The sequence below is a fragment of the Streptomyces sp. NPDC048483 genome, assembly GCF_040651455.1.
Lineage (GTDB): Bacteria > Actinomycetota > Actinomycetes > Streptomycetales > Streptomycetaceae > Streptomyces.
Genome location: NZ_JBEZJZ010000004.1, coordinates 1 through 56,402, shown reverse-complemented (window position 1 = coordinate 56,402; position 56,402 = coordinate 1). Strand labels below are relative to the sequence as shown.

The following is a 56,402-nucleotide window of genomic DNA, read 5'->3' as shown; positions in this document are numbered from 1 at the left end:
GCGCCGACCAGGTCCTCGACATGGCAGAACTGCCAGGCGGGGCGGGATCCGGCCACGACCAGGAGGCGGGGCGACTCGAAATAGCGGGTCAGGGCGGTGTCGGTGCCGCCCACCAGGACGGCGGGGCGCACGACGGTGACGTTCAGGCCAGGGTGTGCGCGGGGCGCGCGGTGGGCGAGGTGCTCGATCTCCAGGAGGTCGCCGACGCCGGTGGCGTCCGCGGTGGCCCGCAGCTCGGCGTCCTCGGCCAACGGAACATCGTTGTCGGGCAGCGCGCCGTAGACCATGGCCGAGGTGCACAGCACCACCCGGTGGACGCCGGCCGCCGCGGCGGCGGTCAGGACGGTCTGGGTGCCGCGCACGTTGTAGGCGGTGCGGGCGGCGGCGTCGGTCTCCAGGTCGAGATCGAGCGCCAGGTGGACGACGACGTCGGCGCCGCGCAGTTTGTCGGCGATGGCCGGGTCCCGTACGTCCAGGACGTGCCAGTGGGCCTCGGCGACGTCGCCGCGCCGCTCGTCGATGGCCACGACCTGCTTGATCTCGTCGGATGCCACCAGGGCACGGGTGAGCAGCGCGCCGACCCCGGAGGCGGCTCCGGTGACGGCCACGACGGGCCGGCGCAGCGGCCGGTCCACGGCGCCGCCTGCGCCGTTGCCTGCCGGCTCGGGCTTGGCCGCAGCGTTTCGCGCTGCGCGAACGGTCGGATCTGGGGAACTCACCGGGCGTCTCCAGCGGTTGAATTCAGTACGCACGCGAGATGACGCGTACGTACCAGGTGCCGTCCATCCTGCCGCAGGCACCGCCCCGGCGAAGCACCGAGCCCCGAAGCGGGCGGGGTGTCTACGCTGGAGGTGATGTCGGGCAGCCGCCGTCGGCCCCTGCCGATGGCCCTACGAGCCGAGGAAACCCGTGAGTGACACCCCATTTGGATTCGGCCTTCCGCCGGAGGAGCCGGAGGACGGCGACAACGGCAAGAAGAAGGGCGGCCAGGGAGGTAGCCAGGGCCCCGCGGACCCCTTCGGGTTCGGTGGCGGGAGCGGTGGCGCGGACAATCCGTTCGCGGCGCTCTTCGGCGGCATGAGCGGCCCCGGCGGCGAGATGAACCCTGGCGACCTGGGCGCCGCCTTCCAGAAGCTCGGCCAGATGCTCTCGTACGAGGGTGGCCCGGTGAACTGGGAGATGGCCAAGGACATCGCGCGGCAGACCGTCGCGCAGGGCGCCGAGGACGGCAGCAAGGACGCGAGCCTGTCGCCGGGCGAGCGCAGCGCCGTCGAGGAGGCCGTACGGCTGGCGGACCTGTGGCTGGACGGTGTGACGTCGCTGCCGTCGGGTTCCGGTTCGGTGGTGGCCTGGAGCCGCGCCGAGTGGGTCGAGGAGACCCTCCCGGTGTGGCAGGACCTGGTGAACCCGCTCGCCGAGCGCGTCGGGTCGGCGATGGGCGATGTGCTGCCCGGGGAGATGCAGGCCATGGCGGGCCCGCTGCTCGGGATGATGCGCTCCATGGGCGGCGCGATGTTCGGCACCCAGATCGGCCAGGCGCTGGGCGTGCTGGCCAGTGAGGTCGTCGGGTCGACGGACATCGGGCTGCCGCTGGGCCCGGCCGGCAAGGCCGCGCTGCTGCCCGGGAACATCGCCTCGTTCGGCGCGGGCCTGGGTGTGCCCGAGGAGGAGGTGCGGCTGTATCTGGCCCTGCGGGAGGCCGCCCACCAGCGGCTCTTCGCGCATGTGCCGTGGCTGCGCTCGCATCTGTTCGGTGCCGTCGAGGGCTACGCGCGCGGCATCAAGGTCGATACGACCAAGCTGGAGGACGTGGTCGGCCAGATCGACCCGCAGCATCCCGAGGAGCTGCAGAATGCCCTGCAGCAGGGCATGTTCCAGCCCGAGGACACCCCGGAGCAGAAGGCCGCGCTGGCCCGTCTGGAGACCGCGCTGGCGCTCGTCGAGGGCTGGGTGGACGCGGTGGTGCACGCCGCCGCCAAGCCGCATCTGCCGTCGTCGGACAAGCTCCGTGAGACGCTGCGGCGGCGCCGGGCGAGCGGTGGCCCGGCCGAGCAGACGTTCTCCACGCTGATCGGTCTCCAGCTGCGTCCGCGGCGGCTGCGGGACGCCTCCCGGCTGTGGGCCTCCCTGACGGACGCCCGGGGGCTGGAGGGCCGCGACGGCCTGTGGGCGCACCCGGACATGCTGCCGACGGCGGCCGACCTGGACGATCCGGACGGCTTCGTGCATCACGAGCACCCGGACTTCTCCGAGCTCGACAAGATGCTGGGCGAGGCCGCGAGCGGCGGCAGGCCCGACCTGTCCAAGCCCGCCGGGGGCAGCGGGCCCGCCGAGGGCACCAGGGACGCCGATGACCAGGGATCCGGCGGCCAGGCCTCCGACGACGGCAAGGACGGCAAGGACAGCAAGGGGGACGGCGACAAGTGAGTCTGCGCGAGGACGCGGCGCGGGTGCTCAAGGAGTGGCCCGCGCCGTCGGCCGAACAGGAGCAGCTGCGGCTGGCCTATCTCGACCATGTCGCCGCCCACCAGGACGGCCTGTGGAAGCCCTGCAAGGACGGGCACATCACCGCGAGCGCGCTGGTGATCGACCCGCAGGGCGGCCGGGTGCTGCTCACGCTGCACCGCAAGCTGGGGATGTGGCTCCAGATGGGCGGCCACTGCGAGCCGGAGGACGCCTCGCTGGCGGACGCGGCGCTGCGCGAGGCGCGCGAGGAGTCCGGGATCGCGAGCGGGCTGGCGCTGCTGCCCGGCGGACCGGTGCGGCTGGACCGCCATCACACGCCCTGCGCCTGGCATCTGGACGTCCAGTACGCCGCGCTGGCCCCCGAGGGCGCCGAGGCGGCGATCAGCGACGAGTCGCTGGACCTGCGGTGGTTCCCGTACGACGAGGTGGCATCCGTCGCCGATGCGTCGGTGGTGCACCTGGTGGAGCGCACCCGCGCGCTTCTCTGAACAGACGTGTCCGGCGCCCGTCCCCCAGGGGGCGGGCGCCGGATCCGTGCGCGCGGTGCGTCAGTTGGTGAAGATGTTGCCCTGGTTGGCGCCATGGGCGCCGTGCTGGCCCATGCCGAACTGGGCGGCCATCCCGGACCCGATCACGGCGTTCTGCGGCGGCAGCAGCTCGCTGGGCTGCACCAGCGCATAGCCCTGTCCGAGGAAGCTGAGCTCCCAGCCCTCGCCGGTGTTGCCGCGCCGCCGCCACACCCCGGAGGAGTGCGTCTGCGCCTGCATCTGCACCCGCAGCGACTTGGACCAGGCGACCACCGCATCCGCGTCGGCGTTGACGTACTTCTCGGGCGTGACCTGCAGCATCAGCGGCTGGCCGGAGGTCATCAGCACGACCTTGCCCTGCCCGGAGATGTTGAGCTGGTACTTGCCGGTGCCGGAGATGCCGAACTGGCTGTCGACGGAGACGGCCTCCCAGTGGAGGGTGGAATCCAGCGCCAGGACATAGCTGCTGTCGATGGTCAGCCCCTGGTGGTCGACGTCGACCACATGGATGTACTGGGCGAGGTTGGCCAGGTAGACGGTGCCCTGCCCGGAGACCCGCATCAGGTCGAGGGCCTCACCGGTCATGGCGCGGGCCCGGTGCTGGCCCTCCGTCTGGTAGTTGCCCTCGAATTCGAGCAGTCCCTGATAGGCGACCATCGATCCCTTACGGGCGAGGAGGTCCTCGTGGCCCTGGAGGGCGACCCGCAGCAGCTGTTCGTTCTGCAGGGCGTAGCGGTCCTGGGTCTGCGTCTCGGTGAAGGCGAAAAGCGGACTCTGCATGACGTGTTCGGTCCTCCCCCTCAGCCCCGGGCCCGGAGCCGGTCGGTGCTGTCCTCGCTGGGCTGGACGACGACGAACCCCTGGCCGGAGAAGCCGAGCTGGTACGCCTCGCCGCTGCCGCGTCCGATCATCGAGGACGCCTTGAAGCTGCGCTTGCCCTTCATCTTCAGGTTGGTGGACCAGGCCACGAGGGCGTCGGGGTCCACATAGGTCTCGTCCTCGCCGCGGCCGCAGTCGACGACGATGGGCGTGCCCCGGGAGGTCAGGGCGACCCACCCGGTGCCGGCGATCCCGACGTTGAAGAGCCCCTGGCCTGCGAACTTCGCCATCCCCTTGACGCGCTGCACGCCCCACTGGAGGTGTGCGTCGAAGGCCAGGATGTTGGTGCCGTTGACGGAGAGCGCATCGTCGTTGAGGTTGATGCAGACCACATCGGCGCCGTAGTCGGCGAGGAAGAGCAGGCCGTCGCCGGAGCACTTCATCAGCGGGGCGCCCTCACCGGTGAGCCACTGGGAGGCCATCTGGCGCACGGCGGGCGGGTTGGGCTCGTACTGGACGAAGCCTTCGTAGGCGACCATCGAGCCGGTGCGCGCGAAGACGTCCTGGCCGCTCTGCATGGCGATCTTCACCATGGCGTTGCCGTGGTTCTCCATACGGGCGGCGGGCGGGGTCGGGGCATAGCCCGACATCTGCTGCTGAGTCATGATTACGGGCTCCCTCAGACCTCGTAGGGCTGGACGACGATGAAGTTGCCGGGCGCGCCGCGGAACTGGAGGTTCACGGTCTCGCCGGAGTGTCCCGGATAGGCGTGCCGGCGCACACTCACCTGGCTGGAGATGATCACCTGGGCGGCGGCGGACCAGGCCACGATGGCGTTGGCGTCGGCGAAGGTGGTCGGGGTGACCGGCAGCACGACGGGCGTGCCCTGGGTCTTGACGACGATGGTGCCGGTCCCCTGGAACTGCATGGTGAACAGGGCGCCACCGGGGATGCCGTGGCCCTCGATCCGGCGGACCTCGTGCTGCAGCGACTCGTCGAAGGCGAGCACGCTCTCGGCGGAGACGCAGATGGCGTCGCCCTGCAGCTCGATGGGGTGGACATGGGCGCTGTTCTCCGCGAAGAACACCTGACCCTGGCCGGAGCAGCGCATCAGCTCCATCTCCTGGCCGGTGGCGTTGCCGGTCAGCCGGCCGCGGAAGCCGGCGCCCTTGTAGCCGAAGTCGACCTTGCCCTGGTAGAGCACCATGCTGCCCTGCTTGGCGAGCACCGGCTGGCCGTCGACGCCGAGGTCGACGCGGATCAGCTTGGCGTTCTGCGGGGTCCAGCGCTGCCCGTTGGGGGCTTCCCTGAACTTGTCCAGGACGACACCGAGGCCGGGGCCGCCCTGAGGGGCCGCCGGGGCCTGGCCCGGATACGGGGTGCCGGGGGGCTGCTGGCCGTACGGGGCGGGCTGGCCGGGGAACTGGCCGGGCGCGGGCTGGCCGTACGGGTCCTGACCGGGCACGGGCTGGCCGGGCGCCGGCTGGCCGTACGGCGCCTGCGGGGCCTGGCCGGGGTAGCCGCCGGGTGCGGGCTGGCCGTAGGGGGCCGGCTGCTGCTGTCCGGGCGGGCCGGGCACGCCGGGCGGCGCCACCGGGCCGGCGGGCGGTGCCATGGGCGCGGCGATGGTCGGCGCGTTGTGCACCTGCGGGGCGGCCGGCTGCTGCGGCTGCTGCGGGGCGGCCGGGGGCGCGCCCTGGGGCGGGCCGAAGTCCGGCGCGGGCTGCTGCGGCGGTACGGGCGCGGCGGGCGCTCCGAAGGACGGCGCGGGGGCGCCGCCTCCCGGCGGCGCGAAACCGGGCGCCCCCTGGGCAGCGGCGGGCGGCGCGGGCGCCGCTTCGGCCTCCTCGGCCACCTCGCCGCCGAAGTTCTTCAGCAGCGCCTCCAGGCCGCCGTCGAACCCCTGGCCGACCGCGGCGAACCGCCAGACGTCCTTGAGGTAGAAGTCGCCGAGCATGACGGCGCGTTCGGTGCTGAACTCGCTGCCGTTGAAGGAGTAGCGGGCGACCTCCTCGCCGCCGGCCACGATCCGGAGGTAGCCGGGGCCTATCTGGGAGACCTGGCCGGCTCCGTCGAGCGCCGCGCTGAAGGAGAGCTTCTGGATGTGCGGCGGGATCTTGTCCAGCGTCACCCGGAAGGACTCGGCGTCGCCGGCCTGCGCGCCGAGCAGCTGGATCGACTCCTCGGGCGACTTGGGCTGGTTGAAGAAGATGAAGTACCGGTCGTCGGACAGCCGCTCCTGGGCGTCCAGACCGAAGCAGCTGATGTCGAAGCTCAGGCCGGGACCGGCTATCTGCACGCCGATGTACAGATCCGTTCCCGACGTGAGATCACTGACCTTGGCCTTGTGGCCGCGCTGGAATTCCCTGGCCATACGTTACGACCGTCCCCCGCTCCCGCTGTGAGTTCGTCACGCGCCAGGCTAACCGCTGCCGCTGACAACGGGCGATGCCGGGGCACCACTGAAGTCGGGCCGCACAGGGGTCATTCACTGCGCGCAGCGGGCAAATGCGGCAACCTGTCGGCCGCGACGACCCCTTCGAGGTAGCCGCGGGCCCGTTCCGTACGCGGATAGGACTCCAACAGACTCCAGAACTGCGGACCGTGGCCGGGGACGAGGAGATGGGCGAGCTCGTGCAGCAGCACGTAGTCGATGACGTACTCCGGCATGCCCTGCAGACGGTGCGAGAGACGGATGCTGCCCTCCGCCGGGGTGCACGAGCCCCAGCGGGTGTTCTGGTTGGTCACCCAGCGCACCGTCGCGGGACGGGCCCGGCCCTCCAGGAACTGCCCGGACAGCCGCTCGGCCCGCTCGGCGAGCTCGCCGTCGCCCAGCATCCGCTTGCTCTCCTGGGCGGCGAGCTTGTCCAGCATGACGGTGACCCAGCGCTGCTCCTCGGCCTCGGACATACGGGCCGGAATCAGCACAATCGTCCGGTCGCCCTCGCGGTATGCGGAGACCGTTCTGCGCCGCCGTGAACTGCGGCGCACCTCGACCGCGCTCGTCCCCGATCCGCGGACCCTGGGGCTCGGGGCAGCCCCGCGCGAGGTGTCTGCGGCGCGGCGCAGGGGGGTCTCTCCGGAGCCGCGTGAGGAAGGGTCGGCGGGCACGCGCCCGACGTTACCCGCTGACGCCGGGCGAAGTCCCGCCCCGCGGACGGTTCGCCACCGAAACACTCCATGACGTGCACCGCTTGTATGACTAATACCCACGGCCTGTGGACAACTTTGCACGCCGGTTCCGGATCCGTCGCATGCTGGGGGCCGGACGACGAAGGACGGGGGCGGCTCTCATGCATCCGATGCTCAAGCCCGCGCTGCGGCGCGGCTGGCCGAACAGGGAAACGGTGCGCTTCGGGGTGGCGCCGGCCCATGCGAAGGTGGTGGCCCCGGTCGACACCGCGACCGGCAGCTTCCTCGCCATGATCGACGGCACCCGCACCCTGCAGCAACTGGTCACGGCGGCCGGATCGCTGGACCTCACGCCCGCACATGCGCGGGGTGTGGTGGCACGCCTCGGCGCGGCCGGACTGCTGGAGGCCCCGGCCGCGGGCGGCCCGGCGGCCGACGCCGTACGGGCGGACGGTCCGGCGTTCGAGCGGCTGCGGCCGGATGTGGCGTCGCTGTCGGTACGACATCCGGAGGCCGCGGGCGCCCTGGGCCGGATGGGAGCACGCCGGGCGGTCCGGGTACGGGTGCGCGGGACGGGACGGGTGGGGGCCGCGGTCGCGGCGCTGCTCTCGGCCTCGGGAATCGGCCGCGTGGACGTCCTGGACGGCGGCAACGTCGCACCGGGGGACGTCACACCGGGCGGGCTGCCGGCCGAGCGGATCGGCGAGCGGCGCGATGCCGTCGCGCGGCAGCTGGTCCGGCAGTCCTCGCCCTGGAGCAGCACTCCACGGCCGCGGGTCCCGGTCAGCGATTCCGGTGAGCCGGGCCTGTCCCTCGTGGTGCTCACCCCGCGCGACGGCCTCGCCGCCTACGCCCCCGACCCCGTCCTGTCCGAGCCGCTGGTCACGGCCGGCATCCCGCACCTTTACGCCGGGGTGATCGAGGGCACGGGTGTGGTGGGCCCGCTGGTGCTGCCGGGCGGTTCGGCGTGCGCCCGCTGCGACGAGTTGCGGCGTACGGAGGCGGAGCCGGCCTGGCCGCTGCTGCTCGCGCAGTGGCGGTCGGGACGCACGTCCTGCGCCGTACCGGCCTGCGACGCCGCGCTGGCGACGGCGGTGGCCGGGCTCGCCACCGTACAGGCGCTGACGTTCCTCGACGGTGAGCTCCCGCCGTGCACCGGTGCGCGGATGGAGCTTCCGCTGCCGTGTGCGAGCGTGCGCACGGTAGGAATCGCACCGCATCCGGAGTGCGGCTGCGGTGCCGCCGTGTCACGAGTTGCGGCAGGCGCCTCGGATACTCGAACACGAGACGCCACAATGACGGAGTAACCCCGGTTGGGGGACAGTGTGAGTTGGAGGGGCGCATGTCTGATCTTCCCCGCAAGGCGGTCACCCGCACCGCCAAGCTGGCCGCGCTGCCACTGGGGTTCGCCGGCCGTGCCACCTGGGGCCTGGGCAAGCGGATAGGGGGCAGATCCGCCGAGATCGTCGGCCGCGAGCTCCAACAGCGCACCGCCGAGCAGCTCTTCAAGGTGCTCGGGGAGCTGAAGGGCGGCGCGATGAAGTTCGGGCAGGCGCTCTCGGTCTTCGAATCGGCGCTGCCCGAGGAGATCGCCGGGCCCTACCGTGCCGCGCTGACGAGGCTTCAGGAGGCGGCACCGCCGATGCCGACCAGCACGGTGCACTCCGTACTGGCGGAGCGGCTCGGTGACGACTGGCGCGAGCTGTTCGAGGAGTTCGAGGACAAACCGGCGGCCGCCGCGTCCATCGGACAGGTGCACCGGGCGGTGTGGCACGACGGCCGCGAGGTGGCCGTCAAGGTGCAGTACCCGGGGGCGGGCAAGGCGCTGCTGTCGGACCTCGGGCAGCTGAGCCGGTTCGCGCGGCTGCTGGGGCCGCTGATCCCGGGCATGGACATCAAGCCGCTGATCACCGAGCTGCGCGACCGGGTCTCGGAGGAGCTGGACTACGCCCTGGAGGCCGAGGCCCAGCGGGCGCATGCCGAGGAGTTCGCCGACGACCCCGATGTCGTCGTACCCGCCGTCGTCCACCAGAGCGACCAGGTGCTGGTGACGGAGTGGATGGACGGCGTCCCGCTGTCCGAGGTGATCCGTGACGGCACCGAGGAGCAGCGGGACCGGGCCGGACAGCTCCTGGCCCGCTTCCTCTTCTCCGGGCCCGCCCGCACCGGCCTGCTGCACGCCGACCCGCATCCGGGCAACTTCCGGCTGCTGCCCGGGGACGGCCCAAAGAGCCCGGACGGCCCCGCCGGGCAGTGGCGGCTGGGGGTACTGGACTTCGGCACCGTGGACCGGCTGCCCGAGGGCCTGCCGCCGACCATCGGCACCTCGCTTCGGATGACACTGGACGGCGCGGCGGACGCGGTCTATGGGCTGCTGCGCGACGAGGGCTTCGTCAAGGAGACCATCGAGCTGGATCCGGATGCGGTGCTGGACTATCTCCTGCCCATCATCGAGCCGGCGCTGGCCGAGGAGTTCACCTTCACCCGCGACTGGATGCGCCGGCAGGCGACCCGGATCGGCGATCCCCGCTCCCCCGCACACCAGTTGGGCAAGCGGCTCAATCTGCCGCCCTCGTATCTGCTGATCCACCGTGTGACCTTGAGCACGATCGGGGTGCTGTGCCAGCTGGGGGCGACGGTACGGCTGCGGGACGAGCTGGAGGCGTGGCTGCCCGGGTTCGTACCGGAGGAGGACACGACGGCGGAGGAGGCGGACCTCGCCCGGGAGATCGACGCGGAGATCGACGCCGAGCTGGAGGAGGAGGCCGTCGAGGAGAGCCCGGCCTGAGCGCGCCGCCCGGCGGGCCGGGCGGCGCCCGCCCTCACCACCAGCTGGAGTCCAGGCGGCCCTCGATGGCCCGGATGTTCTCCCGCGCGCAGGCCTCGCAGAAGTAACGGCGCTCGCCGTTCTCGACGGAGCAGGTCCACGTCGGCGGCGTGCCCTCGGCGACCGCACCACAGCCGGCACACACGGTGTGGTCGCCGGTCAACTCCGCCTGTTCATGCGTCTTCTGTTCCACCATCCGAAGATATCCCCGTCAACGGCATCACCCCGGAGACAACGCCGCAACGCCACACGGGGCCCGCCCTGTCGGACGGACCCCGTGTGGCGGATGCAGACCCCCGTTACTGCATCACGGCCATGGCCAGCGCGCGGCGGGCACGCAGCGACGCGCGCTCGGCACGCCGCTGCATACGGCGCGCGGCGACGAGCCGATGCGCCCTGCGTTCGGATTCGGCCTCCCGCAGGCGTTCATGCATATGTGCACGCGCCAGGGCTTCTGGGATGAGTTGCATGGCGAGGTTCCTGTTCTGACGCGACTCGATCGCGTCGGCGTTCACGGGGACGGGTGTGTCGGTGAGGGTGGAGTTCATCGTGGGGTCCTGCTTCTTGGGATCCCGGGTGCCGGGACGGTCGATCGTTCCTGTGCCGGTGAGGTTCATGCCGAGACCGGGTTCTTGCGCGGACGGCCACGCGGACGCTTCCGGGGCACGACGACGCCCTGCACGAAGAGCTCGCCGCCCCAGACGCCCCACGGCTCGCGGCGGTCCTTGGCGCCGGCGAGGCAGGCCTCACGGACGGGACAGGTCTGACACAGCGTCTTGGCGTACTCGACGTCGGCCGGGGACTCGGCGAAGAAGACCTCGGGGTCGTAGGTGCGGCACGGGACGGCAGCGCCGAGGCGGTCGATCTCGTCGTCGAGCTCGGTGAGGGGCAGCAAGGAGTTCTCCTGGGGGTCGGGCGGAGGGATCAGGTCGGTGGCAACGGACGGGGTGTGCGTCTGCAGTTGCACGGTGTGTGTTCCTCGTCTGTGTCAGCCCGGCTGGTGGCGGGCGTTTGGGGCAAACAAAAGGGCCGCGGATCCCGGTGTGGGTTCCGCGGCCCTGGAAGGTGCCGACCTGATCTGCCGATCAGGCTGGATCTCTCCAGGGTTCGTGGCCGCGGTAGGCCCACATTTCATGCTGCGTCTGGTACTGCTTCCGGGATCCGGCACCATTGGCCGCCTCGAAGGCAAAGGCATTCGCCTGTGCCGCCGCTGCTGCTACCGCAGGTGCCTCGGTCGGTCGCGCGGTGCGCTCACTGGGCGTCAGCACAGCGAGGGACTCGGGGCGCGCGGCCTCGGCAGCGGACAGGCGGCCGAAGCCGGACAGACCGGTGCCCAGGAGCGAGGAGCCGAGGGTGCAGGTGGCGACGACCGAGAGATCGGTCATTTTGTTGGTCTCGATAATGCTGATCACTGGGCTCGCCTCCTCTCGGCGTCTCGGTGGACCGGGAATCCCGTTCCAGGCTTGTTCAAGTACAGCACGGATCCCTCGGATCTCGGAAGATTCCGTTGTCTCCGTTGCTTGTGAAGGCTATGGGGCTGCGCTCCACACACGCAAACTATTTTTCCGACGAGTTTTCCGCGGCGCCTTCGGATGCCTCCTCCGGCACGTCCACGAGTTCCTCGCCGGCGCAGAGTGCCAGCACATCTGCCCCGTAGCGGTCCAGCTTTCGCCGTCCCACCCCTGAGATGCCCGCAAGCTCCGGTTCGGTTCCCGGAACCGCCTCGGCAATTGCCATCAATGTCTTGTCGGTGAAGACGCAGTACGCCGGCTGCCGCGTCCGGGCGGCCTGTTCGGCGCGCCAGTCCCGCAGCCGCTCGTAGAGCCCCTCGTCGATCTCCGACGGGCAGTCCTCACAGCGCATCAGCTTCATCTCGCCCGCGTCCGTCAGGGTCTTGTTGCAGACCCGGCAGCGGGCCGGACGGCGGTCCCGGCGCCTGCTCGCCCCCGTCGAGGCCGCGCCGCCGCGCTCCACGCCGCCCGTGGCCGCTCCGGCAGTACGGCGCCCGGCCGCCGCCCCCGAACCGGGCCGCAGGCCGCTGAGGAACCGGCTGGCGCGCCGCGACGCGCGGCCGCCGGGCGAGCGCGCCAGCGACCACGACAGCCCCAGATGCAGCCGGGCGCGGGTCACCCCGACATACAGGAGCCGGCGCTCTTCCTCTATCTGCTCATCGGTCCTGGCGTAGGTGATCGGCATCATGCCTTCGGTCAGGCCCACCAGGAAGACGGCGTCCCACTCAAGGCCCTTGGCGGCGTGGAGCGACGCGAGCGTCACGCCCTCGACCGTCGGGGCGTGCTGGGCATTGGCCCGCTCGTCCAGCTCGGCAACGAGGTCGGCGAGGGTGGCGTCGGGGCGGGCCCTGGCGAAGTCCTCGGCGAGCCGCACCAGCGCCGCCAGGGATTCCCAGCGGTCGCGCACCGCCCCGGACCCGGCCGGCGGCTCGCTCGTCCAGCCCATGTCGCTGAGCACCGCCCGCACCTCGGACGGCAGGCCGACCGCGTCGTCGAGCAGCGCGTCGTTACCGCCGAAGCGCGCGGCTCCGCGCAGCTTGACCCCGGCCTCGCGTACCTCGGGCCGCTCGAAGAACCGCTCGGCCCCGCGCAGCTGGTAGGGCACACCGGCGTCGGCCAGCGCCTGTTCGTAGACCTCGGACTGGGCGTTGATGCGGAAGAGCACGGCGATCTCACCGGCGGAGACGCCGGAGGCGATGAGGTCGCGGATCCGCCGGGCGGTGCCCTCCGCCTCGGCCGGCTCGTCCGCGTACTCCACATACGCGGGCTCCGGCCCGGCCGCGCGCTGCGAGACCAGCTCCAGCCGGTGCTCGGCGGCACGGCCCCTGGCCTGGGTGAGCAGCCCGTTGGCGAGGTGCACGACCTGCGGGGTGGAGCGGTAGTCGCGCACCAGCTTGACGACGGTGGCGTTCGGGTGGCGGGTACGGAAGTTGAGGAGGTGGTCCGGGGTGGCGCCGGTGAAGCTGTAGATCGTCTGGCTGGCGTCGCCGACCACGCACAGGCTGTCGCGGTCCCCCAGCCACAGCTCCAGCAGCCGCTGCTGGAGCGGGCTGACGTCCTGGTACTCGTCGACGACGAAGTGCTGATACTGCGTGCGGACCTGCTCGGCGATGTCCTGCCGGTCCTGCAGGACACCGACCGTGAGCAGCAGCACATCCTCGAAGTCGATGGTGCCCCGGTCGCGCTTGAGCTGCTCGTAGGTGCCGTAGATCTGCCCGATCTCGGCCGGGTCGCGCGGGGCCTCCCGGCCGGCCTTGGCGACCGCGGCCGGATAGTCGGCGGGCACGGTCTGGGTGACCTTGGACCATTCGATCTCGCCCGTGACATCCCGCAGCTCATTGCGGTCGAGCCGGATACGGCACCGCGCGGCGGCCTCGGCGACGAGCTGGACCTTGCGCTCCAGCAGCCGCGGGACCTCCCCGCCGACGGCCTTCGGCCAGAAGAACTGCAGCTGTCGCAGGGCCGCGGAGTGGAACGTCCTGGCCTGGACTCCCCCTGCCCCGAGCTGCCGCAGCCGACCCCGCATCTCGCCGGCCGCGCGCGCGGTGAACGTGACGGCAAGCACACTGGCCGGCTGCAGGATCCCGGCCCGCACGCCGTACGCGATCCGGTGCGTGATCGCCCGGGTCTTCCCCGTCCCGGCCCCGGCCAGCACACACACCGGACCGTGCAGGGCCGTCGCGACCTCGCGCTGCTCGGGGTCGAGCCCGTCGAGCACCGCATCGGCCGACTCGGGGACCCGCGGGAAGAGAGTGGAGTGGGTTGCTGCTGTCACCCCGCCATGCTGCCAGGTCCGTGGAGCCCTCCGGGAAAGCTGTCCACAGCCGCCGGATTCCGGTCGTACCGCCCCCGCCCGCTGGGGACGAGCGACGCTCCGCGGTCGGGCGGCCCTGATGTGCCGTGTCCCCGCGGCCGGGGCCGGACGGTGGCCGGGGGCGGGTGAGCGGGACGGCCCCCGGACCCCTCGGGAATGGTCCGGCGCCCCTGTGCGTTCCTGTCCTAGTCGTCCCGGCGCACAAGGTGCCGGGCGGCCGGTAACACCGGACCTACGTGAAGGAGCGCGGGGCGCATGGCGGGCACTGTGACGATGTACAGCACCACCTGGTGCGGCTACTGCCGACGGCTGAAGGGGCAGATGGACCGCGAGCAGATCGCGTACACCGAGATCAACATTGAGCAGGACCCGGAGTCGGCGGCGTTCGTGGAGAAGGCGAACGGCGGTAACCAGACCGTACCGACCGTGCTCTTCCCGGACGGGTCGACGCTGACGAATCCGTCCCTGGCGCAGGTCAAGCAGAAGATCGGGGTGTGAGACACCTCACGCGGCCGTGGGCCGGGCCGTTCGCGGGCCCGGCCTGCGGCGCCGTGAGGGTCAGGGCCTGGGGAGCGGCTTGCCGTACCAGAGCTCGATGAGGCGGGCGGCGATGGAGATGCCGTAGGGCGGCAGGACCTCGCCGGATTCGAAGGCGGCGCGCAGGTCCTCGCGGGAGAACCAGCGGGCCTCCTCGATCTCTTCGCCGTCGACCTGGATCTCGGCGGACGTGGCGCGGGCCATGAAGCCGAGCATCAGGCTGGAGGGGAAGGGCCAGGGCTGGCTGGCCACGTACTCCACCTCGCCGACGACGACGCCGGCCTCCTCGAAGACCTCGCGGGCGACGGACTGCTCGATGGACTCGCCGGGCTCGACGAAGCCGGCGAGGGTGGAGAAGCGGCCTTCGGGCCAGTGGACCTGGCGGCCGAGGAGGGCGCGGTCCTCCTCGTCGGTGACCAGCATGATCACGGCCGGGTCGGTGCGCGGGTAGTGCTCGGCGCCGCAGGCCGGGCAGCGGCGGATGTGGCCGGCGGCCGCGATGACGGTGCGTTCGCCGCAGCGGGAGCAGAAGCGGTGCAGGCGCTGCCAGTTCTCGAGGGCGACGGCGTGGACGAGGAGTCCGGCGTCCCGGGGGGAGAGGAGCAGTCCCGCTTCGCGCAGCCCGGCCGGGCGCGCGGACTGGTCCATGCGGCCGGGGAGGGCGTCCTTCTGGAGGGCGAAGTAGCTGACGCCCTCTTCGTCGGTACCCAGGTAGTAGCGGTGGGACTCGGTCAGCGGCGCCTCGAAGGACGGCGTCGTGATCAGTTCGGTGCGGCCGTCGGGGGTGTCATCGATCAGTGCCTGGCCGCCGGACACCACGAAGACGCGCGTCGTCGGATGGCTCCAGGCCGCCGCGAGCCATGCCTCGTCGAGACGGTGATGGGCGGAGCGGTCGATCCCGCTCGGTGCGCTGAAAGTGATCGGCCGGTCGGCGCTGTGGTGGTTGGTCCAGGTGGTCACTGCTGTTTCCAACTCCCCCTGTGGCGTGGGTGTGTGCTGCGTACGGGCGCGGGGCGGGACGGCGGACGGGCGGGACGGGAGCGGACGGACGGGAGTGCGGTCAGGCCGTGCCCCGGCGGGGCCGCCAGTTCTCCGCCAGGTCCTCCCAGAGGTGGGCGGCGGTCTCGACGCCCTTCATCAGCAGGTCCAGCTCGACCTTCTCGTTCGGTGCGTGCCAGCCGTCGGAGGGGACGGAGATGCCGAGGAAGAGGACGGGGACGCCGAGGATGTCCTGGAGGTCGGCGGCGGGGCCCGAGCCGCCTTCCCGGGTGAAGAGGATCTTTTGGCCGAAGGCCCGTCCCATGGCGCGGACGACGGACTGCAGCGCGGGGTGGTCGAGCGGGGTCAGGCAGGGGCGGGTGGCGCCCCAGAAGGTGATCTCGTGGCGGATGCCGGCCGGGAGGCTCGCTGCGACCCAGTCGCGGACGGACCGCTGCACGGCGTCGGCGTCCTGGCCCGCAACGAGCCGGAAGGAGAGCTTCAGCTGGGCGGCGGCCGGGACGATGGTCTTGCCGCCGGGGCCCTGATAGCCGCCGGCGATGCCGTTGACCTCGGCGGTGGGGCGGGCCCAGATGCGCTCCAGGGTCGTGTTGCCGGTCTCACCGAGGGCGGCGTGGGAGTGCGCGGTGCGCAGCCACCGGTCCTCGTCGAAGGGCAGCTCGGCGAAGAGTGCGCGTTCGCGGTCGGTGAGCTCGATCACGCCGTCGTAGAAGCCGGGGACGGCGACGCGGCGGTCGTCGTCATGAAGGGCGGCGGCCAGCCGGGCGGCCTCGGTGGCGGGGTTGGGCACCGCACCGCCGAAGGAGCCGGAGTGGATGTCCTGGTCGGGGCCGTACAGGTCGATCTGGCAGTCCGTCAGGCCGCGCATGCCGGTGCAGACGGTGGGGGTGTCCGCGGCCCACATACCGGTGTCGGAGACGATCACGGCGTCGCAGGCGAGGCGGTCGGCGTGCCGGGCGACCAGCGCCGGGAAGTGCGGGGAGCCGGACTCCTCCTCGCCCTCGATGAGGAGCTTGAGGTTGACGGCGGGGGCGGTGCGCCCGGTGGCGGCGAGGTGCGCGCGGACGCCCAGGGTGTGGAAGAACACCTGGCCCTTGTCGTCGGCGGCGCCGCGGGCATAGAGCCTGCCGTCCACGGTCTGCGGCTCGAAGGGGTCGGTGTGCCAGCCGTCCTCGCGGGCGGCGGGCTGGACGTCGTGGTGTCCGTAGACGAGCACCGTCGGCGCGGCCGGGTCGCCGGAGGGCCACTCGGCGTAGACCGCGGGCAGGCCGTCGGTCTCCCATATCTCGGCGGTCGGGAAGCCGGTGCCGGTGAGCTTCGCGGCGAGCCATTCGGCGCTGCGGCGCACCTCGCCGGCGCGCTCCGGGTCGGCCGAGACGGAGGGGATGCGCAGCCACTCGGCGAGGTCGTCGAGGAACGTGACGCGGTGGTCGGCGATGTACGCGCGGACGGCACTGTCCGGGGTGGTGCTCATATGGCCGAGCCTATCGGCCTTGCGGGGGCGGGCGGTCGGCGGTCTCACCGAGCAGGATGCGCTCGAGTCCGGCCCGGCCGGGCAGCTTCCGGGGCCGGACGACCTCGCCGGTGCGGACGTAGACGAAGGCGGCGCCCACGGCGGAGGGCCGCAGGCCGTGGCGCTCGGCCCAGGCGAGGCGGTAGATGGCCAGCTGGAGGGGGTCGGCGCCCGGGGTGCGCTGCGGGCCGCGGCCACGGGGCTGGGCGCGGGTGGTCTTCCAGTCGACGATCTCGAAGCGGTCCTTGCCGCCCGCGCCGGGTTCCTTGTAGACGGCGTCGATCCGGCCGCGGATCACGCGTCCGGCGAGGGTCAGCTGGAAGGGGGCCTCGACGCGGTACGGGGTGCGGTGGGCGTAGGGAGTGCGGACGAAGGCTTCCTTGAGGGCCTCCAGCTCGCGTTCGTCGGCGATCTCCGCGTCGTCCGGTCCGTCGCCGGGGAGTTCGTCGGGGCCGAGCAGGGGCAGCGTCAGCTCCTCGAAGCGGGACTCGACCCAGGCGTGGAAGCGGGTGCCGCGGCGGGCGCCGGGCAGCGGCGGGCGCGGCATGGGGCGGGCGAGCTCGCGGGCGAAGCCGTCCGGGTCGGCGGCGAGGTGGAGCAGCTGGGTGGCGCTGAGGGAGGGCGGGAGCGGAACGTCGCGGACCGTCGCCCGGGAGCGGCGCAGCTCGTCGGCGAGGGCGTCGAGGTCGCGGTCCCAGGACCCTGCGGTGCGGCGTTCCTCGGGGAGGAGGGCGCGGGAGTCCTCGGTGCCGGGGTCGGGCGGCGGGGCGGAGCGCTGGGCGATGATGCGGCGGGCGGGGGCTTCGGGGGCGTCGTCGAAGGGGTCGGGTTCATCGCTTTCGTACGGGTCGGCGTAGGCGTCGTCGTACGGATCGGGGTACTCGGCGTCGTCCGGCCCGGCGTACGGGTCGCCGTGCGGGGCTTCGTACGGACCGTCGTACGGCTCCCTGGCCGCCTCGTCCTGCGGGGGCGTCGGCCACTCCGGGGCGTCGGCGAAGAGCGACTCGGAGGGGGGAGCGGGGGCGGGGGCCGGGACCGGGACCGGGGGCTTCCCCAGGCGCGCCAGGTGCCCCCGGACCGTGGCGGCCGCGGCCCGGCGCCGGGCGGTGGCGACGGGGTCCAGGGGCAGCGGCCAGGCCCGCTCGGCGGCGGCCTCGGTGAGGGCGGGGTTCTCGGCGTCCTTCTCCGGGGCGTCGGCCCAGGCCTCGATCTCGCCGTGGCCGGCCTCGCAGTGCTCGCGGAGCGCGGTGAGGAAGGCGGACGGGCCACGGGGGCGTTTCTGGCTCGGGCCCCACCAGTGGCCGGAGCCGAGGAGGAGCGAGCGGGGGCGGGTGAAGGTGACGTAGCCCAGGCGGAGTTCCTCGGTCTCCTGGTGGTCCTTCATCGCCTCCTTGAAGGTTTTCAGGCCGCGGGCGGCCCATTCGCCGACGTCGGGGAGGGTGGCGGCGTCGCCGCGCAGGGCGTGCGGCAGGACCTTGGGCTGGGTGGTCCAGGACTCGCGGGCCTGTTCGCTGGGGAACTGCTTGGCGACCAGGCCGGGGACGGCGACGACGTCCCACTCCAGGCCCTTGGACTTGTGGGCGGTGAGCACCTTGACGGTGTTGTCGCCGCCGGGGAGCGAGCTGTCCAGGCCCTTTTCGTGCTGGACGGCGGTGCGCAGGAAGCCGAGGAAGGCGAGCAGGGTGGCCTCGCCGTCGAGGGCGGCGCCGCCCTGTTTGGCGGCGAAGCCGGCCGCGATGTCCAGGAAGGTGCCGAGGGTTTCGCGGCGGCGGGCGGCGAGGGCGTGGGGGGAGGCGGAGAGTTCGACCTCCAGGCCGGTGGTGGTCAGCACCCGGTGGAGTACGTCCATGAGCGGGTCGCTCAGGCAGCGGCGCAGGTCGCGGAGCTCGGTGGCGAGGCGGGCGAAGCGGATCCGGGCATCGGTGGAGAAGGGCAGGCCGTCGTCGGGGCCGTCGGCCTCCAGGAAGGTGTCGAGGGCGTCGGCGAGGGAGACGGTCTCGGCCGGGTCGGTGCCCTCGACGGCTTCGGCGAGCCGCTGTGCGGGGTCGTCGGAGGGGCCGCCGTGGTGGACGAGGGTGCGGGCGCGGCGGCCCAGGAGGGCGAGGTCGCGGGGGCCGATGCGCCAGCGGGGGCCGATCAGGAGGCGGACCAGGGAGGCGTTGGCGGTGGGGTCCTGGAGGACCTCGCAGACGGCGACGAGGTCGGCGATCTCGGGCAGGTGGAGGAGCCCGGAGAGGCCGACGACCTCGACGGGGATGTCGCGGGCGACCAGTTCGCCCTGGATGCGGGCGAAGTCGCCCGCGGTGCGGCACAGGACGGCGATCTCGCCGGGCCGGGTGCCCGTACGGACGAGGTGAGCGAGGGAGTCGGCGAGCCAGGCGAGCTCTTCGGCGTGGGTGGGCAGCAGGGCGCAGCGGACCGTGCCGTCGCGTTCGGCGCCGGGGGCGGGGCGCAGCGCCTCGACGCCTTCGTGCATCCGGCGCAGGGGTGCGGCGAGGCCGTTGGCGAGGTGGAGGAGGCGGCCGCCGCTGCGGCGGTTCTCGCTGAGGGCGTAGCGGCGGGCGGGGGTGCCGTCCCGGAAGGGGAAGTGGGCGGGGAAGTCGTCGAGGTTGGCGACGGAGGCGCCGCGCCAGCCGTAGATGGCCTGGCAGGGGTCACCGACGGCGGTGACGGCGTGCCCGGTGGCGCTCCCGCCTTCCGCGCCGAACAGGCCGGAGAGCAGGAGCCGTTGGGCGACGGAGGTGTCCTGGTACTCGTCCAGGAGGACGACGCGGAACTCCTCGCGCAGGGCCTGGCCGACTTCGGGGCGGGTGGTGGCGAGGGTGGCGGACAGGGCGATCTGGTCGCCGAAGTCGAGGAGGTCGCGGCGGCGTTTCTCGTCGCGGTAGGCGCCGACGAGGGCGAGGAGCTCATGGCGGGCGCGGGCGGTTTCGGGGACCTTGCGCAGGTCGGCGTTGGTGAGCGGGACGGCGTCCAGGGTGGCGAGCAGGTCACTGTCGTAGGTGTGCAGGCGGGCGGGGTCCACCAGGTGTTCGGCGAGTTCGCCGTCGAGGGCGAGGAGGTCCTCCACCAGGGCGGGCAGCGATTTGGTGAGCGCCGGGTAGGGGCCGGGGGCGGTGCGCAGGACGCGGGCGGCGAGCTGGAAGCGGGTGGCGTCGGCGAGGAGGCGGGCGCTGGGCTCGAGGCCGATGCGCAGGCCGTGGTCCTTCAGGAGCCGGCCGGCGAAGGCGTGGTAGGTGGAGATGCGGGGCTCGCCGGCGGGCTCGTCGGCGCCGCCGGGGAGGGCTTCGGGGTCGGTGACGCCGGCCGCGAGCAGGGCGGCCCGTACGCGTTCGGCGAGCTCGCCGGCGGCCTTGTTGGTGAAGGTCAGCCCGAGGACCTGGTCGGGGGCGACCTGGCCGGTGCCCACCAGCCACACCACCCGCGCGGCCATCACCGTCGTCTTGCCGGATCCGGCTCCGGCCACGATGACCTGCGGGGCGGGCGGGGCGGTGATGCACGCCGTCTGCTCCGGTGTGAACGGGATGCCGAGGAGCTCCTTGAGCTGCTCGGGGTCGGTGATGCGGGCTGACACATCGCACACCGTAACCGGCACCACTGACAATCGCGGCGGGCCGGGCCATCCGCCCAGGTCAGGGCCCCGGCCCGGCCGGCCGGGCCGCGTACGGGCCCGGCCGCTCACTCCACGATGTGGCGCCCCTCCGGCTGGGAGCTGCACGAGGCGCGGAAGGCGCAGTGCGTGCAGTGGGTTCCGGTGGTGGGCGTGAAGCGCTCCTCCAGGACGCGGCCCGCGGCGGTGGCGAGCAGCTCGCCGACCCATTCGCCCTCGGGCGGCGGCTGCGCCTGTACGGCGGGCAGCGCGTCGCCGCCCTCCTTCTGCGGCGCGCCGAGGCGCAGGTGGACCAGTTCCGCGCCGCCGGGGCCGGGGCTGTGCCCGTCGAAGGCGTCGTCGACGGCGCCCTCGCGCACGGCGAGCTGGTAGACGGCGAGCTGGGGGTGGCGGGCGACCTCGGGGCCGGTGGGCTTCTGTTTGCCGGTCTTGAAGTCGACGACGTAGGCGCGGCCCTGGGCGTCCCGTTCGACGCGGTCCATGCTGCCGCGGATGCGGACCTCGTACGCCCCGGCCGCGAGGGTGACGTCGAAGCCGTGCTCGCTGGCGACGGCGTGGCGGCCGTGGGTTTCGCGTGCCGTGACGTGCCAGCGCAGGAAGCGTTCGAGGGCGGCGCGGGCGGTGTCCTTCTCCTGGCGGGACTTCCAGGGGGCGTCGAAGGCGAGGGCGTCCCAGACGGAGTCCAGGCGCTCCATCAGGACGTTCAGATCGGCGGGGCTGCGGCCGGAGGCGACCTCGTCGGCGAGGACGTGGACGACGTTTCCGAAGCCCTGGGCGGCGGTGGCGGGCTTGTCCGCCTTGACCTCGCGGCCCAGGAACCACTGGAGGGAGCAGGTGTTGGCGAGCTGGTCCAGGGCGCTGCCGGAGAGGACGACGGGCCGGTCGCGGTCGCGCAGCGGGACGCCGCTGTGGGTCGGGTCGGCCAGGCCCCACCAGGTGTCCGGATGGGCGGCGGGCACCAGGGGGTGGCCGTCGTCGTCGGTCAGGGCGGCGAGCCGGGCGAGGCGCTGGGCGGCGGCGTCGCGCAGCGCCTCGGTGGCGGCCGGGTCGACGGTGGTGGCGCGCAGTTCGGCGACCAGGGCGGCGACGGAGAGGGGGCGGCGGGGGCGGCCGGTGACGTCCTGGGGGGTGACGCCGAGCTCGGTCAGGAACCGGGAGGGCTGGTCGCCGTCGTCGGCGGCGGCCTTGACGGCGGTGACCACCAGGCGTTCACGGGCACGGGTCGCGGCCACGTAGAACAGCCGGCGCTCCTCGGCGAGCAGCGCGCCCGGCGTGAGGGGTTCGGCCAGGCCGTCCCGGCCGATACGGTCCGCCTCCAGGAGGGAGCCGCGGCGGCGCAGGTCGGGCCAGAGGCCCTCCTGGACCCCGGCGACGACCACGAGGCGCCATTCCAGGCCCTTGGCGCGGTGGGCGGTCATCAGGCGCACGGCATCGGGGCGCACCGTGCGGCGGGTGAGGGTGTCGGCGGCGATGTCCTGGGCGTCCAGCTCCTCCAGGAAGTTCAGGGCGCCGCGGCCGCCGGTGCGTTCCTCGGCGCGGGCCGCGGTCTCGAAGAGGGCGACCACGGCGTCCAGGTCACGGTCGGCGTTGCGGCCGGCCGTGCCGCCGCGCCGGGCGGCGCGCTCCAGGCGGCCCGGCCAGGGGGTGCCGTCCCACAGTTCCCACAGGGCCTCTTCGGCGGTGCCGCCGCCCGCGAGGAGTTCGCGGGCCTTGCGCAGCAGCAGGCCGAGCCGCTGGGCGCCGCGGGCGTACGCCGGATCGTGGGCCACCAGGCGCTGCGGTTCGGCGAGCGCGCGGGCGATCAGCTCGTCGGAGGGCGGGGGCAGCGCCGTGCCCGCGGCCCGTTCCTCCTCGCGCAGCGCGCGGCCCAGGCGGCGCAGGTCGGCGGAGTCCATGCCGCCCAGGGGGGAGGTCAGCAGGTCGAGGGCGGTCTCGGTGTCGAGGGAGGCGGCCGGGTCCGCGTCCAGGACGGCGCGCGCCGCCACCCGCAGCGCCGTCAGGAGGGGAGCGACGGCCGGTTCGTGGCGCAGCGGGAGGTCGTCGCCGTCGATGTCGAGGGGCACCCCGGCAGAGGTGAGCGCACGGCGTACGACGGGGATCGAGCGCCCTCCGGCGCGCACCAGCACCGCCATCTCGCGCCACGGCACACCGTCCTCCAGATGGGCGCGCCGCAGGATGTCGGCGATGTTCTCCAGCTCGGTGCCCGGCGTCGGGTAGGTGTACGCCTCGACGCGGCCGCCCTCCCATGCGGCGGCCAGCTCGCGGTGGGCCCGTACCTTCTGGGCCGGAAGGCGGGTGAGCGGCATCCGGTGGGTGAGCAGCCGGGTGGCCGCCAGCAGCGCGGCCCCCGAGCGCCTGGAGGTGCGCAGGACCTCCACCGGGGCGGGGGTGCCGTCGGCGCGCCGGAAGGTCTCGGGGAAATCGAGGATGCCGTTCACGTCGGCGCCGCGGAAGGCGTAGATCGACTGGTCGGGGTCGCCGAAGGCGAGGAGCGTACGGCCCGGGGTGCCCGGTGTGCCGGGAGCGCCCTGGTGGCCGGCCAGGGCGCTCAGCAGCCGTACCTGGGCGACGTCGGTGTCCTGGTACTCGTCGACGTAGACCGCGTCATAGGCGGCCGCCAGCTGCGCCGCGACGCGGGGGTCCTGGGCGAGCAGTACGGCGCGGTGCAGGAGTTCGGCGTAGTCCAGCACGCCCTGGGCGTCCAGGACGTCGAGATATTCGGCCAGGAAGGCCGCGGCGGCGCTCCAGTCGGGGCGGCCGGTGCGCCGGGCGAAGGCGCCGAGGGAGTCCGGGCCCAGGCCCAGTTCGCGGCTGCGGGCGAGCACCGCGCGGACCTCGTCGGCGAAGCCGCGGGTGGTCAGGCAGGCCCGCAGCTCGTCGGGCCAGCTCACCTGGGCGCGGCCGTCGTCGGCCAGCTGGGCCTGGCCTTCGAGGAGCTCGCGGACGACGAGGTCCTGTTCGGGGCCGGAGAGCAGGCGCAGCGGGTCGGCGAAGAGATCGGCGTCCTGGTGGGCGCGGACCAGGGCGTAGGAGAAGGAGTGGAACGTGGTGGCCCGGGGCGCCTGGCCGGCGCCGACCCGGGCGGCGAGCCGGTCGCGGAGTTCCACGGCGGCCTTGCGGCTGAAGGTCAGGACGAGGATCCGCTCGGGGTCGGCGCCGTCGCGCACCCGGCGGGCCACCGACTCCACCAGCGTCGTGGTCTTCCCGGTGCCGGGCCCGGCGAGCACCAGGAGGGGCCCGTGGCGGTGGTCAACCACGACGCGCTGTGCTGCGTCCAAGGCAGGGGGCTCCACCGCCGCCGGCGGCGTACGCACCAGCCGGTACGCGCCGGGGGCATCCCGCCGCGCCGCCCGGTGCGGCGGCGTCGACGGGACGGCCGAGATGGAGGAACTCACGTGGATCGCCGGTCCTGATGGGGTTGCTGATCAAGGTGTGGTGGGTGAGGGCAGTGCCGGACGACGCTACGCCAAGCCGCTCACGAGCCGTCCCAGCGGGCCCGCCGCATGTCCAGTCGCGGTATATGGCCCTCGGCGGAACGGGAGGCCTCCCGCAGCGGTGTGCCCTCGTCCCGGTAGTGCGCCAACGCGCGCAGTTCATGGCCGGGCAGCAGGACCCCGTCCGAGCGCACCACCCGCCACCAGGGCACCGCTCCGCCGTAGAGAGCCATGACACGGCCCACCTGCCTGGGCCCGCCCTCCCGTCGCCCGCCACCGCCCTTCGCCGGAAGCCCTTCGGGCCGCCCCTCTTCTCGCAACCACTCCGCCACATCCCCGTACGTCATCACCCGCCCCGCAGGGATCAGCTCGGCGACGGCGAGCACCCGCTCGGCGTACTCGGGAAGATCGCCGGGTTCGGGCAGCTCACCGGCGTCCGGACCGTCCTGCTCGCGCGCCCCCGAATCTCCACTCCCACTCATTCGGTCCATCCTGCCGCACGGCACCGACAATGGGATCGGACACACGGTCCGGGACTCCCGTGGAGGTCCGCCGACAAGGTGCCGCCGAGGTGGAGCGGTGGAGATCGTTCCGTTTTCCGCGCCCCCGAAATGCACCCTGATGCCCCCCACCACTGGTCGGTCGTGCCACCATCTTCCGGACGGTGACTGGTGATACGAGATCAAGAAGAGACGGCCGAGCAGCAGGGTGCAGCGCCTCCACGGGAGGCGGGCGCCCCTGACGCGCTGGCCGCCGGCGCCCCCAAGCCGACGGAAAAGGCGAGCACGATCAAGAAGGCCCAACCACCCGAGGCGTCCGAGAGGCCGAAAGAGCCCGCGGACCCCGAGCCACGCGCGCGGCAGCAGGAGGAGCCGCACCCCGGCGACAAGGAGCGCAAGGACGAGAAGAAGCCGGCCGCCGGCGCGCCCCGTACGGGGTCGCACCGCGCCGACCTGAACGCCGACGAGCACGGCGAGTTCCACGTCGACCGGGTCTCCGGTGACGAGCCGCTGCTGCCCGCCCGGGTGCACCGCCCCTCCGACCTGCTGCGGCTGCTGCTCGGCATCGTCGGGATCGCGCTGGTCCTCGGTCTCGCCACCTTCGCGCACGGCACCACCCAGGGCCTGAAGAACGACATCGGCAAGGGCTTCGGGGCGGCGCCCGAGCTGCTGATCAACCTGGCCGGGCTGACGTCCAGCGTCGCGGTGCTGATCGTCCCGGTCGCGTTCGCCGTCGAGCGGCTGATCAAGCGGGACGGGCTGCGGATCGCGGACGGCGTGCTCGCCGCCGTACTGGCGCACGGCGTGTCGCTGGCCACCGACCTGTGGGTGGCCGAGGCGGCCCCGCCGTCCATCCGGGCGGCACTCACCCAGCCGCTGGAGAACGGTTCCCTCTCGGCGCCGGTGCACAGCTATCTGGCGCCCGTGATCGCCTATATGACGGCGGTGGGCATGGCCCGGCGGCCGCGCTGGCGGGTCGCGATGTGGGGCGTGGTGCTGCTGGACGTCGTCGCGGTGCTGGTCGGGCGGTACTCCACGCCGTTCGCGATCGCCACGACCCTGCTGATCGGCTGGACCGTCGCCTACGGCACGCTCTACGCCGTCGGCTCCCCCAATGTCCGCCCCACCGGCCAGAACCTCCTCGCGGGGCTGCGCCGGGTCGGTTTCCACCCGGTCAGCGCCATGCGCGCGGAGGACGCCGTCAGCCCGGAGCAGAACGAGCACGCGGACCGCGGCCGCCGCTACCTCGTCACCCTGGAGGACGGCCCGCCCATCGACGTCACCGTCGTGGACCGCGAGCAGCAGGCGCAGGGCTTCTTCTACCGGGTCTGGCGGCGGCTGTCGCTGCGCGGCATCAACCAGCGCCGCAGCCTCCAGTCGCTGCGTCAGGCCCTCGAGCAGGAGGCGCTGCTGGCGTACGCGGCGATCGCGGCCGGCGCCAACGCCCCCAAGCTGATCGCCACCTCCGAGCTCGGCCCGGACGCGGTGATGCTGGTCTACGAGCACATCGGCGGCCGCACCTTCGACTCGCTGGCCGACGAGGAGATCACCGACGCGCTGATGCACAGCGCCTGGCGGCAGGTCGAGGCGCTCCAGTCGCGGCGGATCGCGCACCGGCGGCTGGTGGGCAATGCCCTTCTGGTGGATCGTTCCGGCAATATCGTTCTGACCGAGCTGCGCGGCGGTGAGATCGCGGCCGGGGACCTCGTCCTGCGGATGGACATCGCCCAGCTGCTGGCCACCTGCGGGCTGCGCGTCGGCGCCGAGCGGGCCGTCGCCGCGGCCGTCGAGGTGCTGGGCCCGGACGCCGTCGCCGACAGCCTGCCGCTGCTCCAGCCGATCGCGCTCAGCCGGACCACCCGCGCCACCCTGCGCCAGCTTGCCCGTGAGCGCTCCAAGCGCGAGCGCGAGGCCGTACTGGCCGCCTCGCAGGAGGCCAAGGAGGCGCGCGAGGCGCGTGAGGCGGAGGGCCCCAGGGACCGCAAGATGCTGCGGGCCGAGCGGAACGCCGCGAAGAACGCCGAGAAGCGCGCCCTGGAGGAGGTGTCGGAGGAGGCCCGCGAGGAGGACCTGCTGGCCCAGATCCGCCGCCAGGTGCTGCTGATCCGCCCGACAGCAGTGATCGAACCGGCGAAGCTGGAACGGCTGAGCCCACGCATCCTGATCAGCTGGATCGCCGGGGCGTTCGCGGTGTATCTGCTGCTGTCGCAGCTGGCCAACTTCAACCTCGGCGACGTGGTCAGCAGGGCCCAGTGGGTGTGGGTCCTGGTGGCGATGTTCTTCTCGGCGCTGACGTACCCCGCGGCGGCGATGAGCCTGCTGGGCTTCGTCACCGAGAAGGTGCCGTTCGGCAAGACGGTCATCGCGCAGATCGCGGGCAACTTCGTGAAGCTGGTGGCGCCCGCGGCGATCGGCGGGGTGGCACTCAACACCCGCTTCCTGCAGCGCGCCGGGGTCCGGCCCGGCCTGGCGGTGGCCAGCGTCGGCGCATCGCAGCTGTTCGGGCTGGGCAGCCACATCACGCTGCTGCTGGCCTTCGGCTATCTGACCGGCACCGAGCACGCGCCGCAGATCTCGCCGTCCCGTACGGTCATCGCCGGGCTGCTGACGGTGGCCGTACTGGTCCTGGTGGTGACCGCCGTCCCGGCGCTGCGCAAGTTCGTCTCGACGCGGCTGCGGTCGCTGTTCGCCGGGGTGGTCCCGCGGATGCTGGACATCCTCCAGCGGCCGGGGAAGCTGATCACCGGTATCGGCGGGATGCTGCTGCTGACGGCGGCGAATGTGATGTGCCTGGACGCCTCGATCCGGGCGTTCGGCGGCGGCGACAGGATCAGTTACGCGGGCATCGCGGTTGCCTTCCTCGCCGGCAACGCGCTGGGCTCTGCCGCTCCGACGCCGGGCGGTCTGGGTGCCGTCGAGGGTGCGCTGTTCACCGCGCTGACGTTCTCGGGGCTGGCCGCCGCCACGGCCTTCCCCGCCGTCCTGCTGTTCCGCCTGATGACCTTCTGGCTCCCGGTGCTGCCGGGCTGGGTGGCCTTCACGCGTCTGAGCCGCAGGGGCGAGATCTGAGCGCACCTGCGGCAGCACACGTCTGCTCTGCCTCACCCTTGCCGCGATATGCGGGTCTCCCCCGCTTCCCGGCAAGGGGAAACAGGACATTTATCGCCACCCGCAACACTTCCGCACACCTACCGTGACAACGCCCCCAAAGCGCAGGGGCCACCGCCCGCCAGGACGGCGGGCGGTGGCCCCTCGTTGTTGCGTGTGGCGGGGTGCGCCCGCCTCTCTCGACAGCGCCGGGCGTCGGTGAACCGGCGCGCCGCCCGTCAGTAGACCGGCTTCTCCGGCTCGACGGTGTTGACCCAGCCGATGACACCGCCGCCGACGTGGACGGCGTCGGCGAAGCCCGCGGACTTCAGGACGGCCAGCACCTCGGCCGAGCGGACGCCCGTCTTGCAGTGCAGGACGATCTTCTTGTCCTGGGGGAGGTCCTGGAGGGCGGTGCCCATCAGGAACTCGTTCTTCGGGATCAGCCGGGCGCCGGGGATGGAGACGATCTCGTACTCGTTCGGCTCGCGGACGTCGATGATGTCGATCTTCTCGTCGGCGTCGATCCACTCCTTGAGCTGCTTGGGAGTGATCGTCGAGCCGGCCGCCGCCTCCTGGGCCTCCTCGGAGACGACGCCGCAGAAGGCCTCGTAGTCGATGAGCTCGGTGACGGTGGGGTTCTCACCGCAGACCGCGCAGTCGGGGTCCTTGCGGACCTTGACCTGGCGGTAGGTCATCTCCAGCGCGTCGTAGATCATCAGCCGGCCGACCAGCGGGTCACCGATGCCGGCGAGCAGCTTGATGGCCTCGTTGACCTGGATGGAGCCGATGGAGGCGCACAGCACACCCAGGACACCGCCCTCGGCGCAGGAGGGGACCATGCCGGGCGGCGGGGGCTCCGGGTACAGGCAGCGGTAGCAGGGGCCGTGCTCGCTCCAGAACACCGAGGCCTGGCCGTCGAAGCGGTAGATCGAACCCCAGACGTACGGCTTGTTCAGCAGCACACAGGCGTCGTTGACCAGGTAGCGGGTGGCGAAGTTGTCCGTGCCGTCGACGATCAGGTCGTACTCGGCGAAGAGCTCCAGGACGTTCGTGGAGTCCAGGCGCTCCTCGTGCAGGTTGACCGTGACATACGGGTTGATGCCCAGCACCGTGTCCTTGGCGGACGCGGCCTTGGAGCGGCCGATGTCCGCCTGGCTGTGGATGATCTGGCGCTGCAGGTTCGACTCGTCGACCTCGTCGAACTCCACGATGCCGAGGGTGCCGACGCCGGCCGCGGCGAGGTACATCAGCGCGGGCGATCCCAGGCCGCCGGCGCCGACAGCCAGCACCTTGGCGTTCTTCAGCCGCTTCTGCCCGTCCATCCCGACATCGGGGATGATCAGGTGGCGGGAGTACCTGCGGACCTCGTCTACGGTCAGCTCGGATGCGGGCTCGACCAGGGGTGGCAGCGACACAGAGACCTCATCAAAGGGGTTGGTCGGTATTTCGGTACGGGGACCGTCCCCGCCGATGCGGGGAGCATCTCTCGTAACACTGCCACGCCCTTCTTCATTCCGAGACACCCGTTCCGATGTGCGAGACGACTTCGTCCCAGTAACCGGGCAGCGACTCCCAGGCATCGCCGACGGCACCCGCCGCCCCCGCGCCCCGGCGGTCGGTGAAGTACACCGTGCCCGCTCCCTGCCAGCGGGCGATGCGCAGCGCCTCCTCCAGATGCATACGGGGCACGCCGTGGACGAGGTGGCAGAACCGCTCCGGAGGGTAGTCGGCGGTCCACTCGGCGACCTGGGACCAGCGGTAGTCGGCCCAGGAGCCGGCGAAGGTGACGAGCTGGTCGGCGGACTCGGCGTAGCCGGGGCTGGGGTGGGAACCGTGGCCGAAGACCAGGTAGGTGTCCTCGCGCAGGGTCCGCAGACAGGTGGCGATCCGCCGGGTCTCGGGCAGCAGTGCCCGGTCCGTGGGGCAGCGGTCCAGCCAGAAGCCGTCGACGCGGTACCACTCCAGGAAGCGGTGCGCGTCGGAGATCAGCTCGCCGAAGGGGCGGGCGCCGCATCCCGTGTCCAGGTGGCCGAGCACCCGGACGCCGGTCTCCCTCAGGCGGGCGACGGCGGGCATGCAGTGCGGGTCGGGGCGGGCGCCGGGCCCGTTGGACACGTCGAGCACCGCCCAGTGGACCGGCGCGACGCCCCTGGACCCGGCGCCCCGCGAGCAGCGCAGCAGCTCGGCCCATTCGGTGGGGGCGAGCAGCGGGTGGGCGAAGCCGGGGACGCCGAGGCCGAGGGGGGCGGCCCCGGTGGGGGCGCGGGTGAGGTCCGTGGGCGTGGTCAGATACGACATGCGGCCTCCATCCAGATGTCGGCGAGGGACTCCTCCAGGACGATCCGGGGGCGCCAGCCGAGCCGGTCGCGGGCGGTGCGGACGTCGGCCTGCTGCCAGGTGCCGCAGCCGTCCGGGTACGGGTAGGTGGCGGGACGGTCCACCGGGTGGTCGGGGCCGGGGCCCGGACCGGGGATCACCAGCCGGGCGGGCGGCGCGTCGAGTTCGTGCAGCGCGCCGCCGAAGCCGGCGACCCTGGCCAGTACCGAGGCGGCCTCGCGCAGCCGTACGGCGCGGCCGGTGCCGATGTTGACGACGCCCTGCGCGGCGGAGAGCGACGCGGCGTGCACGGCCCGTGCGACGTCCCGGACGTCGACGAAGTCCCGCTGGACGCCGAGCCCGCCGAGCTTGAGCTCGCTGTCGCCGGACTGCATGGCCCGGCGCATCGCCTCGGCGAGCCGGCCGAGCGGGGAGCCCGCGGGGGTGCCGGGGCCGACCGGCGAGAAGATCCGCAGCACGACGGCGTCGAGACCGGAGCCCAGCACCAGCTCGGTGGCGGCGAGCTTGCTCACGCCGTAGGGGCCTCCGGGGCGCGGCACGGCGTCCTCGGCGGTGGAGGAGCCGGGCTGGGAGGGCCCGTACTCGGAGGCGCAGCCGAGCTGGACGAGGCGGGCGCCGCAGCCGCTGCGCCGCAGCGATTCGCAGATGGTGGCGACCGCGACGGTGTTGTGCCGGGTCAGCTCGCGGGCGCCGCCGCGGGTGGCGCCCGCGCAGTTGACGACGACGCCGGGGTGGACGGCGTCGAAAAAGCGGGTGAGCGCGCCGGGGCTGCCGGTGGCGAGGTCGAAGCGGACGTCGGCGTCGTCGCCCCGCCCCAGGGCGGTGAGCTGGACGGCGGGGTCGGCGAGCAGGCGGTCGGCGACATAGCGGCCGAGGTAGCCGTTGGCGCCGATGAGCAGCACCCTCATCGTGCAACCCCCCGGTGCCCGTGGTGTGTGGTCGGGTGGACGTTCATGGTCGTGCTCCTAAGGCGGTTCGGGGAAGTGAGTCGGCTTCGGCCGCGGGGGTGGCGTCCGTCCCGGGGGCGGGGGCCACGTGGGGGGTGGGGTCCGCGGCGAAGCGGCCGGAGCGGCCGTTTCGGGGTGCCGCTCCGGTCGTGCGTGGTGCGAGGGGGCTGCGGGGTGCGGTGAGGAATGCCGCCGGGCGGAGCCTGTTGCCGGGGCACGGCGGCCAGGGCCGAGGGCGGCGGCCGCGCAGGCGCGGGCGGGCGGCTATCCGGAGGGTCACGGCCGGTCCGCCTCCGCCGGTACGGAGGGCGAGTGCGCCCAGGCGCCGGTCAGCGCGCGCAGGCCGTACACCAGGAGGCCGAGGGCGGCGGCCGCGCAGGCGAGGGCCGGGACGGCGGCGGGGCCCGCGACGCGGATCAGCGCCGCCACCGGGGCGCCGGCCGGCGTCAGGCCGGGGAGCCGGGCGATGAGCACCAGGGCGGGGGCGAGCGCCTCGAGGGCGGCGGCCGAGGCGAGGCCCGCCGCCGCGGCCCCGGGGAAACCGTGGACGGCGAGCAGCCGGGCGAGGAAGAGCAGCATTCCCAGGGCGGCGGCCGCGGTCAGGTCCATGGCGCCGGCACCGCCGAGGACGGCGGCCGTGCCGGTCAGCAGCGCCACCAGGGCGACGAGGAAGAGCGCGGTGGCGGCGAGCAGCAACGGCCGGATCCGGGTGGCGAGTTCGGCCAGCCGGCAGCTGGCGGCCAGGCCGCGCCGTCCGCGGACCGCGAACCAGCGGGCGCACCAGGCGGCGGGGGCGACGGCGCAGGCCAGCGCCACGGCGGTCGCGACGACGGCCTGCGGGCGGAGCGGCAGGTCGGGCCCGCCGCTCAGCAGCTCGGCGAGCAGCCAGTCGCCGTGGACCGCATAGCCGACGGTCCAGCAGACCCACAGGCTCCAGGGGCCGGCACCGCGCGCCCGCAACGGCCCGGTCCGTACGGCCAGCCGCAGGGCGAGGGCGACCAGGACGACACCCGCGACGGCAACTGCCGGGCGCACCAACGGAGTTGACGGCTCCACGGCGGCGAGGGCAGCGACCGCCGCCGCGCACACCGCGCCGGGCAGCAGTTGGAGCGCCCCGCGCACGCCCCGCGCACGCGATACGGGCTCGGGCCCGGCCGGACCGCCGCCGTCCGCCTCGGCGCGCGGCACCCGGGCGTAGAGCTCCTCGGCCAGCGAGAAGACGTCCCGGTGGCGGAAGCGGGCGGCGGTGCGGTCGGTGACGCCGTACGCCTCCAGGCCGGCGGCGATGTCCAGCGGGTCGACGGCGTGTGCGCACAGTTCCCGGTGGCGGTGCATCAGGGCCCGTACGGGGTCGGCGGGGCCCCGGCGCACGGGGCGCGCGACGGCTTCCTTGCGGGTGGGCGCGGTCATGATCCCTCTCCTCTCCCTGCGGACGGGGCGGGGACCGCGCCGGCCGGCACACCGGCGCCGTCCCGCCCCTCCCCCGCCGCCCAGCTGGGCGTGTGGCCCAGGGGAGCCGCGGCCCAGCGGCCCGGCACATGGGACTCGGCGGGGCTGTCGAACGGCCGCGGCACACCGTGCGCGTATGCCGCGCCGGTGGCGGCCGGGCGGACCGGGGCGTGCGAGATGAGCTCCAGGTAGATGCCACGAAATGCCGCGATGTTCTGCTCCACGGTGAACAGTTCGAGGGCCCGGGCACGGGCCGCGGCGCCCAGCCGGGCCCGGCGGCCGGGGTCGCCGAGCAGCGCGCGGCAGGCCTCGGCGAGGGCGTGCGGGTTGCGCGGCGGGACCACCAGGCCGGTGCCGCCGATCACTTCGCAGACGGCGCCGGCGTCGGTGGAGACGGTGGCGCGGCCGCAGAACATCGCCTCCACCAGGGAGCGCGGGAACCCCTCGACGACGCTGGAGAGCACCAGCACCGCGCCGCCGGCGTAGGCGTCCTCCAGGGTGGGCACCTCGGGGCCGCCGATCTCCTCGAAGGTGACCGGACTCTCGCCGACGGTGCGGTCGTCGGCGGCCTCGTCGGGGAAGAGCTGGGCGGCCAGCGCCCGGCAGTGGGCGCGGTAGCCGGGGGCCTGGGGGTCGCGGCCGGTGCCGCCGATGATGCGCAGGGTGGCCTCCGGCTCGGCCCTGCGGATCTCGGCGAAGGCGTGCAGCAGGCCGATGATGTCCTTGGCGGGTTCGATGGCGCCGACCCACACCAGGGTCTTGGAGTCGTCGTCGGCGGCGTCCTCGACCGCGGTGAAGCGGCCTGCGCCCATGCCGGGATAGACCGTGCGCAGCCGTGCGGGGTCCGCGCCGCAGCGCTGCTGCCAGCGCCGGGCGTGGGTGTTGCCAGGGGTGATCAGCGCGGCCTGGGCGTAGGTTTCGGCGGCGAGCGCCCCCTGGAAGGCGGCGAGCAGGGCGCGCACCGGCGCGGTCAGCGGTGCCGCGGCGCGCGCGAGGTAGTGCTCGCGCAGCCGTACGCCGTACTCGGTGACCAGGAGCGGGGTACCGAAGAAGCGTTTGGCCAGCAGTCCCGGGAGGGCGGCCACGCCGCCGGAGGTGGCGTGGCAGAGGTCGGCACCGCCGAGGCCCGAGGGGTCGACGCCGTACCACTCCAGCGACAGCGGGCGCAGCGCGCGTTCGAGCTGTCCGGTGACGGCGAGCAGGTCCCTTACCTGGGCACCGTGGGCGGCGGGCAGGGCGCGGTGGCCCCGGCAGACGGCCTCCAGGATGCGTACGGCGTCCTCGGAGCGGAGCAGCGCGGGCAGGCCGCCGTGGGTATGGGCGAGATCGGCGAGCCCATAGAGACCGGCGGCGAAACGGTCCGCCTTGTCGATCATGGGACGGCCGGAACCGTCCGGACCGGTCCGGACGTCCGCGGCGGGCGCCGTGACGAAGGCCGCCGCGAGGTCGGCGAAGTGCTCGGCGAAGCGCCGGCGTTCGCGGCGTCCGGCGCGGCCCCGGCGCTCCTCGGCGGACAGGCGGTGCACGTCGGGGCAGGCGCCCCACAGCGGCGCGGTGCGCACCTGCCGTACGTGCGCGGGCAGTTCGGCCGGGGCGGCGGCCTGGCGGGCGTCGGTGCTCAGGGCGTAGACCGTGAATTCATGGCCGGTGAGCCCGCGCACGAGCCGGTCGCACCACGCGTGCGACTCACCGGTCGCATACGGATAGCCACCCTCGGTGAGCAATGCGATGCGCACGAGTGCACCCCCGCCCTCTCTGTCGGCGTCCCTGGCGCGACGGCGTGGCCGTCACCTGCAGGAAGAAGCTATGCAGAGGCGCCGGTGGCGCGATGGACGGTTGTCCATCGCACCACTGGAAGGGGTGAACGCGCGTAACTTTCCCCCCCTAGGGGCGTTTCGACGCGCTATGTGAGGGCTGTGCCACCGCCCGCGGCACCCGCCGATCTGCGGCGACCCGCGGATCGAGGACCGGGACGGCCGTCGGCAGCCCCTTGGTGCAGGGGTGTTCGGGGCGGTCGTACACGGAGTCGACCGGCCCCCCTCCTCGCGGGCGGGCGCCCACGCCGTCCGCGTCCGGCGCCGCCCGGACTCGCGCCGCGGCCCGGCGGCTTCGACGTGTCTCGCGATAAGAGACGGCCGTCTCACATCCGATGGGCGCGCCGCGCCGCGGTCACCCCGCGGGCTCACCGCCCGGACGGATACGGCCAGGAGTTGGGCCGGCAGGTCGCACCGTCCGTCGTCAGGAACTTCGTCTGCTGCATCATCACCGGGGCCGGTGCGCCCTGCTTGCTGCACACCTCGTGGTTGTGCCCGAGCCGGTGGCCGACCTCGTGATTGATGAGCATCTGGCGGTAGGCCAGCATCTTGTCGGGGCCATAGGTCTTGGCGCCCTGCGCCCACCGGTACGCGTTGATCATGACGCGGTCGGTCGCCGCCGAGTCGCAGGAGACATTCTCCTCGGAGGTGTCCAGCCCGGACTTGGCGCACCAGGCCGCGGTCGTCCCGGGACTGGCCAGCGTGATCACGAAGTCGGCGGGGCCGGACGCCACCCGCTGGAAGGTCCGCTGCCCGCCGTGCGCCCAGCTGCGGTCGTCGTTGAGGGTCTTGTGCACCGCCTCGGCGAAGAGGTCGCCGTCCAGCGGCAGCCCCTCCTCGATGTCGACGCGGTAGCGCCGCACCTTGCCGTGCCCCGGCGCCTTGGCGTCCCCGCCGACCGGCCTGAACTTCCCGCCGGCCGTCAGCTTTGCGTCGAGCGGGAAGACCTGCGCCATCTGCGCCTCGTACGAGGCGGGCTTGGCGTCGTGGGTGGGCCGGGTGTGCGACCGGGAGGCCTCGCCGTCGACGTCGTCCGTATGGTCCGCACCGCTGCGGGTGCCCGGCGCCTCGCCGTCCTTGTGCTGGTCGGCGACCTGACCCGCGATGACCACGGCGAGCACCGTCGTCACCGCCGCGGCGGCCGCGCCGGTGAACGTACGGCCCTTGGTGCCCTTACGGCCGCCGTCCTCCGCGTCCTCCGCCTCGGGGTCCGGCGGATCGTCGGGCCCGGCGCCTTCCGCGCCGAGTGCAGCCTGCCGGTCCAGCTCGTCGATCTCGTCGCGGTCGAAGACCACCGACCGCCCGGTGAAGCGGCCGCCGGGCGGCAGCCCGTCCGCCATACCGCCCTGTTCGGGCGCACCGGCGCGGAAGACGTCATCGTCCTCGAAGGCCTCCACATACTCGGACCGCGGACCCGGCACACCGGCCGGCCCGCCGACGATCCCCTGGACCGCCCCCGCGCCCGGCACACCGGGCGGGCCCGCCGGGGCGAATCCCGTCGCTCCGGCCGCGCCGCCGGCGCCGTACCGCGGCCCGCCGCCCGGCGCCTCGGCCGCACGCGGGCGGGGAATCCTCGGCCCGCGCGGCGGGGGCGCCGTGGGGAATGCACCCCAGCCGCCGCCGGGCTCGCGCTGCTGGGGGTGGCCGCCGCGTACCTCGGTGGCCGGATCGCCGGTGGGCGCCTGCCGCCGGCGGCGTCCCGGGCCCGGCGAGGGAACCCGGCCGCCCGGCGAAGGCGGCGGACCGGCCGTCCCCGGATCATCACCTGCGGTCTCCGGCCGGCCTTGGCGGCTATGGCGTCCCACGGGGCGTCTCAGCTCCTGCCCGCATCAGCGGTCACATCGGTCACGTGTTGCCCCCCGGACACAGCATCTTCATGCAGCACGGCGTGTGTGTCGAGCAGTTCGCGGACGGCCCGCGCCACCGCCTCGGGGTATTCCATCATCGCCACATGCCCCGCCTCCGGCAGCGTCAGCAGCCGCGAACCGCGGAACGCCGCGGCCGCCCGCCGCGCCATCCGGTAGGAGACCAGGCGGTCGCGCCCACCGTAGACGAGAAGCGTGGGCGCGAGTACCCGCTCGGCCTGACGCCACAAACTGTGCTGCCCGCCGAGCGTGTACGCGTTCACCAGCCCGCGCGCCGAACGCTCCATCACCTCCCAGAAATAGGGGAGTTGGAGCCGCCGCGCATATTCCTCGACGGCGGAGCCGAGGCCTTCGGGGGTGACCCGCGCGGGGTCGCCGTAGCACAGGGCCAGCACCTCGCGGGTGCGGCGCTCGGGCGTCCAGTCCCGGGTCAGCCGGCTGAAGAGCCCGGTCACGCCGGGGACCGCGAGCAGCGCCGTCGGGACCGCCGTCAGCTGCGGCCGCAGCTCGGGCAGCGCCGGCGAGATCAGGGTGAGGGTGCGTACGAGGTCCGGGCGCAGCGCCGCCACCCGGGTCGAGGCGGCGCCGCCCATGGAGTTGCCGATGAGGTGGACGGGGCCGCGCCCGGCGGCGTCCAGATGGCGGATGACCGCGCGGGCCTGCGCGGAGACCGAGTAGTTGCCGTCCCCCGGGGGCGGTGACTGGCCGAAGCCGGGCAGATCGAGCGCCTCGCCGTCGACCCGGTCGGCGAGCAGCGGCATCAGGGCCGACCAGTTCCGCGAGGAGCCGCCGAGGCCGTGGACACAGAGCGCGGGCTCGCGCCCCGGTGCCTCGCCGCCGGCGGGCGTCCGGACGCTCAGCGTCAGGCCCGGCAGGGTCACGGAGCGCACCGTCTCCGCCGCGCCCGCCCGGGACCCGGGGCCGGCCGGGGGTACCGGGAGCGCGGCGGTACGGGTGTCCGGCGAGTCGGTCGAAGACATGCAGTCGATGTTACGAGACGATCACGCCCCCGATTATGTGTTCGCCGTCACACACCGCATCGCGCTGTTGCTGCCGCTCTCCTAGGCTCGTATCAAGGGCAGCCGCCCCGGCCCCTGCGTGAGAAAGGGAGCCATGATGCCCGCCGACCCGACCGAACCGGACACGTTTGAGGACGAGAACGACATGACGGAGATCGACGTGGAGGCACCGCAGCACGACGCCGCCGAGCAACACGCCGAGGTCTCACCACACCACGACGACCCGCTGACCGGCGTCGACCCCGGCTCCGCCAACGAGGCCGATGTCGCCGAGCAGGCCCGCGTGGTGGAAATCAACGAAGACGAATACCGATGACCTGGTCTGTTATGTCGGCTTCGGCCGGCGGTCCGGGGCAGAAAATCTCCCCTGGGACCCCGCACAGCCGCGTTACCCAAAAGTACGATGGCGGGCGCGGTGCACCGTCTTGTGTCTGCCGCGTACGGAACAACTTCTGGGAGGCAGCGTGAGCGCCATCGAGCAGACCGAGGCGGCTCGACCGAGGGGCACACGCCTGCCACGACGGGCCCGGCGCAACCAGCTCCTGGGCGCCGCCCAGGAAGTGTTCGTCGCACAGGGCTACCACGCGGCCGCGATGGACGACATCGCCGAGCGGGCGGGCGTCAGCAAGCCGGTGCTCTACCAGCACTTCCCGGGCAAGCTGGACCTGTATCTCGCGCTGCTGGACCAGCACTGCGAGGCGCTGCTGCACTCGGTGCGTACGGCGCTGGCGTCGACGACCGACAACAAGCAGCGGGTGGCGGCCACGATGGACGCCTACTTCGCCTATGTCGAGGACCCGGGCGGCGCCTTCCGGCTGGTCTTCGAGTCGGACCTGACCAACGAGCCCGCCGTCCGCGAGCGGGTGGACAAGGTGTCGCTGGAGTGCGCCGAGGCGATAAGCGCGGTCATCGCGGAGGACACCGGTCTGGCACGCAACGAAGCGATGCTGCTGGCGGTCGGTCTGGGCGGGGTTTCCCAGGTGGTGGCGCGCTACTGGCTCTCCTCGGAGAGCACGGTGCCGCGCGAGACCGCGGTGCAGCTGCTGACCTCGCTCGCCTGGAAGGGCATCGCCGGCTTCCCGCTGCACGGCTCCGAGACGCACTGACGGCCCGCGCCGACGACCCGCACGGGCGTGTCGCAGGGACGTCCCGCGCCGATGATGTTCGCTGCGGGCGTGTTCCACGGCGTCCTGTCCGTCCCCGCGCCGGGCTAATGTGGCTGCGTACGGCGCGGGAGCCGCGTCGCCCAACTGACCGTCGGAGGGACATAAGCCGTGGAGGTCAAGATCGGCGTGCAGCACGCGCCCCGCGAGATCGTTCTGGAGAGCGGGCAGTCTGCCGAAGAGGTCGAGAGCGCGGTGGCCGAAGCGCTGAGCGGCAAGTCGCAGCTGCTGAGCCTGGTGGACGACCACGGTCGCAAGGTACTGGTCCCTTCGGACCGGCTGGCCTACGTGGAGATCGGCGAGCCGACCGCCCGCAAGGTCGGTTTCGGCGCGCTCTGAGCGGTGGGGCGTCGCACACGGCGCCCGCAGACGGTGAGGGCGGCGCCCGGAGATCTTCTTCTCCGGGCGCCGCCCTTCGCCGTTTTCCGCCCTCCGCCCGCATGGCGCACGGGAGGGTTGCCCGGCATGCCCCCTGGGTACGACCGGTAACAACCGACTTGTTCGTCCGGTTTGTTCGTCCGGTCGGCCTTGTCACGCTTGTCACCGGGAGGGAACGGCATGATCTGGGAAGCGCTCGGCGCCGTCTTCGTCGGACTCGTCATCGCCCTGGCCGCCACGCACTGGCTGGCCGACCGGTTCCCCTCGCGCACCCTGACACTGGCCACCGGCCCGGTCGCCGCGCTGTTCGGCGCGCTGCTGACCCGCTCCATCCTGGGCCCCGGCCATCCGGTCCAGGTGATGGTGGCCGCGCTGGCCATGGGCGTCGCCCTGCTCTCGCTGCTGGTCCGCACGCCGCACCGCCGGGTACACCGGCCGGCCGCGCCTCTCAAGGGGCACCGCACGGCCTGACGGTCCGCCGCACGATCCGGTGATCCCCCACAGAGCGGAAACGACCAGGGACCGGCGCCCGGAAGGGCCGCCGGTCCCTTGCTTGTCCGGGGGCGCGTTACGCCGCGAGCCCCAGCGCCGCCATCCGCTTGGTGTGCGCCTCGGTGATGCGCGAGAACATCCGGCCGACCTCGGCCAGGTCGAAGCCGTCGGCCACGCCGCCGACCAGCATCGTCGAGAGCGCATCGCGCTCCGCGACCACCCGCTGGGCCTGCGAGAGGGCCTCGCCCATCAGCCGCCGCGCCCACAGCGCCAGACGCCCGCCGACCCGCGGCTCGGCCTCGATCGCCGCCCGGACCTTCTCCACGGCGAACGAGGCATGCCCGGTGTCGTCCAGTACGGCCAGTACGAGATCGCGGGTGTCGGAATCCAGGCGGGCCGCGACCTCGCGGTAGAAGTCACTGGCGATCGAGTCGCCGACATACGCCTTGACCAGGCCCTCCAGCCAGTCCGACGGCGCGGTCTGGCGGTGGAACTCGTCCAGCGCAGCGGCGAACGGCTCCATCGCCTCGTTCGGCTCCGCCTCGATCTGCGCGAGCCGCTCCCGCAGCCGCTCGAAATGGTGGAATTCGGCCGAGGCCATTTTGGCCAGTTCGGCCTTGTCGTCCATCGTCGGGGCGAGCTTGGCGTCCTCGGCCAGGCGCTCGAAGGCGGACAGCTCGCCGTATGCGAGCGCGCCGAGCAGATCGATCACGGCGGCCCGGTAGTGCGGGTCGGCGGATGCCTGCGCCCAGTCCTGGGCGGCGATCCCGGTGAGTGCTTGCGCGTCGGCGGTGTCAGGCGTCTCCATGACCGGCACAATAGCCCGCCCGGCGCCCCTGGGAAGGCCCTGGTCAGCCACCGCGTCCCGGCCGGTGTGAACCGGCCGCCGGACCCGTGCGCCAGGGGTACGCCGGGGCGTGACCTATTTCTCACTCATACAAGCCTTCGGATGCAGAGCAGTATCCGGGGTAGAGTGATAAAGGACCTGCCGAGGAGTCGGTGGGTTCTTCCACGAAAGCGGATGCCCGGTCGGTGGCCCGATCGGCTCCAACCGACCGCCCCTCCCTCGCAGCGCGTACGCCAAGTACGCACAGCCGGGGGCACCCGCTCGCGGCAGGAGTGCCTGAGCGTTGGCAGTGGTCCCGCGCCATCCGGCTCTCTCAGGTCGGCCCCCGTACGAACAGGTACGACGGCACGGTACGACCCCCTTCGCCGCCTCATGCCGCGTCTCACAGAAGAGGCAAGATTCTGTCTACGTTCCGAGAGCTCGGGATTTTCCCCGAGACCGCCGAGGCCCTTGAAGCCGTCGGCATCATTTCCCCCTTTCCCATCCAGGAGCTGACGCTCCCCGTCGCCCTCTCCGGCAGCGACGTCATCGGCCAGGCCAAGACCGGCACCGGCAAGACCCTGGGCTTCGGCCTGCCGCTCCTGGAGCGCGTCACGGTCCCCCTCGACGTCGAGGTGGGCCGCGCCAACCCCGAGCAGCTCACCGAGGCGCCGCAGGCCCTGGTCGTCGTCCCCACCCGCGAGCTGTGCCAGCAGGTCACCAACGACCTGCTCACGGCCGGCAAGGTCCGTAACGTCCGGGTGCTGGCGATCTACGGCGGCCGCGCGTACGAGCCGCAGGTCGAGGCGCTGAAGAAGGGCGTCGACGTCGTCGTCGGCACCCCCGGCCGCCTCCTCGACCTCGCGGGCCAGAAGAAGCTCAACCTCTCCCAGGTCAAGAGCCTGGTGCTGGACGAGGCCGACGAGATGCTCGACCTGGGCTTCCTGCCCGACGTCGAGAAGATCATCCAGCTGCTGCCGGCCAAGCGCCAGACGATGCTGTTCTCCGCGACCATGCCCGGCCAGGTCATCTCGCTGGCCCGCCGCTACATGTCGCAGCCCACGCACATCCGCGCCACCGCGCCGGACGACGAGGGCCAGACCGTCGCCAACACCACCCAGCACATCTTCCGCGCGCACTCCATGGACAAGCCGGAGATGGTCTCGCGCATCCTGCAGGCCGAGGGCCGCGGCCTGGCGATGGTGTTCTGCCGTACGAAGCGGACCGCCGCCGACATCGCCGACCAGCTCGCCCGCCGGGGCTTCGCCTCCGGCGCGGTGCACGGCGACCTCGGCCAGGGCGCCCGCGAGCAGGCGCTGCGCGCCTTCCGTAACGGCAAGGTCGATGTCCTGGTCTGCACCGACGTCGCCGCCCGCGGTATCGACGTCGAGGGTGTGACGCATGTCATCAATTACCAGTCCCCCGAGGACGAGAAGACCTACCTGCACCGCATCGGCCGCACCGGCCGAGCGGGCGCCAAGGGCACCGCGGTCACCCTCGTCGACTGGGACGACATCCCGCGCTGGAAGCTGATCAACAAGGCGCTGGACCTGTCGTTCGACGAGCCGGAGGAGACCTACTCCACCTCGCCGCACCTGTACGAGCAGCTCAACATCCCCGAGGGCACCAAGGGCGTCCTCCCGCGTGCCGAGCGCACCCGGGCCGGGCTGGCCGCCGAAGAGGTCGAGGACCTCGGCGAGACCGGCGGCCGCGGACGGGGCCGTAAGCCGGCGCCGGCCGCCGAGGAGGAGCGGCCCCAGCGGACGCGTACCCCGCGCCAGCGCCGCCGGACGCGGGGCGGGACGTCGGTCGAGGCCGCCGCCGGTGCCGAGGCGACGGCCGCAGGCTCCCTGGACGCCGCCGAGGGTGCCGCCGAGCCGCGGCAGCCGCGGCGCCGCCGCCGTACCCGTGGCGCGGCCGCCTCGGCCCCGGCCGCTTCGGTGAGCACGGAGGCCGTCGCGGAGGCAGCGGTGGCATCGCCGGTCGCCGAGGCTCCGGCCGAGGCGCCCGCCAAGCCGCGCCGCCGCACCCGGAGCGCGGCGAAGGCAGCGGTCGAGGCTCCCGCCGAGGCCGTGGTGGAGGCTCCCGCCGAGGCCGCGGTGGACGCGGCCGAGGCTGCGCCCGCCAAGCCGAAGCGGACCCGTAAGACGGCCGCCGCCAAGGCCGCCGAAGCCGCCGTGGACACCGTCGCGGACGCGCCCGCCAAGCCGAAGCGCACCCGCAAGGCCGCCACCGCCAAGCCCGCCGCCGAGGCGACCGAGGCCGCGGCGGAGGCCAAGCCGGTCCGCCGCCGTACCCGCGCCAAGGCCGCCTCCGCCGGGGCGGCCGAGGCCACCCCGGAGAGCTGACCTTCGGCACACCGACGGCCCGGCCCCCGCACCGCGCGGGAGCCGGGCCGTCGGCGCTTCACCGGGCCGGGCCGTCCGTTAGCCTCGCGCCATGAGCACGCCACCCACCCTCAAGCTCCCCCCGTGCGCCCGCGCCCACCGGCTCGAGACCGACCGGGGCGCCTTCGCCGTGCACGACGCCCGGCCCGACGGCGCCCCCCTCGCCACCGCCCTCCTGGTACCGGGGTTCACCGGGAGCAAGGAGGACTTCATCGGCCTGCTCGAGCCGCTGGCCGCGGACGGGTTCCGGGTGATCGCGGTGGACGGCCGGGGACAGTACGAGTCCCCCGGCCCGCGCGAGGAATCGGCGTACGCACAGCGCGAGTTGGCCCTCGACGTCCTCGCCCAGGCACAGGCCCTCGGCGGCCCCGTCCATCTGCTGGGCCACTCCCTGGGCGGCCTGATCAGCCGGGCGGCCGTACTCCTCGACCCGGCCCCGTTCCGCTCGCTCACCGTCCTCAGCTCGGGCCCGGCCGCGATCGCCGAGGCGCAGCAGGTGCGGGTACGGATGCTGATCGAGGCGCTCGGCACGCTGGACATGGAGGCGGTCTGGCTGGCGATGCGCGAACTGGACCCGGTCGAGGCGGCGGACGCGGCGACGCCGCCGGAGATCGGCGCATTCCTGCACCGGCGCTGGCTGAACACCGTCCCCGAGCAACTGGCGGTGACCGGCCGTCAGATGCTGGCGGAGCCCGACCGGGTGGCGGAGCTGGCGGCCGTGGCACTCCCCAAGCATGTGATCTCCGGTGCCGTCGACTACGCCTGGCCGGTGCCCCTGATGGACACGATGGCCGAACGGCTGACCGCCCGGCGGACCGTCATCGACGGCGCCGAACACTCCCCCAACGCCGAGGCGCCGGCCGCCACGGCGGCGGCACTGGGGGGCTTCTGGTCCACCCTCTGAGGGGGGTAGCCCACGTTGCCGGCTGTCCATGGGGGAGCAACGGCGGCAAACCCCTACGGCGGGACAGCCAAAAACGTGGGGCTCAGGCAAAGCGCAGCGAACGGGCCCTAGTACTGCCCCTGCACGTGATCCCAGAACCCGTCCCGCAGGACGCGCCGCAAATCGGCGTGGCCGCGCAGCGAGTGCCGCAGCAGTGCCTCGGCGGTGGTCAGCAGCTCCTGGTCGACGGAGCCGGGCAGATACGGGTGGCCGGGCAGCAGCGTCGCCACCCAGTCGCGGCCACGCTCCGCCAGCCACTGGGCGGCTATTCGCGCCCCCACGAAGCGGACCTCGTCGCGGGCGGGCGGCAGCCCTTCGCCCGGCGTCGGCTCGGCGCACTCCACGCCCGCCCGCCGGGTCACATACGGCTTGCAGAAGTCCAGGTCGAAGGTGCGCTGGCTGTCGACCTCCCACAGCAGCGGCTCGGCCTGGTTGCGGCCCCCGGCGGCCTCGATGCCCCACAGGTGCACCCGCGCGCCGTACCCCTGCGCCGCTTCCACGGCCGAGACCAGGTCCTCGTCGCCGCCGATCAGCACCGCATCGCTGATCGCGCGGTGCCGGGCCAGCGACTCCAGGTCGCTGCGGATGAGGGAGTCGACGCCCTTCTGCTGGTTGTTCGCATTGAGATTGCCGAGCCGGACCTTGACGTCCGGCAGCTCGGCGATCCGCTGCTGTTCCTGGGTGTGGATGCGGCGGCGCGCTCCGTCGTACCAGTAGACGCGCAGCAGCCGGCTGTCCGGGAAGATCATCCGGGCCTTGTCGATGAAGGCCTCGATGATCCCTTCGGCATCCAGCTCGAAGGCCTTGCGGTCCTCCGTTCCGGCGACCAGCCGCCCCGCCGCGGCGTAGACATAGCCCGCGTCGACGAAGGCCGCGTGGGTGGACGGGGTGGTGGCGACCTCGGCGAGCACACGGGTGAGCAGCTCGTTGGTGCGCTCGATACCGGCGGCGAGCGCAGCGAGGTCGGTGGGGCCCGTCGGGGGCTGGACGTTGTTCATACCGGACCCATTGTCCGGGCGGTCACTCTGTGAGCACAACCGCTCCACCATCAAGTACTTAGTTCATCGAAATTTTTCTTTAGCGTAGGGAATGATTGCAGGGTGCGGGTCGTTGTACCCCTACGGAACGCCTGGCAACGAAGCCGCGCAATCCACATCACTCAGTTCTCCGCAGGAGGATCAGACGAAGGGAGAAGCCGTATGCGCTTCGAGATCATGCGCCTGGACGATGCCGACGGCACCGCCGTGGACAGCACCGTCGTGGACGCCGCCTCCGTCAACCGGATCGTGCAGCAGGCCGCAGCCATAGGCCAGCGCATCTACATCCGCCCGGCCGACACCGCCGCCCGCTAACGCCGACGCCCGCCGCTCACGTCGAAGCGCCCCCGTACGGACATTCCGTACGGGGGCGCTTCGTCCGTTCGGGCGGTCAGGCCCCCTGGATCACCTGCGTCACCCCGTTGATGATCTGCTGCACCGCCAGCGCGGAGAGCATCATGCCCGCGAGCCGGGTCACCAGGACCACCCCGCCGTCCTTGATCACCCGGATGATCACCAGCGAGAACCGCATCACCAGGTACAGCACCACATGGATCGCGGCGATCGCCGCCCAGACGGAGAGCTGCGCCGCGGCCCCGTGCGCATGCTGTACCGCGAGGATCACGGACACGATCGCGCCGGGCCCGGCCAGCAGCGGCATACCCAGCGGCACCAGCGCCACATTGACGTCCTTGGTCTGGGTCGGCTCCTCCGACTTGCCGGTCAGCAGGTCCAGCGCGACGAGCAGCAGCAGCAGACCGCCCGCGATCATCAGCGCGGGCGTGGAGATGTGCAGCCGGCCCAGGATCTGCCGGCCGAAGAGGCCGAAGACGGCGATGACGCAGAAGGCGACGGCGGCCGCCTGCCAGGCCATCCGGCGCTGGACCTTGGCCGGGCGCCCGGAGGTCAGGGCCAGAAAGATCGGGGTGATCCCTGGAGGGTCCATGATCACAAAAAGGGTGACAAAGAGCGTACTGAAGACGGCGACGTCGAACACGGTGATGGCCTTGCGAGAGGTGGTACGGAGGAGCGGGTCACGGGCCGGCGCGGCGCGCGGGGCCCGTAGCGGGAGGGGTGGAACGGTACGTGCGGAGCGGCCCTCAGCCGCCCGCGCCGGGCACGGGGAAGGCGCCGGTCGCACGGCGCACGATCTCGCCGTAGATCTCGGGGTCGGTGGTGTATTCACCGAGGCTGCAGGTCTTGCGGCTGCCGTGGTAGTCGCTGGAGCCGGTGGCCAGCAGACCGAGGTCGGCGGCCAGACCGCGCAGCCGGGCGCGGGTGGGCCCGTCGTGGTCCATGTGGTCGACCTCGATGCCGTCCAGCCCGGCCGCGGCCAGCTCGCCGATCGTCCTCTCCGGTACGCAGCTGCCGCGCTTGACGGCCAGCGGGTGCGCGAAGACGGTGACTCCGCCGGCGGCCTTGACCAGCCGGATCGCCTCGAACGGGTCCAGCTCGTGCTTCTCCACGTACGCCCGGCCGTCCTGGCCGAGCCACTCGGAGGTGAAGGCGTCGGACACGGAGTCGACCAGGCCCAGCTCCATGAGGGCGGTGGCTATGTGGGGGCGCCCGACGGCACCGTCCCCGGCGATCTCGGCCACCCGCTCCCAGGTGACGGGCACACCGAGGTCGCGCAGCTTGCCGACCATGGCCCGGGCCCTGGGAACCCGGTCGTCCCGGACGAGCTCGCGCTCGCGGGCGAGCTCGGGCTCCTCGGGGTTGAAGAGATAGGCGAGCATGTGCAGGCTCACCCCGTCGAGCCGGCAGGAGAGCTCGGCCCCGGTGACCAGCGTCAGCCCCTCGGGCAGCGCGGCCCGCGCCTCGGCATACCCGCCGACGGTGTCGTGGTCGGTCAGCGCAACCACGTCGAGACCGGCGGCCGCGGCGCCCCGCACCAGCTCGGCGGGGGTGTCCGTACCGTCGGAGGCCGTGGAGTGGGTGTGCAGATCGATACGCACGACGCGGACTCCAGACTGGGGGACGGACGGGGGCTCTCGGGGCGATCGCACAAAGGTGCCCTCAGAAGGATACCGGCCGCCCGGACATGCCCCCGTCAGACGGCGTACGTTCCCCTCCGCGCCGCGCGCTCAGCTCAGCTCAGCTCAGGATCCGCGGCGAGAGCGCCCCGCACGGCAGCAGGTCCACCTCCGCGCCCGCTTCCCGCAGATCGGTCAGCACCAGCTCGTCGTACATCATCAGCCCCGAGGTCTCGGGCCAGGTGATGGCCCACAGCCACAGCCCGCGCGCCTCGCCCGCGAAGACCGCGCGGTCGCCGGGCGAGCCGTCGACATGCCACATGGGGGTCGGGCGCCCGGCGGCCAGCACCTTGGCGTGCGGGGGCTTGTTCACACACATGTGGGGGCCGGGGTCGAGGCCGTCTATCCCGGCGTAGCGCGCGCCGAGGCCGACGCCCAGCTCCTCGGCGATCAGCAGCAGTTCGCCGGGGCCGCCCAGCGGTCCGGGCCCCGAGCAGGCGACCGCGGTCGCGCGCCCGCCGCTGCGGTCGTCACCGGCGCAGGCGACCCCGGTGAACAGCCAGCCGACGGGGAGCGGCCAGGGCATCCATACGGGCACCTGCGCGCGGTGCACGACGACGCCGAGCGCCTCGATGCTCGGCGGAACGACCGGCTGGAGTGGGTGCACGATGCCGTGCACGGCGCACTGCCAGGAGTCGGAGAAAAGACCGGGCGCCCGCACCCGGCCACCGCACTTCGGGCAACTGGGTTCGCCCCTCATAGGGACCAACGGTCCTCCAGGCCCGCTTCCGCGTCAAGGACGATCACCCGTCCGGTGTGCCCGGAATCACGTACCCGGGCGCCCATTTGGCCGACTGCCGCGCGCGGGACGCCGCTCCGGAATCCGTCCGAGAGTTAGTTGTAACTTACACTCTTTAGCTCACCTAACTTACTGTGTGCATACACCAACCATCTCGGGGGGAGCCTCGGGAGAGCGCGGCAACGGAACCGGTTACGGGAAGGGGCACCGCAGCGTGAAGAGCAGCACGAACAACAGCGGCCACCGCGACACCGAGGGCGATGCGCGCGACGAGGGCGGGGCGTCGGTCCTGCGCCAGCCGACGGCGGTCTGGGCCACCGCCGGCGCCTCGGTCGTGGCCTTCATGGGCATCGGCCTCGTGGACCCGATCCTCCCGTCCATCGCCCAGGGCCTGCACGCCTCCAAGAGCCAGGTCTCCCTCCTGTTCACTTCCTACTTCCTGATCACCGCCGTCGCGATGCTGGTCACCGGCTTCGTCTCCAGCCGCATCGGCGGCCGCCGGACCCTGCTGGCGGGCCTCGCCCTGGTCGTGGTCTTCGCGGCGCTCTCCGGGATGTCCGGGTCGGTCGGCGAACTGGTCGGGTTCCGGGCCGGGTGGGGCCTGGGCAATGCGCTGTTCGTCTCGACGTCGCTCGCCGTCATAGTGGGCGCGGCCGCCGGAGGAAGCGCGGCCGCGATCCTGCTCTACGAGTCCGCCCTCGGGCTCGGCATGGCCTGCGGCCCGCTCCTCGGCGCGGTCCTCAGCGACCTGAAGTGGCGCTACCCGTTCTTCGGCACCGCCGCCCTGATGGCCGTCGGCTTCCTCGCCATCACGGCTTTCCTCAAGGAGCAGCCGAAGCCGGCACGCAAGACCTCGCTCCTGGACCCGATCAGGGCCCTCGGCCACGGCGGCCTCGCCTCCGCCGCCGTCTCGGCCTTCTTCTACAACTACGCGTTCTTCACGGTGCTGGCGTTCACCCCGTTCGTCCTGAACATGTCCCCGTACAGGTCGGGCGGCATCTTCTTCGCCTGGGGTGTCCTGCTCGCGGTCTTCTCGGTGCTCGTCGCGCCCCGCCTCCAGCACCGCTTCGGCTCCCTGCAGGTACTGGGCGGCTCGCTGGTCCTGCTCGCCGTCGACCTGCTCGTCCTGGGGTACGGCAACCACACCACCGCCGTCGTCTGCACGATCGCCTCCGGCGCGTTCATCGGCCTGAACAACACCGTCTTCACCGAGCTCGCCCTGGATGTCTCCGACGCGCCCCGCCCGGTGGCGAGCGCGGGCTACAACTTTGTGCGCTGGTTCGCGGCGGCGGCCGCGCCGTTCCTCGCGCCCAGGATCGAGGAGTGGACCGACATCCACATCCCGTCGTGGTCGCGGCCGTCGCGGCGGTGCTCGGCGCCGGCGTCGTCGCCGTCCGGCGCCGCGCGCTGACCCTCCGGGCCGAGGAGCCGGAGCCGCGACGGGGGTCCTCCCGGACGGAGTCCGGGGGAGCCACGCAGGACGGCGTCACGGTCTTCACCGGCTGACGGCCACCCGGTGCCCCGTAGGCCGCCTGATGCCCCATCCGACGGACGGGGCATCAGATCCGCGGGCTCCGTGCCCCGTACGCCCTCACCATCCGGGATGCACGAAGGGCGCGACCCTGGACTCCAGCCACGCCAGACACGCCCAGGCCAGCACCGCCAGAGTGACCACCGCCACCGCGCTCGACACCGCGGTCCGGGTGTACGCCCCGGCCGTGCGGCGCAGGGCCCTGTCGGTCAGGCCCCAGGCGGCCAGGGTGACCGCGGGGATCCCAAGCAGCATGAGCGGCAGCTCCCCGTACAGCAGACTCAGGTCTTGCTCCCCTTCGAAGCCGCCGATCACGCCGGGACCGGCGCCGTGCACCCACACCCACAACGCCACGCCCGCGGCAATGGTCCCCACCAGACAGCCGACGCCACAGCTCGGCTTCACGCGCTCTTCCATACCTCCTAGGGACGCCCTCCCCCGCCGTCCGGGTTCCCGGCGCCCCTCAGTCGTCGAGCGGTACGCCCGTACGCAGCGGATCCCGCAGGTCCGTGCCGTGCTGGAGCCAGCGCGCCTGGAGGGCCTCGGCGCCGTGTACCCGCTTCCAGGCGGCCTCGTTGGGCGTCATCGGCAGCAGGGGAAGAAAGCGGACCGGGTCGAGCGGCTCGTCCAGCTCCAGGTCCTCGACCAGCCCGCCGGGCTCGGCCACCAGGACCGAGGTGAAGGGCGCGCCGGGCCACAGCGGCCCGCCCACGTCCAGCGAGGCGCCCGGAGCCACGACCACCCCCTCGACCTGCGGGGATGCCGCGAGGACGGCGAGCGGGCGGAGCACCTTGTCGGTGTCGGCACGGCCGCCCCGTACGGTCAGGACGAGTTCGGCGCGCGGGCCGCGCAGCGGATCGGCGACCACCGCCGTGGGATCGGCCATGGGCTGGGCGGACATCCCGAGCGTGGCGTAGCGCACCACCCCGTTGTCCACGAAGCGGAGCACCTCGATACGGTCGCTGCCCAGGAAGGTGACGGCGGCGCGCGCGTCCGGCTCGCCCAGCGTGGTACGCAACCGGGCCTCGACCAGCTCAAGAACGTCAGACATGCCGCGAGCATAGGACGCGTATCAAACAAGCAAAGCCGCACCGTAACGCTTCAGACGGCTGATAGCCTTGCCGTCTGCTCAGGGAATGACGTCGTCCCCCAACGGGGACCGGCCGGAGGAGGTGGGGCTGCGGTGGATCCGAGTCGACCGTGCAGTACCGATAGTTCTCCCGTCATCCCGCTCGCGCAGCGAATCTCCTGATCCGAGAGCTTCCGTACCCCGCCGTTCAGCGGCGAAACCAAGGAAGTTTCTTTGCGCCGGATGTAGATGACGGAAGAGCGCCTTCGACTCTCAATTTCCGTGTTCTGCGAACTGCCGTCAGTGTCACCGCACGGAGCGCCGCCCGCTTTGCGGACGTACAGCCAAGGATGCCTGGTACGTCCACCTTCCGGGCAGCGTTGCGCCCCGCGCCCCCAACTGGCGGCCGGCCCGTGAAGGAGCCTGCCATGTCGATGATCCGCGACCTGCGCGCCGCCGTCCGCCCGTCCCGGCGCCGCGACGACACCACGCCCTACCGCTACGAGACCTCCGCCCCGCCCTGCGCCAACAGCGCCATCGTCGACTGCGGTGTCTACCGCGAGGGCCGCCGGGTGAGTGAGCACGTCACCCCGGCCCAGGCGATGGCGAGTGTCCGCGCCGACGGTGGCTTCGCCTGGATCGGGCTGCACGAGCCCACCGAGGCCGAATTCGCCGGTATCGCCCAGGAGTTCGGCCTGCACCCGCTCGCCGTCGAGGACGCCGTCCACGCCCACCAGCGGCCCAAGCTGGAGCGTTACGACGACACCCTGTTCACCGTCTTCAAGACGGTCCACTACGTCGAGCACGCCGAGCTCACCGCGACCAGCGAGGTCGTGGAGACCGGCGAGGTGATGTGCTTCACCGGCCGGGACTTCATCGTGACGGTGCGGCACGGCGGCCAGGGCTCGCTGCGCGCCCTGCGGCACCGGCTGCAGGACGACCCGGAGCTGCTGGCCAAGGGCCCGTCGGCGGTGCTGCACGCCATCGCCGACCAGGTGGTCGACGGCTACATGGCGGTCGCGGGCGCGGTGCAGGACGACATCGACGAGGTGGAGATCGACGTCTTCAGCTCCGGCACCAACGGGAAGGGAACCGGCGCGAAGGGGTCCTCCGCCAAGGGGGGCGACGCCGGGCGGATCTACCAACTCAAGCGTGAGGTACTGGAGTTCAAGCGTGCGGTGTCGCCGCTGCTGCGGCCGATGCAGCTGCTGAGCGAGCGGCCGATGCGGCTGGTCGACGCGGACATCCAGAAGTACTTCCGGGATGTGGCCGACCACCTGGCGCGCGTCAACGAGCAGGTGCTGTCGTTCGACGACCTGCTCAACTCCATCCTCCAGGCCAACCTCGCGCAGGCGGCCGTCGCGCAGAACGAGGACATGCGCAAGATCACGGCCTGGGCGGCGATCTTCGCCGTACCGACGATGATCGCCGGGATCTACGGCATGAACTTCACCTACATGCCGGAACTGCACTGGAAGTTCGGCTATCCCGCCATGATGCTGGTGACGGTCGCGATCTGCTTCGGCATCCACCGGGGGTTCAAGCGGAACGGGTGGCTCTGAGGCGGCAGTTGGGGCCGCGCGTGGCGTTGTCAGACCCTCCTGCCATGCTCGGCGGCATGAGTGGTGACGAGGATGCGCAGTGTCCGGAGGACCTGGAATACGAGGACGAGCGGTCGGTGCCGATGAAGGCGCCGGCCACGCCCGGTGAGTGGGAGCTGCTGGCAGACAACTGGGCGAAGATCCACGAGGGTTACTACCTCGGCAGTGCCCGGCACGCAGTGCTCGAGTGCGCGCGGCACCTCGAGGCGAGTGTCGCGGCCGGTGCCGCGGACACCGCGCTGTGGGTGCTCGGGCTGTACTACATCGGGGATTACGTCATCCACGGCTCGCCCCATGCGGAGTCCGAGCACCGGGTCAGGGAGGTGATGGCCGGGGTCGAGCGGGCCCTCGGCGGCGTTCCGTGCAGCCATCCGTCGCATCCCTGTGACGACGCTGCTGAGGAGGTCCTGCTCGAGGGCTTCCCCGCGGTCCTGGGGGTGCTGGCCCATCCGGAGCGGGACGAGGAATACGAGGCGGGCCTCGCCGAGGAGCTCGCCGACGAGGACGGCCACACCGACGACGCATGGCGGCAGTCCTGGTACGGGGCCCGGCTCACCCGGGAGATATGGGCCTGCCCTCGCAACCTGGCCGGGTTCGCGCGGGCACTGTTCACCTGAGGCGTCGCGTCTCAGCGCCTGGGCGGCTCCGGGAGGCCGCGGACCGGCCCATTAGGCTGGCCCGTATGACGGAGAGCGTGTCGCAGGCCCTGCAGGATCGGGCACTCATCGAAGAGGCCACGAAGAAGTCCGGCCTGATCTGGGTGCGGGGGACGACGGGCCCGGCACGGGCGCTGTGGCACCTGTGGCACGACGGGGCGGCCTGCCTGATCGGGGACGGGGCGGGCGAGCAGCCGCTGGCCGACCTCGGGCTCGCCGACGGCGGTACGGCGACGGTCACCGTACGGAGCAAGGACAAGGGCGGGCGGCTGGTCGCCTGGCAGGCGCGGGTCCATGAACTGGCGCCGGAGGGCGAGGCCTGGCGGGCCGCGGTCGAGGAGCTGAAGGGCAAGCGGCTCAACGCCCCGGACGCGGACACCCTCACGCAGCGCTGGGCGCGGGAGTGCCGGGTGCTGCGGCTGGAGCCGATGGGGGACGAGGCCACGCAGCGTCCCGGCCGGATGCCGGAGGAATCGCATGCCGCGCCGCCGCTGGCGACAACCGCCAGCACCCGGCGGCCGGCACCCGCGGCGCTGCCGAGGCTGCTGCGGCGGGGCCGTAAGGGCTAGGGGGCGAGGGCGTAGGGGCGGGGTGCGGGGGCCCCGGGCCGCCCCTCACCCCCGGCCCGAGATCCGCGAGCCGTAGTCGACGACCTGGTCCTTCGCCGGGGCCTTGAGCTCGACGCTCTTGCCCCAGTCGGCGAGCCGCAGCACGCCCGCGCCGCCCGCGCGCCGGAGCCGCAGCGGGTACGGCGTGCCCTCCAGGGAGACGTCCAGGGTGCCGCCGGCGCCTGCGGCTGCGGTGAGGCGGATGGTGCGGACGCCGTCGATGGTGCTGCGCTCCCCGGTGGCCAGCTTGCCGTGCAGCCCGAGCAGGCTGCCCAGCAGCGTGTCCTTGTCCGTGAAACCGCTGAAGCGCTTGTAGACGGGGTCGGCGGCGGGCACCTTGACGTACTTGCCGCCGAGTTTGGCCGCGGCGGACTCGTCGGGCGTACCGGACTTGGCGCTCTTCTCGCCGGCCCAGAAGGCGGCGTCCGCCTTGAGGTAGAGCGCATTGCCCACCCGCAGCAGCGAGAAGGCCGCCGCCTTGGTGCTCAGCTCGCCCTTGGCGCCGTTCTTCGCGAGCCGCATGTCGAGTTTGTAGGTGCGGCCCTGGCTGACGACGTTCCCGGAGAGCCGGACCGTATCGGACTGCTCGGCGGCCGCCCGCGCCTTGGATTCGATCTTCGCGGCGGGCAGCTTGCCGACGCCGTTGGTGCCCGCGTCCGGGTCCTGAGCGCCACAGCCCGCGAGCGCCGCGGCCAGTCCCGCGCACACCGCCCCGACGAGCGCCGCCCGTCCCGTGCGACGGCGGCCGGCCAGGTCTCGGGGGCGCGTCCCCAAGAGGGTTGCAGTCACGTCGGCTCTGCCTCCTGATGCGGGTGACCTCGACAGCAGTACGGCAGCGTACCTGGGCCGTGCGCGGTTTTCGGCGGGGTGCCGACCGCACACCCGTACGTGCTGGGGGCGGTCCCGGACGACCGTGGCGAGCGGCCGCCATACGGCCGTTCCCACCGGGGCGCCGCCGACCCGGGCGCGTTAGCCTGAACCCGACTCGAGGGCTCATTCCGGGCGGAACGGGAGAAAGGGAGGCACTGCGCATGGCAGTGGTCACTCCCCGGGTCTTCGTCTCCCATATCTCCGGCGTCGCCGTCTTCGACCCCAACGGCGACCAGGTGGGACGGGTGCGTGACCTGGTGGCGATGCTGCGGGTCGGCGCGCGGCCACCGCGGCTGCTGGGCCTGGTCGTCGAGGTGGTCAGCAGGCGCCGCATCTTCCTGCCCATGACCCGGGTGACCGGCGTGGAGTCCGGCCAGGTCATCACCACCGGCGTGGTCAATATGCGGCGCTTCGAACAGCGCGCCTCCGAGACGCTGGTGCTGGGCGAGCTGCTCGACCGCCGGGTGCGCCTGGTGGAGACCGGCGAGGAGGTCACCGTCCTCGACATCGGCATCATCCAGCTGCCCGCCCGCCGCGACTGGGAGATCGACAAGGTCTTCGTCCGCAAGGGCAAGGGCGGGGCGCTGCGCCGCAAGGGCGAGGCGATCACGGTGGAGTGGTCGGCGGTGACCGGGTTCTCGCGCGAGGAGCACGGGCAGGGCGCGGAGAGCCTGCTGGCCACCTTCGAGCAGCTGCGGCCGGCCGACCTCGCCGGCGTACTGCACCACCTCTCCCCCAAGCGGCGCGCCGAGGTCGCCGCGGCACTCGCCGACGACCGGCTGGCGGACGTCCTGGAGGAGCTGCCGGAGGACGACCAGATCGAGATCATCGGCAAGCTCAAGGACGAGCGGGCCGCCGACGTCCTGGAGGCCATGGACCCGGACGACGCCGCCGATCTGCTCTCCGAGCTGCCGGAAGAGGAGAAGGAACGGCTGCTGACCCTGATGCGGCCGGAGGAGGCCGCGGATGTGCGGCGGCTGATGTCGTACGAGGAGCGCACGGCGGGCGGTCTGATGACGACCGAGCCGATCGTGCTGCGCCCGGACGCGACGGTCGCGGACGCGCTGGCCCGGGTGCGCGACCCCGACCTCTCCCCGGCGCTGGCCGCCCAGGTGTACGTCTGCCGCCCGCCCGACGAGACGCCCACCGGCAAGTACCTGGGCCTGGTGCACTTCCAGCGGCTGCTGCGCGACCCGCCGTTCACCCTCGTCAGCTCCATCGCCGACACCGATCTGCCGGCCCTGGCCCCCGATACCCCGCTGCCCGAGCTGACCAGCTATCTGGCGGCGTACAACATGGTCTCCGCGCCGGTCGTGGACGAAAGCGGCTCGCTGCTCGGCGCGGTCACCGTCGACGACGTACTGGACCATCTGCTGCCGGACGACTGGCGGGAGGCCGAGCTGCACGGCTCGGGCGCGGCGGGCATGACCGGCGCGGCGCAGCTGCGGAGGGCCGCGGATGGGCGCTGAGGAGCGGGAGGGCGGCAGGGAGCGGGGGCGGGCGCACGGCGCCTCCGCGGTGCGCCGCGGCGCCCCCGACCGGCCGCGGGTGCGCCTGGACCAGCCGCGGGTGCCGCGCCGTACGTTCTGGCCGGAGTACGACCCGGAGGCGTTCGGGCGGCTGTCGGAGGAGATCGCCCGGTTCCTGGGGACCGGCCGGTTCATCGTCTGGATGACGGTCATCGTCATCGTGTGGATCGGCTGGAACGTCCTCGCGCCCGGTCATCTGAAATTCGACGAGTATCCCTTCATCTTTCTGACGCTGGCGCTCTCGCTCCAGGCCTCGTACGCGGCGCCGCTGATCCTGCTGGCGCAGAACCGCCAGGCCGACCGGGACCGGGTCACCCAGGAACAGGACCGCGCGCAGAACGAGCGCTCCATCGCCGACACCGAATATCTGACCCGGGAGATTGCCGCGCTGCGGCTGGGCCTGGGCGAGGTCGCCACCCGCGACTGGATCCGCTCCGAGCTGGAGGACCTGCTGCGCGACCTGGAGCTGCGCCGGATGGTCGAGGCGGAGAGTGACGAACGCGACCGCTGACGGCCTTACCGGAGGTCCGCTCCAGCGCCGTACCATCGGGGCATGGCTACCGACACGCCCCAGCCCAATGGCTCCGCGCCCAGCGAGGACGCGGTCCGCGCCGCGCTCGCGACGGTGAACGATCCCGAGATCCACCGCCCCATCACCGATCTGGGGATGGTCAAATCGGTGGAGATCGGGGCGGACGGCGCGGTGGCGGTCGTGGTCTACCTCACCGTCTCCGGCTGCCCGATGCGCGAGACGATCACCAACAACGTGCGTGCGGCGGTCGAGCAGGTCGAGGGCGTCACCTCCGTCGCCGTCGAGCTGGAGGTGATGAGCGACGAGCAGCGCAAGGAGCTGGCGACGTCGCTGCGCGGCGGTACCGCCGAGCGCGAGGTGCCGTTCGCCCGGCCCGGCTCGCTGACCCGTGTCTACGCCGTCGCCTCCGGCAAGGGCGGTGTCGGCAAGTCGTCGGTGACCGTGAACCTCGCGGCGGCGATGGCGGCCGACGGCCTGAAGGTCGGTGTGGTGGACGCCGACATCTACGGCCACTCCGTACCGCGGATGCTGGGCGCGTACGGCAAGCCCACCCAGGTCGAGAACATGATCATGCCGCCGTCGGCGAACGGCGTGAAGGTGATCTCCATCGGCATGTTCACGCCGGGCAACGCCCCGGTGGTCTGGCGCGGCCCGATGCTGCACCGCGCCCTCCAGCAGTTCCTCGCCGATGTGTACTGGGGCGATCTGGACGTGCTGCTGCTGGACCTGCCCCCGGGCACCGGCGACATCGCCATCTCGGTGGCGCAGCTCGTCCCGAACGCGGAGATTCTCGTCGTGACCACCCCGCAGCAGGCCGCGGCCGAGGTCGCCGAGCGGGCCGGTTCGATCGCCGTGCAGACCCACCAGAAGATCGTCGGTGTGGTCGAGAACATGTCCGGGCTGCCCTGCCCGCACTGCGACGAGATGGTCGATGTCTTCGGCACCGGCGGCGGCGAGCGGGTCGCCGAGGGCCTGACGAAGACGACCGGCACGCAGGTGCCGGTCCTCGGCTCCATCCCGATCGACGTCCGGCTGCGCGAGGGCGGCGACGAGGGCAAGCCGGTCGTGCTGACCGACCCGGACTCCCCCGCCGGCTCGGCGATCCGCGCCATCGCGGGCAAGCTGGGCGGCCGTCAGCGGGGCCTGTCGGGCATGTCGCTGGGGATCACCCCGCGCAACAAGTTCTGAGCGGCGTACTCGAACCATGCGGAAGGGGGGGGGCCCCCCCGGGCCCCCCCCGGCGCGGGGGGCGCCGCGCGGGGGCGCGCAGCCCACGTACGCCCCCCGCGCGGGGGTGC

The 56,402-nt window shown here is 72.9% G+C and carries 49 protein-coding genes and 1 pseudogene (1 of these 50 running past the window's edge); 20 read left to right on the top strand and 30 right to left on the bottom strand.

What is annotated here, in order from left to right; genetic code table 11:
• On the bottom strand, window positions 1-719 hold the 5' portion of the coding sequence (locus AB0D04_RS03330) for an SDR family oxidoreductase (protein WP_362698879.1). 433 nt of this gene lie to the left of the window's left edge; only the first 719 of its 1,152 coding nucleotides appear in the window; the start codon lies at window positions 717-719; its stop codon lies beyond the left edge, outside the window.
• 190 nt (window positions 720-909) lie between these two features.
• Between AB0D04_RS03330 and AB0D04_RS03325 the strand changes: the two genes are divergently transcribed.
• Together AB0D04_RS03325 and AB0D04_RS03320 are read left to right on the top strand one after the other, a co-directional pair.
• Window positions 910-2,427, top strand: coding sequence for a zinc-dependent metalloprotease (locus AB0D04_RS03325; RefSeq protein WP_362698878.1), 1,518 nt, complete (start codon window positions 910-912; stop codon window positions 2,425-2,427).
• A complete protein-coding gene (locus AB0D04_RS03320; protein WP_362698876.1) occupies window positions 2,424-2,954 on the top strand; it encodes an NUDIX hydrolase in 531 nt (176 codons plus the stop codon). Before AB0D04_RS03325 ends, AB0D04_RS03320 begins: the two co-directional genes overlap by 4 nt.
• A gap of 60 nt (window positions 2,955-3,014) precedes the next feature.
• On the opposite strand, the gene AB0D04_RS03315 is transcribed toward AB0D04_RS03320, so the two are convergent.
• From AB0D04_RS03315 to AB0D04_RS03300, 4 genes are all read right to left on the bottom strand, one after another.
• Entirely contained in the window at window positions 3,015-3,773 is a 759-nt protein-coding gene (locus AB0D04_RS03315; protein WP_362698874.1) for an AIM24 family protein, read from the bottom strand.
• A 20-nt stretch (window positions 3,774-3,793) separates the two neighbouring features.
• A complete protein-coding gene (locus AB0D04_RS03310) occupies window positions 3,794-4,477 on the bottom strand; it encodes an AIM24 family protein (protein WP_362698872.1) in 684 nt (227 codons plus the stop codon).
• Between the two features lie 14 nt (window positions 4,478-4,491).
• On the bottom strand, window positions 4,492-6,186 hold the full coding sequence (locus AB0D04_RS03305) for a TerD family protein (RefSeq protein WP_362698870.1): 1,695 nt from the start codon (window positions 6,184-6,186) through the stop codon (window positions 4,492-4,494).
• Window positions 6,187-6,296: 110 nt separating this feature from the next.
• Window positions 6,297-6,923 carry a M48 family metallopeptidase gene (locus AB0D04_RS03300; protein ID WP_362698868.1) on the bottom strand — a complete coding sequence of 209 codons (627 nt, stop codon included), beginning with the start codon at window positions 6,921-6,923 and terminating at the stop codon, window positions 6,297-6,299.
• A 191-nt stretch (window positions 6,924-7,114) separates the two neighbouring features.
• Between AB0D04_RS03300 and AB0D04_RS03295 the strand changes: the two genes are divergently transcribed.
• Both AB0D04_RS03295 and AB0D04_RS03290 read left to right on the top strand, forming a co-directional pair.
• Window positions 7,115-8,251, top strand: a complete 1,137-nt coding sequence (locus AB0D04_RS03295; protein ID WP_362699082.1) for a ThiF family adenylyltransferase — start codon at window positions 7,115-7,117, stop codon at window positions 8,249-8,251.
• A gap of 35 nt (window positions 8,252-8,286) precedes the next feature.
• Window positions 8,287-9,732 carry an AarF/ABC1/UbiB kinase family protein gene (locus tag AB0D04_RS03290; protein ID WP_362698866.1) on the top strand — a complete coding sequence of 482 codons (1,446 nt, stop codon included), beginning with the start codon at window positions 8,287-8,289 and terminating at the stop codon, window positions 9,730-9,732.
• 34 nt (window positions 9,733-9,766) lie between these two features.
• On the opposite strand, the gene AB0D04_RS03285 is transcribed toward AB0D04_RS03290, so the two are convergent.
• The 5 genes from AB0D04_RS03285 to AB0D04_RS03265 form a co-directional block, all read right to left on the bottom strand.
• On the bottom strand, window positions 9,767-9,967 hold the full coding sequence (locus tag AB0D04_RS03285) for a hypothetical protein (protein ID WP_362698864.1): 201 nt from the start codon (window positions 9,965-9,967) through the stop codon (window positions 9,767-9,769).
• Window positions 9,968-10,070: 103 nt separating this feature from the next.
• A complete protein-coding gene (locus AB0D04_RS03280; RefSeq protein WP_362698862.1) occupies window positions 10,071-10,388 on the bottom strand; it encodes a hypothetical protein in 318 nt (105 codons plus the stop codon).
• Window positions 10,385-10,738, bottom strand: a complete 354-nt coding sequence (locus AB0D04_RS03275) for a WhiB family transcriptional regulator (RefSeq protein WP_006603241.1) — start codon at window positions 10,736-10,738, stop codon at window positions 10,385-10,387. The genes AB0D04_RS03280 and AB0D04_RS03275 overlap by 4 nt, the downstream gene beginning before the upstream one ends.
• Before the next feature lie 118 nt (window positions 10,739-10,856).
• Complete coding sequence (locus AB0D04_RS03270) at window positions 10,857-11,183, bottom strand: hypothetical protein (RefSeq protein ID WP_362698860.1); 327 nt, start codon at window positions 11,181-11,183, stop codon at window positions 10,857-10,859.
• Between the two features lie 145 nt (window positions 11,184-11,328).
• The gene (locus AB0D04_RS03265) at window positions 11,329-13,557 is read right to left on the bottom strand and encodes an ATP-dependent DNA helicase UvrD2 (protein ID WP_362698858.1); all 2,229 of its coding nucleotides are present in this window, start codon (window positions 13,555-13,557) and stop codon (window positions 11,329-11,331) included.
• A gap of 294 nt (window positions 13,558-13,851) precedes the next feature.
• On the opposite strand from AB0D04_RS03265, the gene AB0D04_RS03260 reads away from it, so the two are divergent.
• Window positions 13,852-14,094, top strand: a complete 243-nt coding sequence (locus AB0D04_RS03260; RefSeq protein ID WP_362698856.1) for a mycoredoxin — start codon at window positions 13,852-13,854, stop codon at window positions 14,092-14,094.
• A 60-nt stretch (window positions 14,095-14,154) separates the two neighbouring features.
• Here AB0D04_RS03260 and nudC read toward each other — a convergent pair whose 3' ends face one another.
• The 5 genes from nudC to AB0D04_RS03235 form a co-directional block, all read right to left on the bottom strand.
• Complete coding sequence (gene nudC / locus AB0D04_RS03255; RefSeq protein ID WP_362698854.1) at window positions 14,155-15,093, bottom strand: NAD(+) diphosphatase; 939 nt, start codon at window positions 15,091-15,093, stop codon at window positions 14,155-14,157.
• Window positions 15,094-15,193: 100 nt separating this feature from the next.
• Entirely contained in the window at window positions 15,194-16,606 is a 1,413-nt protein-coding gene (locus AB0D04_RS03250; protein ID WP_362698852.1) for a dipeptidase, read from the bottom strand.
• Between the two features lie 10 nt (window positions 16,607-16,616).
• Window positions 16,617-20,219, bottom strand: coding sequence for a UvrD-helicase domain-containing protein (locus AB0D04_RS03245; protein ID WP_362698850.1), 3,603 nt, complete (start codon window positions 20,217-20,219; stop codon window positions 16,617-16,619).
• A gap of 104 nt (window positions 20,220-20,323) precedes the next feature.
• Window positions 20,324-23,650 (bottom strand): ATP-dependent DNA helicase, encoded by a 3,327-nt coding sequence (locus AB0D04_RS03240; RefSeq protein ID WP_362698848.1) that lies wholly within the window; start codon window positions 23,648-23,650, stop codon window positions 20,324-20,326.
• An 80-nt stretch (window positions 23,651-23,730) separates the two neighbouring features.
• Window positions 23,731-24,171, bottom strand: a complete 441-nt coding sequence (locus AB0D04_RS03235; RefSeq protein WP_362698846.1) for an MGMT family protein — start codon at window positions 24,169-24,171, stop codon at window positions 23,731-23,733.
• Window positions 24,172-24,360: 189 nt separating this feature from the next.
• Between AB0D04_RS03235 and AB0D04_RS03230 the strand changes: the two genes are divergently transcribed.
• Window positions 24,361-27,258 (top strand): lysylphosphatidylglycerol synthase domain-containing protein, encoded by a 2,898-nt coding sequence (locus AB0D04_RS03230; protein WP_362698844.1) that lies wholly within the window; start codon window positions 24,361-24,363, stop codon window positions 27,256-27,258.
• Window positions 27,259-27,515: 257 nt separating this feature from the next.
• On the opposite strand, the gene moeZ is transcribed toward AB0D04_RS03230, so the two are convergent.
• The 7 genes from moeZ to AB0D04_RS03195 form a co-directional block, all read right to left on the bottom strand.
• On the bottom strand, window positions 27,516-28,694 hold the full coding sequence (gene moeZ / locus AB0D04_RS03225) for an adenylyltransferase/sulfurtransferase MoeZ (RefSeq protein ID WP_362698842.1): 1,179 nt from the start codon (window positions 28,692-28,694) through the stop codon (window positions 27,516-27,518).
• Between the two features lie 94 nt (window positions 28,695-28,788).
• Window positions 28,789-29,577, bottom strand: a complete 789-nt coding sequence (locus tag AB0D04_RS03220; RefSeq protein WP_362698840.1) for a spherulation-specific family 4 protein — start codon at window positions 29,575-29,577, stop codon at window positions 28,789-28,791.
• Window positions 29,565-30,524, bottom strand: coding sequence for an NAD-dependent epimerase/dehydratase family protein (locus AB0D04_RS03215; RefSeq protein WP_362698838.1), 960 nt, complete (start codon window positions 30,522-30,524; stop codon window positions 29,565-29,567). Before AB0D04_RS03215 ends, AB0D04_RS03220 begins: the two co-directional genes overlap by 13 nt.
• Before the next feature lie 315 nt (window positions 30,525-30,839).
• On the bottom strand, window positions 30,840-31,973 hold the full coding sequence (locus tag AB0D04_RS03210) for a hypothetical protein (protein ID WP_362698836.1): 1,134 nt from the start codon (window positions 31,971-31,973) through the stop codon (window positions 30,840-30,842).
• The gene (locus AB0D04_RS03205) at window positions 31,970-33,748 is read right to left on the bottom strand and encodes a DUF3492 domain-containing protein (protein ID WP_362698834.1); all 1,779 of its coding nucleotides are present in this window, start codon (window positions 33,746-33,748) and stop codon (window positions 31,970-31,972) included. Before AB0D04_RS03205 ends, AB0D04_RS03210 begins: the two co-directional genes overlap by 4 nt.
• A 446-nt stretch (window positions 33,749-34,194) precedes the next feature.
• Window positions 34,195-35,631: a DUF3152 domain-containing protein gene (locus tag AB0D04_RS03200; protein WP_362698832.1), complete on the bottom strand. Its 1,437-nt coding sequence runs from the start codon at window positions 35,629-35,631 to the stop codon at window positions 34,195-34,197.
• 8 nt (window positions 35,632-35,639) lie between these two features.
• The gene (locus AB0D04_RS03195; protein ID WP_362698830.1) at window positions 35,640-36,671 is read right to left on the bottom strand and encodes an alpha/beta hydrolase; all 1,032 of its coding nucleotides are present in this window, start codon (window positions 36,669-36,671) and stop codon (window positions 35,640-35,642) included.
• 136 nt (window positions 36,672-36,807) lie between these two features.
• Here AB0D04_RS03195 and AB0D04_RS03190 point away from each other — a divergent pair, with 136 nt between their 5' ends.
• From AB0D04_RS03190 to AB0D04_RS03175, 4 genes are all read left to right on the top strand, one after another.
• Window positions 36,808-37,026, top strand: coding sequence for a hypothetical protein (locus AB0D04_RS03190; RefSeq protein WP_362699080.1), 219 nt, complete (start codon window positions 36,808-36,810; stop codon window positions 37,024-37,026).
• Window positions 37,027-37,174: 148 nt separating this feature from the next.
• A complete protein-coding gene (locus AB0D04_RS03185; protein WP_362698828.1) occupies window positions 37,175-37,816 on the top strand; it encodes a TetR/AcrR family transcriptional regulator in 642 nt (213 codons plus the stop codon).
• Between the two features lie 168 nt (window positions 37,817-37,984).
• Window positions 37,985-38,212: a DUF3107 domain-containing protein gene (locus tag AB0D04_RS03180; protein WP_362698826.1), complete on the top strand. Its 228-nt coding sequence runs from the start codon at window positions 37,985-37,987 to the stop codon at window positions 38,210-38,212.
• A gap of 219 nt (window positions 38,213-38,431) precedes the next feature.
• Window positions 38,432-38,722 (top strand): hypothetical protein, encoded by a 291-nt coding sequence (locus AB0D04_RS03175; RefSeq protein ID WP_362698824.1) that lies wholly within the window; start codon window positions 38,432-38,434, stop codon window positions 38,720-38,722.
• A gap of 97 nt (window positions 38,723-38,819) precedes the next feature.
• Here the strand turns inward: AB0D04_RS03175 and AB0D04_RS03170 are convergent, their stop codons facing one another.
• Window positions 38,820-39,551, bottom strand: a complete 732-nt coding sequence (locus AB0D04_RS03170; RefSeq protein WP_362698822.1) for a ferritin-like fold-containing protein — start codon at window positions 39,549-39,551, stop codon at window positions 38,820-38,822.
• A 464-nt stretch (window positions 39,552-40,015) separates the two neighbouring features.
• Here AB0D04_RS03170 and AB0D04_RS03165 point away from each other — a divergent pair, with 464 nt between their 5' ends.
• Window positions 40,016-41,917 (top strand): DEAD/DEAH box helicase, encoded by a 1,902-nt coding sequence (locus tag AB0D04_RS03165; protein WP_362699078.1) that lies wholly within the window; start codon window positions 40,016-40,018, stop codon window positions 41,915-41,917.
• A 91-nt stretch (window positions 41,918-42,008) separates the two neighbouring features.
• Window positions 42,009-42,860, top strand: a complete 852-nt coding sequence (locus AB0D04_RS03160; RefSeq protein ID WP_362698820.1) for an alpha/beta hydrolase — start codon at window positions 42,009-42,011, stop codon at window positions 42,858-42,860.
• A gap of 107 nt (window positions 42,861-42,967) precedes the next feature.
• On the opposite strand, the gene AB0D04_RS03155 is transcribed toward AB0D04_RS03160, so the two are convergent.
• Window positions 42,968-43,897 (bottom strand): NYN domain-containing protein, encoded by a 930-nt coding sequence (locus AB0D04_RS03155; protein WP_362698818.1) that lies wholly within the window; start codon window positions 43,895-43,897, stop codon window positions 42,968-42,970.
• A 201-nt stretch (window positions 43,898-44,098) separates the two neighbouring features.
• On the opposite strand from AB0D04_RS03155, the gene AB0D04_RS03150 reads away from it, so the two are divergent.
• The gene (locus AB0D04_RS03150) at window positions 44,099-44,251 is read left to right on the top strand and encodes a hypothetical protein (RefSeq protein ID WP_099055472.1); all 153 of its coding nucleotides are present in this window, start codon (window positions 44,099-44,101) and stop codon (window positions 44,249-44,251) included.
• 76 nt (window positions 44,252-44,327) lie between these two features.
• Here AB0D04_RS03150 and AB0D04_RS03145 read toward each other — a convergent pair whose 3' ends face one another.
• From AB0D04_RS03145 to AB0D04_RS03135, 3 genes are all read right to left on the bottom strand, one after another.
• Window positions 44,328-44,933, bottom strand: a complete 606-nt coding sequence (locus tag AB0D04_RS03145) for a MarC family protein (protein ID WP_362698815.1) — start codon at window positions 44,931-44,933, stop codon at window positions 44,328-44,330.
• Between the two features lie 103 nt (window positions 44,934-45,036).
• Window positions 45,037-45,891, bottom strand: coding sequence for a PHP domain-containing protein (locus AB0D04_RS03140; protein WP_362698813.1), 855 nt, complete (start codon window positions 45,889-45,891; stop codon window positions 45,037-45,039).
• 139 nt (window positions 45,892-46,030) lie between these two features.
• Window positions 46,031-46,669 carry a DUF6758 family protein gene (locus AB0D04_RS03135; RefSeq protein ID WP_362698811.1) on the bottom strand — a complete coding sequence of 213 codons (639 nt, stop codon included), beginning with the start codon at window positions 46,667-46,669 and terminating at the stop codon, window positions 46,031-46,033.
• A gap of 328 nt (window positions 46,670-46,997) precedes the next feature.
• Here AB0D04_RS03135 and AB0D04_RS03130 point away from each other — a divergent pair.
• Window positions 46,998-48,214 (top strand): annotated as a pseudogene (locus tag AB0D04_RS03130) (MFS transporter).
• 85 nt (window positions 48,215-48,299) lie between these two features.
• Here the strand turns inward: AB0D04_RS03130 and AB0D04_RS03125 are convergent.
• Together AB0D04_RS03125 and AB0D04_RS03120 are read right to left on the bottom strand one after the other, a co-directional pair.
• The gene (locus tag AB0D04_RS03125; RefSeq protein ID WP_362698809.1) at window positions 48,300-48,656 is read right to left on the bottom strand and encodes a hypothetical protein; all 357 of its coding nucleotides are present in this window, start codon (window positions 48,654-48,656) and stop codon (window positions 48,300-48,302) included.
• Between the two features lie 46 nt (window positions 48,657-48,702).
• The gene (locus tag AB0D04_RS03120; protein WP_362698807.1) at window positions 48,703-49,290 is read right to left on the bottom strand and encodes a suppressor of fused domain protein; all 588 of its coding nucleotides are present in this window, start codon (window positions 49,288-49,290) and stop codon (window positions 48,703-48,705) included.
• A gap of 446 nt (window positions 49,291-49,736) precedes the next feature.
• On the opposite strand from AB0D04_RS03120, the gene AB0D04_RS03115 reads away from it, so the two are divergent.
• The 3 genes from AB0D04_RS03115 (at window position 49,737) to AB0D04_RS03105 (ending at window position 52,134) form a co-directional block, all read left to right on the top strand.
• On the top strand, window positions 49,737-50,870 hold the full coding sequence (locus AB0D04_RS03115; RefSeq protein WP_362698805.1) for a magnesium and cobalt transport protein CorA: 1,134 nt from the start codon (window positions 49,737-49,739) through the stop codon (window positions 50,868-50,870).
• A gap of 56 nt (window positions 50,871-50,926) precedes the next feature.
• The gene (locus AB0D04_RS03110; protein ID WP_362698803.1) at window positions 50,927-51,526 is read left to right on the top strand and encodes a hypothetical protein; all 600 of its coding nucleotides are present in this window, start codon (window positions 50,927-50,929) and stop codon (window positions 51,524-51,526) included.
• 65 nt (window positions 51,527-51,591) lie between these two features.
• Window positions 51,592-52,134: a hypothetical protein gene (locus AB0D04_RS03105; RefSeq protein ID WP_362698801.1), complete on the top strand. Its 543-nt coding sequence runs from the start codon at window positions 51,592-51,594 to the stop codon at window positions 52,132-52,134.
• A 45-nt stretch (window positions 52,135-52,179) separates the two neighbouring features.
• Here the strand turns inward: AB0D04_RS03105 and AB0D04_RS03100 are convergent, their stop codons facing one another.
• The gene (locus AB0D04_RS03100) at window positions 52,180-52,926 is read right to left on the bottom strand and encodes a hypothetical protein (RefSeq protein WP_362699076.1); all 747 of its coding nucleotides are present in this window, start codon (window positions 52,924-52,926) and stop codon (window positions 52,180-52,182) included.
• A gap of 278 nt (window positions 52,927-53,204) precedes the next feature.
• Between AB0D04_RS03100 and AB0D04_RS03095 the strand changes: the two genes are divergently transcribed.
• From AB0D04_RS03095 to AB0D04_RS03085, 3 genes are read left to right on the top strand one after another with little or no spacing between them, the layout of a single operon-like run.
• Entirely contained in the window at window positions 53,205-54,512 is a 1,308-nt protein-coding gene (locus AB0D04_RS03095) for a CBS domain-containing protein (RefSeq protein ID WP_362698799.1), read from the top strand.
• A complete protein-coding gene (locus AB0D04_RS03090; RefSeq protein ID WP_362698797.1) occupies window positions 54,502-55,083 on the top strand; it encodes a DUF1003 domain-containing protein in 582 nt (193 codons plus the stop codon). Before AB0D04_RS03095 ends, AB0D04_RS03090 begins: the two co-directional genes overlap by 11 nt.
• A gap of 42 nt (window positions 55,084-55,125) precedes the next feature.
• Window positions 55,126-56,292, top strand: coding sequence for an Mrp/NBP35 family ATP-binding protein (locus tag AB0D04_RS03085; protein WP_362698795.1), 1,167 nt, complete (start codon window positions 55,126-55,128; stop codon window positions 56,290-56,292).
• Window positions 56,293-56,402: the final 110 nt, after the last annotated feature.

Excerpts from the sequence above, each read along its gene's own strand:
- AB0D04_RS03155 (WP_362698818.1), bottom strand. The coding sequence starts at position 43,897 with ATGAACAACGTCCAGCCCCCGACGGGCCCCACCGACCTCGCTGCGCTC.
- AB0D04_RS03235 (WP_362698846.1), bottom strand. The coding sequence starts at position 24,171 with ATGAGTGGGAGTGGAGATTCGGGGGCGCGCGAGCAGGACGGTCCGGAC.
- AB0D04_RS03115 (WP_362698805.1), top strand. The coding sequence starts at position 49,737 with ATGTCGATGATCCGCGACCTGCGCGCCGCCGTCCGCCCGTCCCGGCGC.
- AB0D04_RS03125 (WP_362698809.1), bottom strand. The coding sequence starts at position 48,656 with ATGGAAGAGCGCGTGAAGCCGAGCTGTGGCGTCGGCTGTCTGGTGGGG.
- AB0D04_RS03110 (WP_362698803.1), top strand. The coding sequence starts at position 50,927 with ATGAGTGGTGACGAGGATGCGCAGTGTCCGGAGGACCTGGAATACGAG.
- AB0D04_RS03220 (WP_362698840.1), bottom strand. The coding sequence starts at position 29,577 with ATGTCGTATCTGACCACGCCCACGGACCTCACCCGCGCCCCCACCGGG.
- AB0D04_RS03175 (WP_362698824.1), top strand. The coding sequence starts at position 38,432 with ATGATCTGGGAAGCGCTCGGCGCCGTCTTCGTCGGACTCGTCATCGCC.
- AB0D04_RS03290 (WP_362698866.1), top strand. The coding sequence starts at position 8,287 with ATGTCTGATCTTCCCCGCAAGGCGGTCACCCGCACCGCCAAGCTGGCC.
- AB0D04_RS03210 (WP_362698836.1), bottom strand. The coding sequence starts at position 31,973 with ATGACCGCGCCCACCCGCAAGGAAGCCGTCGCGCGCCCCGTGCGCCGG.
- AB0D04_RS03310 (WP_362698872.1), bottom strand. The coding sequence starts at position 4,477 with ATGACTCAGCAGCAGATGTCGGGCTATGCCCCGACCCCGCCCGCCGCC.
- AB0D04_RS03315 (WP_362698874.1), bottom strand. The coding sequence starts at position 3,773 with ATGCAGAGTCCGCTTTTCGCCTTCACCGAGACGCAGACCCAGGACCGC.
- AB0D04_RS03120 (WP_362698807.1), bottom strand. The coding sequence starts at position 49,290 with ATGTCTGACGTTCTTGAGCTGGTCGAGGCCCGGTTGCGTACCACGCTG.
- AB0D04_RS03135 (WP_362698811.1), bottom strand. The coding sequence starts at position 46,669 with ATGAGGGGCGAACCCAGTTGCCCGAAGTGCGGTGGCCGGGTGCGGGCG.
- AB0D04_RS03095 (WP_362698799.1), top strand. The coding sequence starts at position 53,205 with ATGGCAGTGGTCACTCCCCGGGTCTTCGTCTCCCATATCTCCGGCGTC.
- AB0D04_RS03190 (WP_362699080.1), top strand. The coding sequence starts at position 36,808 with ATGCCCGCCGACCCGACCGAACCGGACACGTTTGAGGACGAGAACGAC.
- AB0D04_RS03160 (WP_362698820.1), top strand. The coding sequence starts at position 42,009 with ATGAGCACGCCACCCACCCTCAAGCTCCCCCCGTGCGCCCGCGCCCAC.
- AB0D04_RS03195 (WP_362698830.1), bottom strand. The coding sequence starts at position 36,671 with ATGTCTTCGACCGACTCGCCGGACACCCGTACCGCCGCGCTCCCGGTA.
- AB0D04_RS03280 (WP_362698862.1), bottom strand. The coding sequence starts at position 10,388 with ATGAACCTCACCGGCACAGGAACGATCGACCGTCCCGGCACCCGGGAT.
- AB0D04_RS03295 (WP_362699082.1), top strand. The coding sequence starts at position 7,115 with ATGCTCAAGCCCGCGCTGCGGCGCGGCTGGCCGAACAGGGAAACGGTG.
- AB0D04_RS03170 (WP_362698822.1), bottom strand. The coding sequence starts at position 39,551 with ATGGAGACGCCTGACACCGCCGACGCGCAAGCACTCACCGGGATCGCC.
- AB0D04_RS03285 (WP_362698864.1), bottom strand. The coding sequence starts at position 9,967 with ATGGTGGAACAGAAGACGCATGAACAGGCGGAGTTGACCGGCGACCAC.
- AB0D04_RS03260 (WP_362698856.1), top strand. The coding sequence starts at position 13,852 with ATGGCGGGCACTGTGACGATGTACAGCACCACCTGGTGCGGCTACTGC.
- AB0D04_RS03215 (WP_362698838.1), bottom strand. The coding sequence starts at position 30,524 with ATGAGGGTGCTGCTCATCGGCGCCAACGGCTACCTCGGCCGCTATGTC.
- AB0D04_RS03090 (WP_362698797.1), top strand. The coding sequence starts at position 54,502 with ATGGGCGCTGAGGAGCGGGAGGGCGGCAGGGAGCGGGGGCGGGCGCAC.
- AB0D04_RS03150 (WP_099055472.1), top strand. The coding sequence starts at position 44,099 with ATGCGCTTCGAGATCATGCGCCTGGACGATGCCGACGGCACCGCCGTG.
- AB0D04_RS03105 (WP_362698801.1), top strand. The coding sequence starts at position 51,592 with ATGACGGAGAGCGTGTCGCAGGCCCTGCAGGATCGGGCACTCATCGAA.
- AB0D04_RS03085 (WP_362698795.1), top strand. The coding sequence starts at position 55,126 with ATGGCTACCGACACGCCCCAGCCCAATGGCTCCGCGCCCAGCGAGGAC.
- AB0D04_RS03250 (WP_362698852.1), bottom strand. The coding sequence starts at position 16,606 with ATGAGCACCACCCCGGACAGTGCCGTCCGCGCGTACATCGCCGACCAC.
- AB0D04_RS03305 (WP_362698870.1), bottom strand. The coding sequence starts at position 6,186 with ATGGCCAGGGAATTCCAGCGCGGCCACAAGGCCAAGGTCAGTGATCTC.